Origin of the sequence: Streptomyces crystallinus (assembly GCF_039521265.1) — a bacterium.
GTDB classification, from domain to species: Bacteria; Actinomycetota; Actinomycetes; order Streptomycetales; family Streptomycetaceae; genus Streptomyces; species Streptomyces crystallinus.
Window position 1 is genome coordinate 111,993 of record NZ_BAAACA010000006.1, and the last position, 55,861, is coordinate 167,853.

Here is a 55,861-nt window from a genome sequence, read left to right on the forward strand (position 1 = left end):
CAGCCCTGGAGCTCCACGCTGTCGCCGAGGGCCGGGATCCGGCCGAGCGCGGTGGCGAGCAGACCCGCCAGCGTCTCGTACGGGCCCTCCGGGACGCGCAGCCCGATGGCCTCCAGCTGGTCGGTGCGGGCGGCGCCGTCGGCCGAGTAGAGCGCCCGCCCGTCGGCGTCCTCACCGGCCCGGGCCAGATCGGACGTCTCGTGCGGGTCGTGCTCGTCGCGCACCTCGCCGACGACCTCCTCGACGATGTCCTCCAGGGTGACGACCCCGGCCGTACCGCCGTACTCGTCGATGACCACGGCCATGGTCCGCCGTCCGTACAGCCGGTCCAGGAGCCGGTCCACGGTCAGCGTCTCCGGTACCAGCAGCGGCTCGCGCAGCAGCTCGGTGACCGGGTGGCGGGGCCGCTGCTCGGCGGGGATGGCGAGGACGTCCTTGATGTGGGCGATACCGACGACGGTGTCGAGGCTGCCCCGGTAGACGGGGAAGCGGGACAGGCCGGTCGCACGGGTGGCGTTGGCGACGTCCTCTGCGGTGGCGTGCACCTCCAGGGCGGTGACCTGGACGCGGGGTGTCATCACGTTCTCGGCGTCGAGCTCCGCCAGGTTGAGCGTACGGACGAAGAGCTCGGCGGTGTCCGCCTCCAGGGCGCCCGCCTTGGCGGAGTGCCGGGCCAGCGCGACCAGCTCCTGCGGGCTGCGGGCGGAGGCCAGCTCCTCGGCGGGCTCCAGGCCCAGTCGGCGCACCATGTGGTTGGCGGTGTTGTTGAGGTGGCTGATGAAGGGGCGGAAGGCCGCGCTGAAGACGCGCTGCGGGGTGGCGACGACCTTCGCGACCGCCAGCGGCGAGGAGATGGCCCAGTTCTTGGGCACGAGCTCGCCGACGACCATCAGGAAGACGGTCGACAGGGCGGTGCCGAGGACCAGCGCGACCGAGTCGGCGGTGGCGCCGGACAGACCGAGGGAGCCGAGGGGGCCGCTGATCAGCTTGGCGATCGACGGCTCGGCGAGCATACCGATCACGAGGTTGGTGACCGTGATGCCGAGCTGGGCGCCGGAGAGCTGGAAGGTGAGGCTGCGGACGGCCTTGAGGGCGCCGCTCGCGCCGCGCTCGCCGTTCTCGACGGCCCGCTCCAGCTCGCCGCGCTCCACGGTGGTGAGGGAGAATTCGGCCGCCACGAAGGCCCCGCAGGCCAACGACAGCAGCACGGCCACCACGAGCAGAAGCACTTCGGTCATCGGTTCACCTCCGTCCCATGATCGGGCAGGGCCAGGAGGATCGCGCGATGTCGTGTACCGGTACGGGGACGGGTACTGGGAGGCTCGCCCATGGGCGGACGCTCACACCTTTCAGTCGTGGGTAGGTGCACCCATGGTAAAGCACTGGCAAAGTGCGGGGTCGGGCCCTCCCCGGCACCCGCATCACCCCAGCTCGACCCACCCGGATCACCCCAGGTCGGCGGTTACCCGGATCACCCCAGGTCAACCGGCCCCGGAACCCCACCTCGGAACGGCCGCGGCGCCGCCCCCTACTCGTGCGCGATCGCCGCCAGCACGTTCATCCGGGAGGCCCGCAGCGCCGGGAGCAGCGCCGCCACCAGGCCCACGGCCGCCGCGCCCACCGCGACCGCGACCACGGTGGACCAGGGCACGGCGAACGCCTTGAGGCCCTGGAGGGCGAGCACCTGCTGGATGCCCACGCCCCACACCATGCCGAGGACGAGTCCGAGCAGCGCCCCGAACACCGCGATCACCACCGACTCCAGCCGGATCATGCGCCGCAGCTGGACCCGCGAGAGCCCGATGGCGCGCAGCAGCCCGATCTCACGGGTGCGCTCCACCACCGACAGCGCCAGCGTGTTCACCACGCCGAGCACTGCGATCACGATGGCGAGCCCCAGCAGCGCGTACACCAGATAGAGCATCACCGCGATCTGGTCGCGGATCAGCTTCTTGTAGTCCGCCTGGTCCCTCACCTGCACCTGCGGATACGGGTCCAGGGCCTTGTCCAGTGCCTTGCGCAGCTCGTCCGCGCCGGTGCCGCCGCTGGCGTTGACGAACACCGCCGCGTCCTGGCCGCCCGGAAGATAGCGCTCCACGGTGGCCAGGCCCATGAACACCCCGCCCTCCACGCCGAAGCCGCCCGAGGTGTCCATGTCGGTCAGGGCGGCGACCCGCAGCCGCGCCCTGCCGCCGGTGGCGAAGGTGACCGGCAGGGTGTCACCGAGGCGGACGCGGTGGTCGTGCGCGTAGGTGCGGTCCATCGCCATGTTTCCGGGGGCGAGTGCCTCGGCCGTACCGCCCGAGGCGTAGGTGAGGTGGGCGACGTCGTCGAGCTGGGGGTCGTAGCCGGAGGCGGTCGTCTGCGGCGTCCTCCCGTCGGGCAGCGTCAGCCGCACCGGTGCGAACCGCTGGCGTACGACGGTCTCCGTGCCCTTCACCGCGCGCACCTTGTCGGTGATCTCCCGCGGGAACGGCTGGAAGTTGCCGTTCTGTACGACGAAGTCGGCCCCCAGCGTCCTGTCGATCTGCTGGTCGAACGACTTGGTCATGGAGGCACTGGCCACCGAGAGCCCGGCCACCAGCGCGATGCCCACCATCAGGGCGGACGCGGTCGCGCCGGTGCGGCGCGGGTTGCGCAGGGCGTTGCGCTGGCTTATCCGGCCCACCGGCCCGTACAGCCGGGGGAAGGCGGCGCCCAGCACCCGGATCACCGGGCGGACCAGCAGCGGCCCGGCCACCACGGTCGCGATCAGGGTGAGGACCACGCCGAGCCCGAGCAGCGAGGAGGAGGTCGCGGTCTTCGTGGCGGTGGCGCATCCGGTGAGCGCCGCCGCGCCCGCGACCGCGAGCACCGCGCCCACGAGGGCACGCACCCGCAACGGCCGCCCGAGACCGGAGACTTCGGCGTCCGCCAGCGCCGCCATCGGGGAGACCCGGGCGGCGCGGCGCGCCGGAAGGTACGCGGCCACGAACGTCACGCCGACGCCCACCACGTACGCCGCCACCGGCGTGCCCCAGCCGATCACCATCTCGGCGGTGCTGAGCTTCATCCCGAGCGTGCCCATCAGCGCCATCAGCCCGGCGGCCAGCCCGATTCCGGCGCCCAGGCCCAGAGTGGAGCCGACCAGGCCGAGCAGCAGCGCTTCCAGCAGCACCGACCGGCGCACCTGGCGCCGGTCCGCGCCGAGCGCCCGCAACAGACCGAGCTCGCGGGTGCGCTGGGCGATCAGCATCGAGAAGGTGTTGACGATCAGGAAGATGCCCACGAGCGTGGCGACTCCGGCGAATCCCAGCATCACGTACTTCACGACGTCGAGGAATCCGCCCAGCTCGTCGGCGGCCGACTTGGCGTGCTGGGCGGCCGTCTTGATCTCGTACGAGCCGCCGACCGCCGCGCTCACGCGCTGCTTCAGCTCGTCGTCCGACACTCCGGGAGCGGCGTCCACCGAGATGGCGGTGGCCGAGTCGGGGCTGCCGAGAAGCCGGGTCTGGGCGGTCGGGGTGTCCAGGAACACCAGCGCCGCACCGGGGTTGGTGGTGGTGAAGGCGGCGATGCCGACGACCTCGACCCGGAAGGAGCCGGGCTGGGCGAGGACGGTGAGCGAGTCGCCGACGCGGACGTGCTTCTTGTCGGCGGTGTCCTTGTCGAGCAGCGCCTCGCCGGCGCCGTGCGGCTCATGGCCGCTGGTCAGCTTCACCGGACTGCGCTTGGTGGCGTACCAGTTGGTGGCGATGGTCGGGGCGCCGGTGGTGGGCCCGACCGAGTTGTTGGAGCTGTCGACGACGGTGATGTTCCGCACGGCCGCGTCCACGTGGGTGGCGGCGACGCCGTCGACCCGGGCGATACGGGCGGCCAGCGAGGCCGGGACCGTACGGACCACCCCGGACGACACCCGCTCGTCGAGGCCCTTGGGCGGCCCGACCGTCACGTCCGCGGACGTGGAGGCGAAGAGGCGGTCGAAGGTACGGGCCACGGTGTCCGAGAAGATCAGCGAACCGGCGACGAACGCCACCGAGAGGATCACCGCGAGCGCGGACAGCAGCAGCCGCCCCTTGTGGGCGAGGAAGCTGCGCAGGGTCGCCTTCAGCATGGCCGCTCAGCCCTTGCTCAGAGGGTCGAAGCCGGGGGCGTCGGGGGCCTCGTCCACACGGGCCTCGGCCGCCCCGCCGGCCGAGAAGAGCCGCATCCGGTCCAGCACCGCCTGCGCGGTCGGCCGGGGCATCTCGTCCACGATCCGGCCGTCGGCCAGGAACAGCACCAGGTCGGCGCGGCCCGCCGCGACCGGGTCGTGGGTGACCATCACCACCGTCTGCCCCAGCTGGTCCACGGCCTCCCGCAGGAAGCTGAGCACCTCGGCCCCGGCCCGTGAGTCGAGGTTGCCGGTCGGCTCGTCCGCGAAGATCAGCTCCGGGCGGGAGGCCAGTGCCCGCGCGCACGCCACCCGCTGCTGCTGGCCGCCGGAGAGCTGGGCGGGCCGGTGCCGCAGCCGGTCGCGCAGACCGAGCGTGTCGATGACCCGTTCCAGCCACTCCTGGTCGGGTTTGCGCCCGGCGATGTCCATCGGGAGCGTGATGTTCTCGGCGGCGGTGAGCGTCGGCAGCAGGTTGAAGGACTGGAACATGAAGCCGATCCGGTCCCGCCGCAGCCGGGTGAGCTCGCGCTCCTTGAGCCCGGTGATCTCGGTGTCGCCGAGCCACACCTGCCCCGCCGAGACCGAGTCGAGCCCGGCCAGACAGTGCATCAGGGTGGACTTGCCCGAGCCCGAGGGGCCCATGACCGCGGTGAAACGGCCGCGCGCTATCGCCACGTCCACCGAGTCGAGGGCCAGCACCGCCGTCTCGCCGGTGCCGTACGCCTTGGTCAGCGCCCGGGCCCGCGCGGCGACCCCTTCCGTGGCCGCCGTGGCCTCCGCAGCTGTGGACAAGGCCGCCTCCCGGGTCGTTGCGTCATGGCTGGACCGACTCCCGTACGGCATAAGAGAGTAGAGGTGCGACCGGCCGCGGGCCATCCGGCAAAAGCACGGGATCAGCGGGGATCGGGGGTTCGAAAAACAGGCTCTCAGCCGAGATCCGGGCGCCGTGCCGCGCCCAGGACGCACGGCGAGGCCGGGTGGCGCGGTCCCTTCTCGGGCAGCCACAGCCGACGGCAGTCGACCATCTCGAAGCCTGCCGCCTCGATGGCCGCCAGCGGGTCGCGCGCGGTGTGGCAGCCACCGAAGAACACCGGCCACAGCGTCCGGTCCGCCGCCCGCTGGACGGCGGCGAGCAGCCGGCCCTCGGCCCGCCCGTGCTCGAAGAAGCGCAGCTCCCCGCCGGGCCGCAGCACCCGGCGGATCTCGGCCAGCGAGCGCGGCACATCCCGTACGGAACACAGCACGAGCGAGACCACGGCCGCGTCGAACGCCTCGCTCTTGACCGGCAGCGCCTCGGCCGCTCCGGGCACCACGTCCACCGGCACGTCCGCGCGCAGCGCCGCCCGGACGGCCATCGCGCGCAGCCCCCGCTCGGGTTCGATGGCGACGACCTCGGAGACGGCGCCGGGGTAGTGCGGGAAGTTGAGGCCGTTGCCCGCGCCGATCTCGATCACCCGGCCGGAGAGCCCGGCCAGCAGGTCGCGGCGGTGTGCGGCGAGGCCCGCCCGGCGGTCGGCCGTCTCGCTGAACCGGCCGTAGAAGCGGGCGAACAGGGGATGGTGCACGGCGTCCGGGGCGATCTTGGCACGCTGCTCCATGGGGGAACCCTCCAATCACGGGCGGAGAACGGCGGGGCGGACACCGGGATTGTCCCCGCCCCGCCGCCGTGTCACCCGTGACCGGCCCCGGTGGCCGTCACCTCTTCGTGAACCGTCGCCCGCTCCGTCGTGAGAAGTCACCCGCTCACGAAGCAGAACTCGTTCCCCTCCGGGTCGCGCATCACCTGGAACGAGCCCTGGGCGTCCGTCACCGTCGTGCCCACCGGCCGCGCGCCCAGCCGCACGGCGGTGGCCCGGGCCCCGGCCACGTCCTCGACCGCGAGGTCGAAGTGGAGCCGGTTCTTGCCCGCCTTCGCCTCCGGCACCCGCTGGAAGGCGAGCCGCGCCGTGCCGGGCGCGTCGAGGTGGGCCCAGCCCGCGTCGCGCACCACCGGGGTGCCGCCGAGCAGCGCCGCCCAGAACCGCGCCAGGCGGTCCGGCGCGGCGCAGTCCACCACGGTCTGGTGCAGCCGTGCCCGTAAGGCCGCCATCACAGACTCCAGTCGCCGCCGAGCTCGGGACCGAGCCAACCCGCCGCCGCGGCGCGGAAGTCGGGGCCGGACAGCTGTCCGGCCCCCTGCGGCACCAGGCCCACCAGCGGATAGCCCGAGGACTCGGGCAGGTCCGCCAGGTTGCAGCGGGACGCCAGGTCCGGCTCGGCGGGCCAGCTGCCCACGACCACGCCCGCGCACGCGATGCCCCGGGCCCGCAGCGCCTCGCCGGTCAGCGCCGCCATGTTCAGCGTGCCCAGGCCCGCCGGGGTGACGACCAGGACGGGCGCGCCGAGCAGCCGGGCCACGTCGGCGAGTGTGCCGCCCTCGTCGTCGAGGCGGACCAGGAGCCCGCCCGCGCCCTCCACCAGGACCAGATCGTGCTCGGCGGCCAGCTTCTCGGCCGCCTCGGCGACCTCCTGCGGCCGTACCGCGCGCATCCCGGCTCGCCGGGCCGCGGTGTTGGGGGCCAGCGGCTCGGGGAAGCGGGCGAGTTCGGCGCCGGTGACCTCCTCGCCCGCCAGGCGCCGCACCTCCGCCACGTCGCCGTGCTCGCCGGGGGCGACCCCGGTCTGGGCGGGCTTGAGGACGGCGACGCTGCGGCCGGCGGCGCGCGCCAGCGCGGCGACCGCCGCCGTGACCACCGTCTTGCCGATCTCCGTACCCGTACCGCTCACTACCAGAACGGTCATCTCAGCCCTCCCGAGCCGCAGCGCCCACGGCACGGCAGATGCGCGCCAGGTCGTCGTCGTCGGTCACATACGGCGGCATCGTGTAGACAAGGTCGCGGAACGGGCGCAGCCACACGCCCTCGCGGATCGCCGCCCGGGTCGCGGCCGCCATGTCCACCTCGTGGTCGAGCTGGACGACGCCGATGGCGCCGAGGACGCGGACGTCCTTGACCCCCGGCGCGTCGGCGAACTCGCCGAGGCCCTCGCGCATCCCCGTCTCCAGCCGCTTGACCTCGCCCTGCCAGTCCTGGGAGAGCAGCAGGTCGATCGAGGCGCAGGCGATGGAGGCGGCCAGCGGGTTGCCCATGTAGGTGGGCCCGTGCGCGAGCACCGGGACCTCGCCCGAGGAGATGCCCTCGGCGACCCGGGTGGTGCACAGCGTCGCGGCCATCGACAGATAGCCGCCGGTCATCGCCTTGCCCACGCACAGCACGTCGGGCGAGACGGCCGCGTGCTCGGAGGCGAAGAGCGTGCCGGTGCGGCCGAAGCCGGTGGCGATCTCGTCGAAGACCAGCAGCACGTCGTGCTCGTCGCACACCTCGCGCAGCACCCGCAGATAGGCGGGGGAGTGGAACCGCATCCCGCCCGCGTTCTGCACCACCGGCTCGACGATCACCGCCGCCACCTCGTCGGCGTGGCGGGCGACCGTCTCGCGCAGATGGCGTACGTACGCCTCGTCCGGCTCCGCGTCGTACCCGGTCGGGGGCGCGTCGGCGAAGACCTGCTCCGGCAGCCGTCCGGACCACAGGGAGTGCATCCCGCCGTCCGGGTCGCACACCGACATGGGCTGCCAGGTGTCGCCGTGGTAGCCGCCGCGCCAGGTCAGCAGCCGCTGCTTGCGCGGGCGGCCGACCGACTTCCAGTACTGGAGGCACATCTTGATGGCGACCTCGACCGACACCGAGCCGGAGTCGCTGAGGAAGACATGCTGGAGCGGCTCGGGGGTGATCTCGACGAGCTTGACGCTGAGGCGCACGGCGGGCTCGTGGGTGAGCCCGCCGAACATCACATGGCTCATCCGGTCGAGCTGGGCGTGCGCGGCCGCGTTGAGCGCCGGGTGGTTGTAGCCGTGCAGCGCCGACCACCAGGACGCCATGCCGTCGACCAGCTCGCGCCGGCCGTGGGCCTCCTCGGCCAGGCGCAGCCGGACCCCGGAGGCGGACTCCACGACCAGCGGCTCCTGGCGGCCGGGCATGGGTCCGTAGGGGTGCCAGACGTGCTGCCGGTCCAGGGCCCGCAGCTCGCCGACGTCGTAGCCGGGCTCAGGCATTGGGCGCGAGGTCCGTTCCGGCGCCCCGGCGGCGCACCGCCACCAGGTCCGTACGCGCCTCGTTGACCTCGGGGGCGACGGGAGCGCTCGCGCCGCACGGGCCGCAGCCGGCGCCCTCGTGCGAGCCGCTGCCGCTCGCCGCGTGCGAGCCGCAGCCCGCGGCGGCCACCGCGTCGGCGCGGTGCTCGGGCAGCGTGGTGGTGCCCGCGCCCTCCACCTCGAAGCCGGCGTCCGCGATCATCTCCAGGTCCGCCTTGCCCTCCTGGCCCTCACTGGTGAGGTAGTCGCCGAGGAAGATCGAGTTGACCAGGTTCAGGGCGAGGGGCTGCATCGAGCGCAGATGCACCTCACGGCCGCCCGCGAGCCGTACCTCGACGTCGGGGCAGACGAACCGGACCATCGCGAGGATGCGCAGACAGCGCTGCGGGGTGAGGTTCCACTCCTTGGCGAGCGGGGTGCCCTCGAACGGGATGAGGAAGTTGACCGGCACCGAGTCCGGGTCCAGCTCGCGCAGCGCGAAGACCACGTCGACCAGGTCCTCGTCGCTCTCGCCCATGCCCGCGATCAGCCCGGAGCAGGCGGAGAGCCCGGCCCCGTGCGCCTTCTGCACGGTGTCGACGCGGTCGGCGTAGGTGTGGGTGGTCGTGATGTCCCCGTACGTCCCCTCGGACGTGTTGAGGTTGTGGTTGTACGCGTCGGCGCCCGCCGCGCGCAGCCGCTCGGCCTGGCCGTCGGAGAGCAGACCGAGGCAGGCGCACACCTCGACGCCCTCGTTCTGCTCCTTGATCGCCTCGATGGTCTGCGAGACCCGGTCCACGTCGCGGTCGGTCGGGCCGCGCCCGCTGGCCACCAGGCAGACGCGCTTGGCGCCGCCCGCGACACCCGCGGCGGCCGCCCTGGACGCCTCGTCCGGCTTCAGCCAGGTGTACTTGAGGATCTCGGCCTTGGAGCCGAGCCGCTGCGAGCAGTACGAGCAGTCCTCGGGGCACAGCCCGGACTTCAGGTTCACCAGGTAGTTCAGCTTCACCCGGCGCCCGAACCACTGGCGGCGCACCTTGCCGGCCGCGGCCACCACGTCGAGCAGTTCCTCGTCGGAGGTCGCCAGTACGGCGAGCGCCTCTTCACGGCTCGGCAGCTCGCGCCGCAGCCCCTTGTCCACCAGCGTGTTCAGCAGGTCCATGGCGCCGATCCTTGCCCAAGACCCCGCTTCCAGCCAAGGAGGGATCGTACAACTGCGCACCTGGAAGGTGTGTGTATTGCCACACCCTGACCTCGCCCGAGCCGGAATAGGGTCTGTGCGCTGCCTACAAAAGGGATCCCGACCATGCCCCGAGCGCCATTCGACTGGATCGACGGAGCGACCGAGCGGCGCGAGCGCGCCGGTCTCGTACGGGTGCTGCGGCCGCGCGCCGCCGACCAGGACCTGCTGGACCTGGCGAGCAACGACTACCTGGGTCTCACCCGGCACCCGGCCGTCACCCGGGGCGCCGCCGACGCGGCACTGCGCTGGGGCGCCGGGGCCACCGGGTCGCGCCTGGTCACCGGCACCACCGCGCTCCACACCGAGCTGGAGGAGGCGCTCGCCCGGTTCTGCGGGTTCGAGGCGGCACTCGTCCTCTCCTCCGGGTACGCGGCCAACCTCGCCGCGCTGACCGCGCTCGGCGAGCGGGGCACGCTGATCGTCTCGGACGCGGGCAACCACGCCTCGATCGTCGACGGGTGCCGGCTGTCGCGCGCGGAGACCGAAGTGGTCCCGCACGCCGACCCCGAGGCCGTGCGCAAGGCGCTGGACGCCCATGGCGGGCCCGCGCTGACGGTGAGCGACTCGGTCTTCTCGGTGGACGGGGACGCCGCACCGCTGCCGCGACTCGCCGCAGCCTGCCGGGAGTTCGGGGCAGCGCTGGTGGTGGACGACGCGCACGGCCTGGGCGTGCTGGGCGAGGGCGGCCGGGGCGGGCTGTACGCCGCCGGGCTCGCGGGCGACGAGGACGTGGTGGCCACCCTCACCCTGTCGAAGTCGCTCGGCAGCCAGGGCGGCGCGGTGCTCGGGCCGGCCCGGGTCATCCGCCACCTGGTCAACGCCGCCCGTACGTTCATCTTCGACACCGGGCTCGCCCCGGCGGCGGTGGGCGGTGCGCTGGCGGCGCTGCGCCTCCTGGAGGCCGAGCCGGAGCGGGCGGCCCGGGCCCGGGCCGTGGCGGCCGAGCTGTACGAGCGGCTGACGGCGGCGGGCCTTCAGGCGGCCCGGCCGGACGCGGCCGTGGTCTCGGTGCGGGCGCCGTCGCCGGAGCTGGCGGTGGCCTGGGCGGCCGACTGCCGGGGCGCGGGGCTGGCGGTGGGGTGCTTCCGGCCGCCGTCGGTGCCGGACGGCATCTCCCGGCTGCGGCTGACCGCCCGGGCCGATCTGACCGGGGAGCAGGTGCGGTGGGCGGTGGACACGATCCTGCGGACCGCGCCCACCGCCTAGTCCCCCGTTGGTCGGTCAACTCCTGCTGTCGGGCGCCTCGTTGAGCTCGACGGGCAGACCGGAAAGGAAGCTGCGCCAGGCTCGCGCTCCGAAGAGCAGCGCGGGCCCGGCGGTCCGCTTGGAATCACGGACGGCGAGCAGCAGACCGGCGTCGAGGAATGCGGCCTCGACGCAATTGTTCATTCCTGTACTACGGCTGCTGCGCCGCCACTGCGCGCCGTTCAGAGAAGTGCTGGAAGGTACATGCACGGGGGGTGCGGGCATCATGCCTCCCTTACACGCCGTCAGCCATACCGGCGATGAGATTCAATGATTCCTCGAACGAGAGGGCCTGCGCCTCGACCTTGTGGAACGCGGCGCTGTACGCCTCAAGGTCTTCTCTCCGTTCGAGATAGAGGCTACTCGTCAAGTGGTCGATAACAACAACGTCCAGATCGGAAATGTGCGGAAAGGAGAAGATAATGAAAGGCCCAGTGAGGCCGATATGGCCACCGCTGCTGAAAGGCAGCACCCGCAACCGGACCTGAGGCAGCTGGGCCGCCTCCAGGAGATGGCGCAACTGCCGCCGCATCGCCGCCGCGCCGCCCACCTGCCGGTGCAGCGCCGCCTCGTCGACCACCGCGCTCAGCTCCAGCGGCGGATCGGCCCGCAGCACCTCCTGCCGCGCCAGGCGCACCTCCACCAGCGAGTCCACCCGTGCCGCGTCGAGCTGGCCGAGCGCCGCCCGGGTCACCGCGCGGGCGTACTCGGGCGTCTGGAGCAGCCCCGGCACCACCGACGTCTCCAGGGTGCGCGCCGCCGACGCCTGTGACTCCAGGCTGATGAAGTCGCGGTACTGCGGCGGCAGCAGCCCGCGGTAGGCCTGCCACCACTGGCCGCCGCGCCCGTCCGCCGCCCCCGCCAGCGCCGCGAGCAGCGCCCGCAGCTCGGGGTCGTCCACCCCGTACACCTCCAGGAGGCCGGCCACGTCGGCGGGCTTCACACCGCTGCGGCCCGTCTCGATCCGGCTCACCTTCGACTGGTGCCAGCCCAGGTGCCGGGCGACCTCACCGCTCGTCAGGGCGGCCGCGCAGCGCAGCCGGCGCAGTTCCTCACCGAGTTTGCGGCGGCGTACCGCGGGCCCGTGCCACATGTCGTCTCCTTCCACCCGGCCGGGATTCGGGCGATGGGCAAGTGTGGCGCCCAAATACGGTCCTTCGTCGCAGAGTTCACCGCTTTGAGCGACAGATATATGCACATCTTGGTGGATCGGCGCACCCGGCGGCACGATGAGTGGCACTCTGGCGCGAAGCACAAGTCCGGGCCGTCCTCGCGTTTGTCCGCTCGCCGCGAGTCCAGCAGGCCGGCCCGGGTGGGAAAGGGACAGCGTCGCCATGGCAGACCACCAAGAATCCACCGTCACTCTGCCGAGCGATCCCGCCTCGGTCTCCGCCGCCCGCAGACATGTCGCCGGCGTACTCACCGAGTGGGGTCTTCCGTCGGACGCCGACTCAGCCGATACGATCCGCCTGATCGTCTCCGAGCTCGCGACCAACGCCGTGCAGCACACCCTGGGCCAGTCGCCCACCTTCACCGTGGACCTGCGTCTGGAGCGCGACGAGCAGCTCCACATCGGGGTGACCGACAGCCATCCCCGCTGGCCGAAACGTCTTCCCGCGGCCGTCCAGCAGGACAACGGGCGGGGCATGGTGATCATCCGCTGGCTCGCCGCCGAGTGCGGGGGGCGGCTGTCGGTCACCCCGACGCCGGAGGGCGGCAAGACCGTCTGGATCGAGCTGCCGTGGACGGCGCCGGTCCAGACCTGAGCCCGGGGCCTCGGCGGCCCTGAACGGCCCACGGGCCGGTGAGCGTACGCGGACGCGCTCACCGGCCCCTTGTGCCCGCCTACGTCAGCGCACGCGCCCGTACCAGACGCTCTTCGACCAGATCTTCTCCAGCCGGACCACGGACCCCGTCTTGGGGGAGTGCCATATCTTGCCGTCCCCGGCGTAGATTCCCACGTGGTAGACGTTCGATCCGGAGTGGAAGAACACCAGGTCGCCGCGCTGGCGCGAGGACGACGAGATGTGCCTGGTGCTGTTGTACTGCTGCTGGGTGGTGCGGGGCAGCTTCTTGCCCGCCTGCTTGAAGGAGTAGAGGGTGAGCCCCGAGCAGTCGAACCGGTACGGGCCGCTGGCACCGTACTTGTAAGGCGCGCCCTTCTTCGACGCGGCGACGTTGAGCGCCTTCGTCCCCGACGTCGCGGCACTCGCCTCACTGGCGGCGCCCGGCGCCAGCATCGTGCCGCCGACGGCGGCGAGCGTGAGGGCGGAGACCGCGCCGGCGCGGGTCAGCAGGGCAGGAAAGTTGTTCAGCGCAGACATGCGCGACCCTTCGTCAAACCGCCTGCGAAGGATGACCTGTCGGGTTCGGACTGGCGAAGATGCCCGGCCGCTCTCGCGGCTTCACCCCAAGGGCCTCCCGGTCTCCCGGTGGGCCCGCACTGCTTGGGTCCTCCACTCCTGCCGATCCACTCAGTCGACCAGTCATCCGGGTACGGCGGCAGGACTCGGCGTCCGCCCGGACCGCCCCGCCGCGGCGGCGGGGGCTTGTCGTCGGAAGGGATCTTGACCCACGAAGTGTCGGATTTCCGAGCCGAAACGGCGTTTTGTGAGGCTCCTCACGACTGACCCGTTCGGGTGGACATCGATGTTTCAAGCCCCCTGACGGGGGGTCCGACCTGCGTCGTACCGGCGATGGAACGATTCATTCCGTTCGGTGTCTGCGCATTCGGAGCAACATCGCCGGTACGTCGTTCGGACCATCGGATGGTGCGAACGAGGGACGCCGACTCGTACCGGCGCGGGGGTCGGCGGACACCGCGGGGTCAACTCGCGGATGACGGCGGCGGCACCGTCACACGGCCCGCCCGGCGCTCCCCGTCGAGCAGCCGGAGCGCCCGCGCCAGCGTCTCGGTGTGCAGCTCCCGCTCGCCGCGCAGATGCATGGTCGCCAGCGCGTCCCGCAGCGCCACGGCCCGCCCGACGAGTGCCTGCGCGGCCCGGAGCGCGCCGTAGGTGTCGCGGTGCCGGGCCGGGTTGATCCGGCCGAGCTTGTCCAGTGCGTCCAGATACGCGTCGATGAACTCGCCCTCGGCGCGCGTCAGCGCGGGCAGCGGCGGCAGTTCGGGCACCACGGCCTCTACCTCCCTTGCGCGGCGGCCGAGTTCTTGCGGCTGGCGACGACGTGGTCGACCAGCCCGTACGCGGCGGCGGCGGTGGCGTCGAGGATGGTGTCCCGCTCGATGTCGGCGCTGATCCGCTCGACGCTCCGCCCGGTGTGCCGGGCCAGCAGCTCGGTCAACAGCGCGCGCCCGCGCTGGAGTTCGGCGGCGTAGATCTCCAGGTCGGAGGGCTGGCCCTGGATCGGTTCGGCGACCGAGGGCTGGTGGATCAGGATCCGGGCGCCGGGCAGCGCGAGCCGCTTGCCCGGGGTGCCCGCGGCGAGCAGCACGGCCGCCGCCGAGGCGGCCTGGCCCATGCACACCGTCTCCACGTCGCAGGTGACGAACCGCATCGTGTCGTAGATGGCGCTCATCGCGGTGAGCGAGCCGCCGGGGGAGTTGATGTACAGCGAGATGTCCCGGTCGGGGTCGGCGTGCTCCAGCTGCATGAACTGGGCCATCACGTCGTTGGCCGCGGTGTCGTCGACGGGGGTGCCGAGGAAGACGATCCGCTCTTCGAGGAGCTTGGAGTACGGGTCGAGGGTGCGGACCCCGGTCGAGGTGCGCTCGGAGAACTCGGGCAGAACGTAGCGGGCGGACAGGCCGTGCATGACGTACCTCTTCTCTGGTGCCGGCGCCGCCGGGAGCAGCGCAACGGTGTCTCTGTAAAAAATGTACAGGACGTACAGGCCGTTATGATGGGGAGCATGGCCTATGAGATTCCGGTGACGCAAGCCCGAGCTGAGCTCGCCGAGCTGATCAACCGCGTGGTGTACGGCGGCGAACGCGTCGTCGTGACCCGGCACGGCAAGCCCCTCGTCGCTCTGGTGTCCGCCGCTGACCTGGAACGACTCGAAGGCGCGGCGGAGCCGGCCGAGGAGCAGGTGATCAGCTCGGTCTCCTCGGTGCGCCAGGTCTCGTCCGCTCCCGGCGAACGGCGCCGGTTCGGCATCGCCGCCGAGCATCGCCGGCCCCCGGCGGGTGACTGAGGGGTTCCGGTTCGCCCGGGGCCGTGATGGATGCATTGGCCATGGATATGCAAAGCGTCAGTTAACGAGCCGGAAAAACTTCCGCCGTAACGTGCAATGCCTCGCTGTGGAGCAGGGAACCCCAGGTCAACAGAGTGTTGAACTAGGACAGGGTCCCGCAGCGTCGAAGCGGGATTCCCCCGTTCCGGGCACGACTGTGAGGTGGGAAGCGTGCAACTGACGCCGCATGAGCAGGAGAGACTGCTCATCCATGTGGCCGCGGACGTCGCGGACAAGCGCCGTGCCCGGGGGGTGATGCTCAATCACCCCGAGGCCGTCGCACTCATCACCTCGCACATCCTGGAGGGCGCCCGCGACGGGAGGACGGTCGCCGAACTCATGGAGTCCGGACGGAAGGTGCTCACCCGCGACGACGTCATGCCGGGCATCCCCGAGATGATCCACGACGTCCAGGTCGAGGCGACCTTCCCGGACGGCACCAAGCTCGTCACCGTCCACGAGCCGATCGTCTGACGGGGGAGCGCCGCCATGATCCCGGGAGAGATCCTCTTCGCGGACGAGCCCGTCGCCCTCAACGAGGGCCGCGCGATCACCACGACGACCGTCGTCAACGCCGCCGACCGGCCCGTCCAGGTCGGCTCGCACTACCACTTCGCCGAGGCCAACCCCGGCCTGGACTTCGACCGCGCCGCCGCCCGCGGGCTGCGGCTGAACATCGCCGCGGGCACCGCCGTGCGCTTCGAACCCGGCATCCCCGTCGATGTCGAGCTCGTCCCCCTCACCGGACGCCGGATCGTGCCCGGGCTGCGCGGCGAGATCGGAGGCCCCCTCGATGGCTGAGCTCCACCGCGCCGTCTACGCCGACCTGTTCGGCCCCACCACCGGCGACCGCATCCGGCTCGCCGACACCGACCTGCTCGTGGAGATCGAGGAGGACCGCTGCGGCGGGCCCGGACGCGCCGGCGACGAGGCGGTGTTCGGCGGCGGCAAGGTGATCCGCGAGTCCATGGGCCAGGCCCGCACCACCCGCGCCGAGGGCGCGCCCGACACCGTGATCACCGGCGTCGTCGTCCTCGACCACTGGGGCGTCGTCAAGGCGGACCTCGGCATTCGCGACGGGCGCATCACCGCGCTCGGCAAGGCGGGCAACCCCGACACCATGGACGGTGTCCACCCCGACCTCGTGATCGGCCCCGAGACCGAGATCATCGCGGGCAACGGGAAGATCCTCACGGCGGGCGCGGTGGACACCCATGTCCACTTCATCTCGCCGACCCTGATCGACCAGGCGCTCTCCTCGGGCATCACCACCCTCGTCGGCGGCGGCACCGGACCCGCCGAGGGCACCAAGGCCACTACCGTCACCCCCGGCCCCTGGCATCTGGCCCGGATGTTCGCGGCCCTGGAGAACGCGCCCGTCAACATCGGTCTGCTCGGCAAGGGCAACACCATGTCGCGCGAGGCCATGCACTCCCAGCTGCGCGGCGGCGCCCTCGGGTTCAAGATCCACGAGGACTGGGGCGCGACCCCGGCCGTCATCGACGCCTGCCTGAGCGTCTGTGACGAGACCGGCGCCCAACTCGCCATCCACACCGACACGTTGAACGAGGCGGGCTTCGTCGGCGACACCCTGGCCGCCATCGCCGGCCGCTCCATCCACGCGTACCACACCGAGGGCGCGGGCGGCGGGCACGCCCCGGACATCATCACCGTCGTCTCCGAGCCGTACGTCCTGCCCAGCTCCACCAACCCGACCCGGCCGCACACCGTCAACACCATCGAGGAGCACCTCGACATGCTGATGGTCTGCCACCACCTCAACCCGGCGGTGCCGGAGGACCTGGCGTTCGCCGAGTCCCGCATCCGGCCCTCGACCATCGCGGCCGAGGACATCCTGCACGACCTGGGCGCCATCTCGATCCTCTCCTCCGACTCCCAGGCGATGGGCCGGATCGGCGAGGTCATCCTGCGGACGTGGCAGACCGCGCACGTGATGAAGGTGCGCCGGGGAGCGCTCGCGGGCGACGGGCGCGCCGACAACCACCGGGCGCGCCGCTATGTCGCCAAGTACACGATCAACCCGGCCGTCGCCCAGGGCCTGGACGGCGAGATCGGCTCGGTCGAGCCGGGCAAGCTCGCCGACCTGGTGCTGTGGGAGCCCGCCTTCTTCGGCGTCAAGCCCCAGCTCGTGATCAAGGGCGGCCAGATCGCGTACGCGCAGATGGGCGACGCCAACGCGTCCATCCCCACGCCCCAGCCCGTCCTGCCCCGGCCGATGTTCGGCGCGCACGGGAAGGCTCCGGCGGCCAACTCGCTCACCTTCGTGTCGCAGGCGGCCCTCGACGACGGACTGCCCGAACGGCTCGGCCTGGCCAAGCGGTTCACCGCCATCAAGAGCACCCGGCGGGTGGGCAAGGCGGACATGCGGGAGAACGACGCGCTGCCGGACGTCAGGGTCGACCCGGACACCTTCACGGTGACCATCGACGGCGAGGTGGTCGAGCCCGCGCCCGCCGCCGAACTGCCCATGGCCCAGCGGTACTTCCTCTTCTGAGAGTGGCTGTACATGACTCGCGCAGCACTGCTCGTCCTCGCCGACGGACGGTTCCCGGCCGGTGGCCACGCCCACTCGGGGGGCGCCGAGGCCGCCGTGCGGGCCGGCCGTGTCCGGGACGCGGACGATCTGGCGGAGTTCTGCCGGGGGCGGCTGCACACGGCCGGTCTGGTGGCCGCCTCGCTCGCCGCGGCGGCCGCGCTCGGTCTCGACCCGCTCGCCCTCGACGAGGCGGCCGACGCGCGCACCCCCTCTCCCGCGCTGCGGGCCACCGCGCGCCGGCTCGGCCGCCAGATGATGCGGGCGGCCCGGGCCACCTGGCCGAGCGAGGAGCTGGCCGCGCTCGCCGCTTCCCGGCCGCGCGGGGCCCATCAGCCGATCGTGCTCGGGCTCGCCGCGCGGGGGGCGGGGCTGGGGGCGGAGGACGCGGCGCACTGCGTGGCGTACGAGTGCGTCAGCGGGCCCGCCACGGCGGTGGTGCGGCTGCTGAGTCTCGATCCGTTCGATGCCACGGGGGTGCTTGCGCGGTTGGCGCCGGAGCTGGACGTGGTGGCCGCGCGGGCTGCGGGGGCGGCTGCCGAGGCTGTCGTGGAGGGGGTGGAGGTGCTGCCCGCCGCGTCGGCTCCGCTGCTCGATGTCATGGCTGAGGCGCATGCGGCGTGGCCGGTGCGGTTGTTCGCGTCGTAGCTTTCCCCCACCCCGCCCCTTCCCGAAACCCTGCCGGGGGCGGGTGGGGGTGGGGCGCCGTTGCCGGGGGCTCCGCCCCCGGGCCCCCGTATCGCCCTGAACGGGCTCGTCCTCAAGCGCCGGACGGGCTGAGAAACCTGCTCGACCGGGCGGAGCCGAACCGCCCGTACGGGCTGAGGAACCTGCTCGAACCGGGTGGACCCGAACCGCCCGTACGGGCTGAGGAACCTGCTCGAACCGGGTGGACCCGAACCGCCCGTACGGGCCGAGGAACCTGCTCGAACCGGGTGGGCCCGAACCGCCCGTACGGGCCGAGAAACCTGCTCGAACCGGGTGGAGCCGGACCGCCCGGACCGCCCGAACCGGGTGGAGCCGAACCGCCCTTACGGGCCCTCATGAGCCGTCCCACTGGACCGACAAGGAGTCCCACCGATGCACCTAGACCACTCCCACCCCGGCCCCGCCGCCCTCAGCGCCGATGCCCGCCGGCCCGACGGGAGCCGTCGGGCCTTGCGTGTCGGGCTCGGGGGGCCCGTCGGGTCCGGGAAGACCGCTACCGTCGCCGCGCTCTGCCAGGCCCTGCGGGAGCGGTTCTCGCTCGCCGTCGTCACCAATGACATCTACACCCGCGAGGACGCCGAGTTCCTGCTGCGCAACGCCGTGCTGCCGCCCGAGCGGATCCGGGCGGTGGAGACCGGCGCCTGCCCGCACACCGCCATCCGGGACGACATCTCCGCCAACCTCGAAGCCGTCGAGGAGCTGGAGGAGGAGGTCGGGCCACTCGATCTCATCCTGGTCGAGTCCGGCGGCGACAACCTCACCGCCACCTTCTCCAAGGGGCTGGTGGACGCCCAGCTCTTCGTGATCGACGTGGCGGGCGGCGACGACATCCCCCGCAAGGGCGGGCCGGGAGTCACCACGGCGGACCTGCTCGTCGTCAACAAGACCGACCTCGCCCCGTACGTCGGCTCGGACCTGGCCCGGATGGCCCGCGACGCCAAGGAGCAGCGGGCCGAACTGCCCGTGGTCTTCCAGTCGCTGAGGTCCGAGGACGGCGTCGACGCGGTGGCCCGGTGGGTACGGGAGCGGCTCGCCGCATGGCAGGGATGACCAGCGGCGCCGGGGTGCGCGCCACCGCCAGGATCGTCGCCACCCCCGGCGGCCTGCCCGTCCTCGCGGGCGAGGGGCCGCTGGCGCTGCGCCGCACCCGGGCCACCGGGGCACACCACCGGGTCACCGTCGTCGGGGCGATGAGCGCCCCGCTCGGCGGCGACCGCCTCGCCCTCGAGGCCGAGGTGCGGGAGGGAGCCCGGCTCACCGTGGACTCGGCCGCCGCCACCATCGCGCTGCCGGGCCGCACGGGGGAGCCCGCGCGGTACGACGTGCGGCTCGCCGTCGGTCCCGGCGGCGAGCTGCGCTGGCTGCCCGAGCAGCTGATCTCGGCGCGCGGCAGCGAGCTGCGGATGCATACCCGGGTCGAGCTCGCGGCCGACGCCCGGCTCGTCCTGCGGGAGGAGCAGATCCTGGGGCGCCACGGCGAGGAGCCCGGTACGCTCACCACCCGGCTCACCGTGCACCGCGCGGGCCGCCCGCTCCTGGACCAGGAGCTCGCGTACGGCCCGGGCGCGCCCGGTGGCTGGAACGGATCGGCGGTGCTCGGCGGGCACCGGGCGGTGGGGCAACTCCTCGTCGTCGACCCGGAGTTGGCCGAAAAGCCCGTCGAGGCACGGATGCTTTCGGAGAGCGCGGTGCTGACTCCGCTGGCAGGACCCGCCTTCCTGGTCACCGCGCTGGCGCCGGACGCCCGGCTGCTGCGGCGCGTACTCGACGGACTCGGCGAAGGGGGCACCGCTCAGCGGGACTCCGTATCCCGGCTATCGGTTCGGTAAAGAAACACCAGTACGACCTGTTCTCGACACCCACCGAGGCGCGAGGATCCCCCGAGACCATGGAACGCGCCGCTCCGACGCGGCGCACCTCAGCTGGGGGAGGAACGACTTGAGACGCACCGCAGTGCTCGGCTCGGCCGGCACTCTGATCGCGGGCACGCTCATAGCCGGCGCGATCGCGGCACCGGTGGCCACCGCCGAAAGCCGTCATCACGGCACGTCCGAGGCGCGTGGCGTGGAGCTCGCCGCCGAACGGGCCGCCAAGAAGGGCATCGACTGGACCGACTGCCCGGCCGACTGGGGCTTCGCCAAGCCGATCCAGTGCGGTTACGTCAGCGTTCCGCTCGACTACGCCCACCCGTACGGCCAGCAGATCAAGCTCGCCGTGGACCGCATCGGCTCGACCGGCACCCCGGCCGAGCGCCAGGGCGCCCTGATCTACAACCCGGGCGGCCCCGGCGCGTCCGGTATGCGCTTCCCGACCCGGGTGACCAACAAGAACCCCCTGTGGGCCAACACCGCCAAAGCGTACGACTTCGTGGGCTTCGACCCGCGCGGCGTGGGCCACTCGACGCCGATCTCCTGTGTCGACCCGCAGGAGTACGTCAAGGCGCCCAAGGCCGACCCGGTCCCGGACAGCGAGGCCGACAAGCGCGCCCAGCGCAAGCTCGCCGCCGAGTACGCGGACGGGTGCGCCGAGCGCAGCGGCTGGATGCTGCCGTTCATGACCACCCCGAACACCGCCCGCGACCTGGACGTCATCCGCGCCGCGCTCGGTGAGAAGAAGCTCAACTACCTGGGCGTCTCCTACGGCACCTACCTGGGTGCGGTCTACGGCACGCTCTTCCCCTCGCACGTGCGCCGCATGCTGGTGGACAGCGTCGTCGACCCGGCCCGCGACAACATCTGGTACCAGGCCAACCTGAACCAGGACGTCGCCTTCCAGGGCCGCTGGAACGACTGGCAGGACTGGGTCGCCAAGAACGACGCCACCTTCCACCTCGGCGACACCCGGGCCAAGGTCGAGGCGCAGTGGCTCAAGCTGCGCGCCCAGGCGAAGAAGAGCCCCCTCGGCGGCGTGGTCGGTCCGGCCGAGCTCATCGCGTACTTCCAGAACGCCCCGTACTACGACTCGGCCTGGGCGTCCACCGCCCGGACGTGGAGCGCGTACGTGGCGGGCGACACCAAGGCGCTGGTCGACGCGGCCGCTCCGGACATGTCGGACATCAAGGGCAACATCAGCGCCGAGAACGGCAACGCGGTCTACACCGCCGTCGAGTGCGCGGACGCCAAGTGGCCCACCAGCTGGAAGAAGTGGGACCGGGACAACACCCGGCTCCACAAGAACAACCCGTTCATGACCTGGGCGAACGCCTGGATGAACCTGCCGTGCGCCACCTGGCAGACCAAGCAGCAGACCCCGGTCGAGGTCAGGACCGGCAAGGGCCTGCCGCCCGTCCTGATCGTCCAGAGCACCCGGGACGCGGCCACGCCGTACCAGGGCGCCGTCTCGCTGCACCAGCGCTTCAAGGGCTCGCGCCTGATCACCGAGAAGGACGCGGGTTCGCACGGCGTGACCGGTCTGGTCAACCCGTGCATCAACACCCGGGTGGACGCCTACTTCCTCTCCGGCAAGGTCGACAGCGCCGATGTGACGTGCACCCCGCACGCCACGCCGAAGCCGTGACGGCCGAGCGCGTATGAGGGGGCGGCCGGGAACCCCGGCCGCCCCCTTCGCGTTGTCAGGCCCTCACCGCGCGGCCAGCCAGGCGTCCTCGGCCGCGTAGTCGAACAGGTCCGGGTAGTTGGCCATCCCGGGGAACGCCTCCCGCCAGTCACCGCCCCCGAGCCGGTCCACGATCGAGGCGACCGTCGCGGGCAGCGACTCCACGTACCCCGTCACCGGCCGGTAGCCCAGCTCCCGCTCGGCCGCCGCCATGTCGTAGACGACGGAGTGCGGCGCGCTCCACGGGGTGAGGCCGACGGTGCTGCCTTCCGCGGGCGCCCCGTCGAAGACCACGGTCTCGCTGTCCACTCCCAGCACCTCGTCGACCGCCGCGCCGATCTCGGCGACCGTGGGCGCCTGCGGATCGGCCGCGTTGAGCACCCGCGAGCCGGGCCGCAGCGCCGCCAGCCGGACGAGTTCGGCGATGTTGGCGACATGCGCGGGATGGAAGCGGCTCGCCCCGCCGTACGCGAGCACCCGCACCGGGCGCCGGTCCAGCGCCCGCTTCACGAAGAACAGCTCACGCGGGCTGCGGCAGTGCGGCCCGTGGACCGCGCCGGCCCGCAGCAGCGTCGAGGGCAGCGGCGAGGCGAGCAGCTCCCGCTCCAGCTGGATCTTGCGCGTGCCGTACGTCCGGTCGCCCGGCTCGACCGTGGCCAGCGACTCGGGGATCGGCAGCGGGTAGCGGGGGGAGCCGTCCGGCTCGCCCTGGGTGTCGAAGCTGCGGCCCCTCTCGTCCTCGTACACCGCCCCGCTGGAGATCACCACCGCCGAGCCGACGCGGTCGGCGAGCGAGGCGATCTGGCGGGCGTGTCCGCCGTCGTACGCCACCATGTCCACCAGGACGTCGCAGCCGGCCCCCAGAGCGGCGGCCAGCTCCCCTTCCGCGCCCCGGTCGAGCGCCAGCGGGCGCACCCCCTCCGGCCAGCCGGGGTCGCTGCCGCCGCCGCGTGAGGCGGCACGCACCTCCCAGCCGTCCTCGGCGAGCACGCGCACCGCGACCCGCCCGATCTGCCCCGTGGCCCCTATGACGAACGCTGTTCCTTTTGCCATGTACGGGACGCTAGGGCCAGGTGATCACGGGGGCCAGGGCGTTGCGCCCAGCGCGGATCCGCTGTCAGCCGAGGATCCTCGGGAACTTTCCCGCCTCCTCGGCCTTCACCTCGGCCGCGTACCGGTCGACGTACTCCTGCCCCGAGAGCTCCAGGATCTTGTACATCAGCTCGTCGGTGGCGGCCCGCAGCACCGCCTTCTCGTTCTCCATGCCCGCGTAACGCGAGAAGTCCAGCGGCTCGCCGAAGCGGATGGTGACCCGCCGGATCTTCGGCACCACCTGGCCGGGCGGCTGGATCTCGAAGGTGCCGACCATCGCGCAGGGGATCACCGGCACCCGCGCCCTGAGCGCCATCACGGCGACCCCGACCTTGCCCTTGTAGAGCCTGCCGTCGTGCGAGCGGGTGCCCTCCGGGTAGATGCCGAGCAGCTCGTTCCTGCTCAGCACCCCGAGCCCCTCGCGGATCGCCGCCTGCCCGGCCTCCTTGCCGGAGCGGTCCACCGGGATCTGCCCGACCGCACGGAAGAAGGCGGCGGTCAGCCGGCCCTTGACGCCGGGCCCGGTGAAGTACTCCTGCTTGGCGAGGAAGGTGATGCGGCGCTTGAGCATCACCGGCATCAGGAAGTGGTCGGAGAACGACAGGTGGTTGCCCGCGACGATCGCCGGACCCTCGTCCGGGATGTGCTCCAGGCCCTCGATCCGGGGCCGGAAGAGCAGCCTCAGGAGCGGCCCCAGAACGGCGTACTTGAGCACGTAGTACAGCAACGCACCAGCTCCTCACTCGACCCGCCCGCCGGGCCGCCGCTCAGGCGCTGCGCGAGGCCGCCATGCCCACCGTCGCCAGGCCGAGGACCACCCAGCCGAACCAGAGCCAGCCGCTGCTGCCGAGCGCCACCGTGTACGCAGTGATCATCACCAGCGCCACGACGGTGAGCACCACCATCGCCTTCGTCGTACCAGGCATGGGGTCCCCTTCCTCCCGGCCGCTGCCGTGGGGTCCATGGTCGCCCCGAGGGGGCCCGCCGCGCCAGAGCGGCGCACCGAGTGCTACTGACCGCGTGCGTTGAGCGAGGCCAGATAGGCGTTGTAGGCGGCGAGCTCCTTGTCGCCGTCGCGGTCGGCGGCCCGGTCCTGGCGCCTCGCCTCGCGCTTCTCGGTGGCGTACCACTGGAAGACCAGGGCGATGAGCACCACCACGGACGGGATCTCGCTGAACGCCCAGGCGATGCCGCCGGCCGCCTCCTGGTCGGCGAGCGCGTCGATGCCGAGCGAGGAGGGCGGGTTCTTGTACGTGCCGATCATCGGCTGGGTCGCCATCATCAGCGCGATGCCGAAGAAGGCGTGGAACGGCATGCCCGCGAAGAGCTCCAGCATCCGCATGATGTAGCCGGGGCGGTGCGGGCCCGGGTCGACGCCCATGATCGGCCAGAAGAAGATCAGGCCGACGGCGAGGAAGTGGACCATCATCGCGATATGGCCGGTCCTCGAACCCATCAGGAAGTCGAAGAGCGGGGTGAAGTAGAGCGCGTACAGGCTCGCGATGAACATCGGGATGGTGAACGCGGGATGCGTGATCACCTTCAGATAGCGGCTGTGCAGCAGGGCGAGCAGCAGCTCGCGCGGGCCCTTGCGGCCGCGTCCGGCGACCGGCAGCGCGCGCAGCGTCAGCGTCACCGGCGCGCCGAGCAGCAGCAGGATCGGCGAGAGCATGCTGATGACCATGTGCTGGACCATGTGCACGCTAAACATGACCATGCCGTAGTCGTTCAGCCTGGTGCACATCACCAGGGCGATGCTCAGCACGCCCAGCGTCCAGAACACCGTCCGGCTCACCGGCCAGCTGTCGCCGCGCCTGCGCAGCCGCAGCACCGCCCAGCCGTACAGACCGAGTCCCGCCACACAGCCGATCAGGAAGAACGGGTCCGTGGACCACTCGAGGCCGCGCCCCAGCGTGAACGGCGGCAGATCCATGTTCATGCCGTGCCCGCTGTGATCCATCCGCTGACTCCTGATTTCGTACCGGTTGTCCGCACCCAGAGTAGAACCGCCCCCGGTCGCGATCGCGACCGGGGGCGGCTCGTTGCGCGGGAAACCGTCCGGCTGTCAGAGCACGCACTCCGCCTCGGAGTACCGCTCGGCCGGGACGGTCTTGAGCGTCGCGGTGGCCTCGGCGAGCGGGACCATGGTGATGTCGGTGCCGCGCAGCGCGGTCAGCATCCCGAACTCGCGGCGGTGCACGGCCTCCACGGCGTGCCAGCCGAACCGGGTGGCCAGGACGCGGTCGTACGCGGTGGGGGTGCCGCCGCGCTGGACGTGGCCGAGGATGACCGCGCGGGCCTCCTTGTTCAGCCGCCGCTCCAGCTCCACGGAGAGCTGGCTGGCGACGCCCGCGAAGCGCTCGTGGCCGTAGATGTCGGTGCCGCCCTCGTCGAAGCGCATCGAGCCCTCGCGCGGCTTGGCGCCCTCGGCGACGACCACGATCGCGAACTTCTTGCCCGCCGAGAAGCGGCGGCCGACCAGCTCGGTGAGCTCGTCGATGTCGAAGGGGCGCTCGGGGACGACGATCGCGTGGGCGCCGGCGGCCATGCCCGAGTGCAGCGCGATCCAGCCGGTGTGCCGGCCCATGACCTCGACGATCAGCACCCGCTGGTGCGACTCGGCGGTGGTCTTGAGGCGGTCGAGGGCCTCGGTGGCCACGCCCACGGCCGTGTCGAAGCCGAAGGTGACGTCGGTGGAGGCGATGTCGTTGTCGATGGTCTTCGGCACGCCGACGATGGGCAGGCCCGCCTCGGAGAGCAGATGGGCGGCCTTGAGCGTGCCCTCGCCGCCGATCGGGATGATCGCGTCGAGGCCGAGCTCGGCGACATGGCCCCTGGCGCGCTCGACGCCGTCGCGCAGATGCGCGGGCTGGACCCGGGAGGAGCCGAGGATCGTACCGCCGAGGGCGAGGATGCCGCCGACCGCGTCCAGGTCGAGCTTGCGGTAGTCGGCCTCCAGGAGACCCTTCCAGCCGTCGTGGAAGCCGATGACCTCGTCGCCGTGGTCGACCACCGCGCGGTGCACGACGGAACGGATGACGGCGTTCAGGCCGGGGCAGTCGCCGCCGGAGGTGAGTACACCAATTCGCATTGCCCGGAAAACCTTTGCAACGTGGGCCGACGACCGGACCCCGTCGTCCGGTTGGATCCCCGCCACCCTACCGGCGCAGGGTGGCGGGGCCGAATCAGCCGTCCGACTGCTGGACGTCGTGCGAAGCTACGAACGGCCTTCCGGGTGCCCGCTTCCGGGTCGGCTCCGGGTCAGGCGGGCTGGGTCGCCGAGGCGATCCGCTCGGCGCGCAGCGCCTCGTACCAGCGGTCGTCGGTCGGCGGCAGCGCGTTGACGTCGAGGGCCAGCTTCAGCAGCAGGTCCGCGATCTGCGGGTTCCGCGCGAGGACGGGTCCGTGCATGTACGTGCCGAACACCGTCTCGTTGTACGCGCCCTCGGTGCCGTCGCCGGTGCCGTTGCCCCGGCCCAGGCGCACCCGGGCGAACGGGCGGGCCGTGGGGCCCAGGTGCGTGATGCCCTGGTGGTTCTCGAAACCGGTCAACTGCGGAAGGCCCAGGCGCTCGTCGATGTCGCCCAGCACGTCGCCGACGCAGCGCTCGCCCTCGCCCCGGGTGGAGACCACGTCGAGCAGACCGAGGCCCGGCTCGCGCTCCCCGAGGTCGTTGATGAACTCGTGGCCCAGGATCTGGTAGCCGGCGCAGACCGAGAAGATGATCGCGCCGTTGGCGGCGGCGCGCTGGAGGCCGCCGTCGCGGCGCAGCCGCTCGGCCGCGAGCCGCTGCGGCCGGTCCTCGCCGCCGCCGATCAGATAGATGTCGCCGGACGACGGCACCGGCTGGTCGCTGCGGACGTCCAGACGGGCCACGTCCAGGCCGCGCTGGCGGGCCCGGCGCTCCACGACCAGCGCGTTGCCCTGGTCGCCGTAGGTGCTCAGCAGGTCGGGGTAGACCCACACGAGGCGCAGGCTGTTGTCGCTCATGCTCGCTTGCTCCTTAGGGGGTCTAGTTGCCGACCGTGCGGCGCACGTCCTGGAAGGCGGTGTAGTTGGCGATCAGCTCGATCTGGCCGGGCGGCGCCAGCTGGACGCACTCCGCGAGGCTCTCGCAGACCCGGAAGTCCAGGTTCGCGACCTCCAGGCGGACCGCCAGGTCCAGCTTGCGGTCGCCGATCACGAAGATCGGGTGGCCGGCGAGCCGGGTGTAGTCGACGTCCCACAGCCACGAGGTGTCCGTGCCGTCGGCGCCGCGGGCGTTGACGGAGAGGATCACCGGTGTGGGCGGCGGGTCGATCAGGGAAAACGTTTCGAGCCAGCCCGCCGGGTTCTTCGCGAGCAGCAGCCGCAGCTCGCGTCCCTGGAAGGAGACCACGTCGTAGCGTCCGGCGACCGCCTGCACCTGGTACATCCGCTCCAGGGCGACCTGCGGCGGCACCCCGAAGACCGCGGCGACCGCGGCGGAGGTGGCGGCGTTGGCCTTGTTGGCGCGGCCCGGCAGCTGGAGGTGGATCGGCCAGGCCGAGCCGTGCGGGTCCAGTACGTAGTCGCCGCTCAGCACCCAGCTCGGGGCGGGGCGGCGGAAGCCGCACTCACCGCAGAACCAGTCGTCGCCGGGGCGCTGCATCACACCGCCGCAGGCCGGGCACGACCAGGCGTCGTCCTTCCACTCCTGGCCGGCCGCCACCCACACCACGTTGGGGGAGGAGGACGCCGCCCAGACGACCAGCGGGTCGTCGGCGTTGGCGATCACCACGGCCTTGGTGCCCTGGAGTCCCTCGCGCCACTTCTCGGCGAGCATCCGGGTCTCGGCGGCCCGGTCGAGCTGGTCGCGGCTCAGGTTGAGCAGCGCGATCGCCTTGGGCGTCACATCGCGAGCGACCCCCGCGAGGTACTTCTCGTCCACCTCGATGACGCCGAAGCGGGCGTCCGAGCCGCCCGCCAGCGCCGAGGTGATGCCCGCGGGCATATTGGCGCCCAGCGCGTTGGACACCACCGGGCCGCTGGCCCGCAGCGCCTCGGCGATGAGCCGGGTCGTCGTCGTCTTGCCGTTCGTCGCCGAGACCAGGACCACGTCCAGGTGAGTCGCCAGCCGCCCCAGCAGATCGGGGTCCAGCTTGAGCGCCACCCGGCCGCCGATCACCGATCCACTGCCCCGCCCCGCCGCGCGCGACACCGCCGCAGCGGCCTTGCCCGCCGTCACGGCGAGCTTGGCCCGCGGTGACAGCGGCTCCGCGTTGCCTGCCATCGTCCTTGATCCTCCTTGCGCCTGGGTCGGACCTCAGCCTATCGAGATCCGGACAGCGGCCCGAACCGCGCCACCACCAGCGCGGCTCCGAGTGGCCCGGAACGTACGCTTGCGGCCATGCGTCACCGCCCGATTCCCGGCAGTTCCGGCACCGTACGAGAGATGTCTCTCCTCGGCGACCCGGTGCTGCACGCCCCCTGTGAGCCCGTCACCGACTTCGGCCCCTCCCTCGGCCGCCTCGTCGAGGACCTCTTCGCCACGATGTACGCGGCGCGGGGGGTGGGCCTCGCGGCCAGTCAGATCGGCGTGGGCCTGCGGGTGTTCGTCTACGACTGCCCCGACGACGAGGACGTCCGCCACCTCGGACACCTCGTCAACCCCCGTCTGGTGTCGACCGACGGCGTCGTGCTCCGCGGCCCCGAGGGCTGTCTGTCCCTGCCGGGCCTGGAGGCCGGTACGGAACGGTACGACGAGGCCGTGGTGGAGGGGTGGACGGTGTCGGGGGATCCGGTGCGGGTGGCCGGAACGGGGTTCTTCGCGCGGTGCCTCCAGCATGAGATGGACCACCTGGAGGGGTTGGTGTACGCGGATCGCTTGACGGGGTGGCGGCGGGGGCGAGTCCTGCGCGCGGCCCGTCGCGCCGGTTGGAATCCCCCACCCCGCCCGTTCCCTTAAGCCCTCTGGCGGGCGGCCGGCTGTTTCTGTCTGCGGACCGTGGACGGCTGGTCGCGCAGTTCCCCGCGCCCCTTAGAGGGCCTGCGGCCCCCCTTTAGGCGCCGGGCGAGCCGTACTACCTAGGGGCGCGGGGAACTGCGCGAGCAACCACCACCGGCCCGCAGACGAACGCGCAGCGGGGTGGGGGGTCCGGGGGCGTAGCCCCCGGGAGAGCCACCTTCACCCCCACCCACCCCCGGAGGGTTTAGGGAAGGGGCGGGGTGGGGCCTAGAACCCAGGGCCGCCCACGCGGTCCGCCGCCGCGGCCAGCCGCCCCCACAGCAGATCCGCCAGCCCCGACACCAACTCCGCGCGGGAACACGGCCGTTCCCCCAGCCACCAGTCACCCGCCGCGTGCATCATGCCGACGATCCCGTGCCCCCACACCCGCGCCAGCGCCTCGCTGCCCGGCCCGAGGTCGATCCGTTCGGCGATCACCACGCCCAGCTCCTCGCCCATCCGCCGCAGCAGCGGCGCGGAGTGCCGGCCCACGTCGAAGCCGGGCTGCTCGCCCCCGGCGGACTCCTCCGCGGGGTGCATCAGGAAGCGGTACACCTGGGGCCGCGCCTCGATCGCCACCAGATACGTCTCCAGCGTCGCCTCCACCCGCTCCCGGCGCCCCGCGGGCGCGTCCAGCGCCGCCCGCAGCGCCGCGAGCAGCGCGTCGGTGTGGCGCTGCGCCAGCGCCCGGTAGAGGCCGCCCTTGTCCCCGAAGTGCCGGTACAGGATCGGCTTGGTGATCCCCGCCTCCGCGGCGATCGCGTTCATCGACGCCTTGGGGCCGTCCCGGAGCACCACCCGGTCCGCCGCCTCCAGCAGCTCCCGCCGACGGCTCTCGGCCGACGCCCGCTGCTGTTCGGCCTGGTGTGTGGTCTCCATGGCTCGTCTCCCCGCCCGTACTCGTACTGCGTCTTACGTGGTTCCGCCGACGTGTTCCGCCATCCGGAATGCCTGCGCAACGTAACACTTGGGCCAGTCCCTCCGCTGGGTGGCCGTTCGCTGGTTGACAGGCTCTACCGGCCAGTAACATACTGCCGTTACCGCAAGTAACGCTTGTCTGTGGCACGGGAAGTGGTGGAGGGGACATGGCTGAGTTCACGATGGAGCTGAGCGACGACCAGAAGCAGGTCAGGGACTGGTTGCACGGGTTCGCGAAGGACGTCGTCAGGCCCGCCGCCGCGGAGTGGGACGAGCGCGAGGAGACCCCCTGGCCGGTGATCCAGGAAGCCGCCAAGGTCGGAATCTACTCCCTGGACTTCTACGCCCAACAGTTCTTCGACCCGACCGGTCTCGGTATCCCGGTCGCCATGGAGGAGCTGTTCTGGGGCGACGCGGGCATCGCCCTGTCGATCGTCGGCACCGGCCTCGCGGCCGTCGGCGTGCTCGCCAACGGCACCGAGGAGCAGATCGGCACCTGGATCCCGCAGATGTACGGCGACGTGGACGACGTGAAGGTCGCCGCCTTCTGCTCGTCCGAGCCGGACGCGGGCTCCGACGTCGCCTCCATGCGTACCAAGGCCGTCTACGACGAGGCCAAGGACGAGTGGGTGCTCAACGGCACCAAGACCTGGGCCACCAACGGCGGCATAGCCAATGTGCACGTGGTCGTGGCCGTCGTCGACCCCGGCCTCGGCTCCAAGGGGCACGCCTCCTTCATCGTCCCGCCGAACACCCCGGGCCTCTCGCAGGGCCAGAAGTTCAAGAAGCACGGCATCCGCGCCTCGCACACCGCCGAGGTCGTCCTGGAGGACGTACGCGTCCCCGGCCACTGTCTGCTCGGCGGCAAGGAGAAGCTGGACGAGCGCCTCGCCCGGGCCCGCGAGAAGGCGAGGGCGGGCGGCGGCGAGCGGGTGAAGAACGCGGCCATGGCCACCTTCGAGGCCTCCCGCCCGGCCGTCGGCGCCATGGCGGTCGGCACGGCCCGCGCCGCGTACGACTACGCGCTGGAATACGCCAAGAGCCGCGAGCAGTTCGGCCGCCCGATCATCGACAACCAGGGCGTCGCGTTCCAGCTCGCCGACATGCGCACCCAGATCGACGCGGCCCGGCTGCTGGTGTGGCGGGCCTCCTGGATGGCGACCGCGGGCAAGAAGTTCGAGTCGGCCGAGGGCTCGATGTCCAAGCTCTTCGCCAGTGAGACCGCCAAGAAGGTCACCGCGCAGGCGATCCAGATCCTCGGCGGCAACGGCTACACCCGGGAGTACCCGGTGGAGCGCATGCACCGGGACGCGGCGATCTACACGATCTTCGAGGGCACCAGCGAGATCCAGCGCCTGGTGATCGCCCGCACCCTGTCGGGCATGCCGATCCGCTAGCTTTCGGCCGCTACCCGGCCGGCTCCGTTCCCGTGTGGCGGGAACGGAGCCGTATCGGTCTCGCCGGCCCTCAGCGACGCTCAGACCGGCAGCTGCGCCTCGATCGCCGCGACGACCTCCGGGGCCTCCGGCTCGGTGCGCGGACGGATCCGGGCGACGACCTCGCCGGCCGGGGAGATCAGGAACTTCTCGAAGTTCCACTGGATGTCGCCGGCCTCGCCGTCCGCGTCCGCGACCTCGGTCAGGCGCGTGTACAGCGGGTGCCGGCCGTCGCCGTTGACGTCGGTCTTCTCCAGCAGCGGGAACGTCACTCCGTACGTCGCCGAGCAGAACGTCTGGATCTCCTCCGCGCTGCCGGGCTCCTGGGCGCCGAACTGGTTGCAGGGCACACCGAGCACCGTGAAGCCGCGCTCGCCGTACTGCGCCTGGAGGCGCTCCAGACCGGCGTACTGCGGGGTCAGACCGCACTTGGACGCCACGTTCACCACCAGCACCGCCTTGCCCTTGTAGTCGGCGAGCGAGGTGGGCTCACCGGTCAGCGTGCGCAGCGGGATGTCGTACAGGCTCATCAACTAACTCCTCGTAACAGCGTGACAGGGAATCGGACCGGTCAGTCGCGGGCCGACAGCGGGCGGAACAGGCCCTCCTGGACCACCGACACCAGCAGCCGGCCCTCGCGGTCGTAGATCCGGCCGCGGGCCAGGCCCCGGCCGCCGGTCGCGATGGGGGACTCCTGGTCGTACAGGAACCACTCGTCGGTACGGAAGGGGCGGTGGAACCACATCGCGTGGTCGAGCGAGGCCATGTCGTAGCCCCGCTGGCCCCACAGCGGCTCGACCGGGATGCGGACCGCGTCGAGCAGCGTCATGTCGGACGCGTAGGTGAGCGCGCAGGTGTGCACCAGCGGGTCGTCGCCCAGCGGGCCGACCGCGCGCATCCACACCGCGCTGCGCGGGTCCGCGTCCTTGATCTCCTGGGGCGTCCAGCGCAGCCGGTCCACGTACCGGATGTCGAAGGGCTGGCGGCGCGCCATCCGCTCCAGGGCCTCCGGCAGCGCGCCCAGGTGCTCGCGGATCTCGTCCGCGACCGAGGGCAGCGACTCCGGGTCCGGGAAGTCCAGGCGCGGCGGCAGCTGGTGCTCGATGCTGCCCGGCTCCGGCTGGTGGAAGGAGGCCGTCAGGTTGAAGATCGTGCGGCCCTGCTGGACCGCGGTGACCCGGCGGGTGGTGAAGGAGCGGCCGTCCCGCACCCGCTCGACCTGGTAGACGATCGGCACGCCGGGGCGGCCGGGGCGCAGGAAGTAGGCGTGCAGCGAGTGCACCGGGCGCTCGCCGTCCGTGGTGCGCCCGGCCGCCACCAGCGCCTGGCCGGCCACCTGGCCGCCGAAGACCCGCTGGAGGGACTCCTCGGGGCTGCGGCCGCGGAAGATGTCGACCTCGATCTGCTCCAGGTCGAGCAGATCGACGAGTCTCTCGGCGGGGTTGGTCATGGCGTCGCGGTCCTCTCGGGAGCGAAGGGCGAAGGGGTCAGAGCTGGCCCACGGCGGTGACGCGGACCACCGCGCGGCCCTCCTCGTCGGACGCCGCGAGGTCGATCTCCGCGCTGATTCCCCAGTCATGGTCGCCGTTCGGGTCGGCGAAGGTCTGCCGGACGCGCCACAGACCGTGCGCCGGGTCCTCCTCGATCGCCAGCAGCTTGGGACCGCGCGCGTCGGGGCCGGTGCCCAGGTCCTCGTACTCGTCCCAGTAGGCGTCCATCGCCTCGCCCCAGGCGTCCGCGTCCCAGCCGGACTCGGCGTCCATCTCGCCCAGCGCGTCCACGTTGTCGAGCGCGGCCAGCTCCACCCGGCGGAACATCGCGTTGCGCACCAGGACCCGGAAGGCGCGGGCGTTCGCGGTGACCGGCTTGACCTCGTCGGCCTTCTCCTGGGCCTCCTCGGCCGTCTGGATCTCCGGGTTCGCCAGCTGCTCCCACTCGTCGAGCAGGCTGGAGTCGACCTGGCGCACCATCTCGCCCAGCCAGGCGATCAGGTCCTCCAGATCCTCGGTCTTCAGATCGTCCGGGATGGTGTGGTCGAGCGCCTTGTACGCGCTCGCCAGGTAGCGGAGCACGATGCCCTCGGTGCGCGCCAGCTCGTACCAGGAGGTGAACTCGGTGAAGGTGAGCGCCCGTTCGTACATGTCACGGATGACGGACTTCGGCGAGACCGGGTGGTCGCCCACCCACGGGTGCGACTTCTTGTAGACGTTGTAGGCGTGCCACAGCAGCTCTTCCAGCGGCTTCGGATACGAGATGTCCTGGAGCCGCTCCATGCGCTCCTCGTACTCGACGCCGTCCGCCTTCATCTGCCCGACGGCCTCGCCGCGCGCCTTGTTCTGCATGGCGGCGAGGATCTGGCGCGGGTCGTCGAGCGTCGACTCGACGACGGAGACCATGTCGAGCGCGTACGAGGGCGACTCCGGGTCGAGCAGGTCGAAGGCGGCCAGCGCGAAGGTGGACAGCGGCTGGTTGAGCGCGAAGTCCTGCTGGAGGTCGACGGTGAGCCGGATGGTGCGGCCCTCGGCGTCCGGGGTGTCCAGCTGCTCCACCACACCGCCGTCCAGCAGCGAGCGGTAGATGGCGATGGCGCGGCGGATGTGCCGCAGCTGCGCCTTGCGCGGCTCGTGGTTGTCCTCCAGCAGGCGGCGCATCGCCTCGAAGGCATTGCCCGGCCGGGCGATCACCGAGAGCAGCATGATGTTGGTGACCCTGAAGCGCGAGGTCAGCGGCTCGGGCTCGGCGGCGATCAGCTTCTCGAAGGTGGTGTCCGACCAGGCGACGAAGCCCTCGGGGGCCTTCTTGCGGACCACCTTGCGGCGCTTCTTGGGGTCGTCGCCCGCCTTGGCGAGCGCCTTCTCGTTCTCGATGACGTGCTCGGGCGCCTGGGCGACCACGAACCCGGCGGTGTCGAACCCGGCCCGCCCCGCCCGGCCCGCGATCTGGTGGAACTCCCGGGCGCGCAGGGTCCGCACCCGGTTGCCGTCGTACTTGGTGAGCGCGGTGAACAGCACCGTGCGGATCGGCACGTTGACGCCGACGCCCAGCGTGTCCGTACCGCAGATCACCTTCAGCAGGCCCGCCTGCGCCAGCTTCTCGACCAGCCGGCGGTACTTGGGCAGCATGCCCGCGTGGTGCACCCCGATGCCGTGGCGCACATAGCGGGAGAGGTTCTGGCCGAACTTGGTGGTGAAGCGGAAGTTGCCGATCAGCTCCGCGATCGCGTCCTTCTCCTCGCGCGAGCACATGTTGATGCTCATCAGCGACTGCGCCCGCTCCACCGCCTGGGCCTGGGTGAAGTGCACGATGTAGACCGGCGACTGCCGGGTCTCCAGGAGCTCGGTCAGCGTCTCGGTGATCGGCGTGGTGACGTACTCGTACGAGAGCGGCACCGGGCGGGTCGCCGAGCGGACCACCGCGGTCTCCCGGCCGGTACGCCGGGTCAGGTCCTTCTCGAACATCGAGACGTCGCCGAGGGTCGCCGACATCAGGACGAACTGCGCCTGCGGCAGCTCCAGGATCGGGATCTGCCAGGCCCAGCCGCGGTCCGCCTCGGCGTAGAAGTGGAACTCGTCCATCACGACCTGGCCGATGTCGGCGTGCTTGCCGTCGCGCAGCGCGATGGAGGCCAGCACCTCGGCGGTGCAGCAGATGACCGGGGCGTCGGCGTTCACCGAGGCGTCGCCGGTCAGCATGCCGACGTTCTCGGTGCCGAAGAGCTTGCACAGGTCGAAGAACTTCTCCGAGACCAGCGCCTTGATCGGCGCGGTGTAGAACGTGACCTCGTCCCGGGCCAGCGCCGCGAAGTGCGCACCCGCCGCCACCAGGCTCTTTCCGGAGCCGGTCGGGGTGGACAGGATCACGTTGTTCCCCGAGACCACCTCGATCAGGGCCTCCTCCTGCGCCGGGTACAGGGAGATGCCCCGCTCCTCGGCCCAGGTGGAGAAGGCCTCGAAGAGGGCGTCGGGGTCGGCACTCGGCGGCAGCTGATCGATAAGGGTCACGCCCCCATCTTGCCTGGCTCGACCCCATGAGAGGGAACCGGCCGAGGGGCACGAAGATCATGAACGATAGGCTGCCCCTTCAACTGGGCCACGGGACAACAGGAAATGGGGGCGGGGCACGGTCATGATGGGACCTGCGCACTCACTGTCAGGAGCGGCGGCCTGGCTGGGGGTGGGGGCCGCCACCGCGGCCGCGGGGCACGCCATGCCCTGGCCGGTGCTCGTGGTGGGCGCGCTGATCAGCGCCGGGGCGGCGCTCGCGCCCGACCTGGACCACAAGTCCGCGACCATCTCGCGCGCCTTCGGACCGGTCTCCCGGGCGCTGTGCGGAGTCGTCGACGACCTCTCGCACGCCGTCTACAAGGCCACCCGGGGCCCAGGCGACCCGCGCCGCAACGGCGGCCACCGCACGCTCACCCACACCTGGCTGTGGGCCGTGCTGATCGGGGCCGGCGCCTCGGCGGCGGCCATGTTCGGCGGCCGCTGGGCGGTGCTCGGCATCCTCTTCGTCCATGTGGTGCTCGCCGTGGAGGGCCTGCTGTGGCGGGCCGCCCGGGTGTCCAGCGACATCCTGGTGTGGCTGCTCGGCGCGGCCGGCGCCTGGATCATGGCCGGGGTCCTCGACAAGCCCGGCAACGGCTCGCACTGGCTGTTCACCGGCGCCGGCCAGGAGTACCTGTGGCTGGGCCTGCCGATCGTGCTGGGCGCCCTGGTCCACGACATCGGGGACGCGCTGACCGTCTCGGGCTGCCCGATCCTGTGGCCGATCCCGCTGGGCCGCAAGCGCTGGTACCCGCTCGGCCCGCCGAAGGCGATGCGCTTCAGGGCCGGGAGCTGGGTGGAGCTGAAGGTGCTGATGCCGGCGTTCATGGTGTTGGGGGGAATGGGGGCGGCGGGGGCGCTGAACTTCATCTGAGCCCGCCGAGGCGGACGGGTTTCACCGAACCGCCTGCGCCCGCGGCCCGCGGTGGCCGACGATGGGACCCGTCATCGCGGCGGCTCCCGCACTCCGGGCGGACGCGCCGCGCTCGTACGGCAGTGAGGGCGGCGGGGGCGAGGGCATGGGGCAGATTCTGACGATGCCGCTGGAGAGCGGCAGCGATGTGCTGGCCGTGTTCGAGATCGGCGAGGACGAGCCGGAGGGCGAGCTGGAACTGGCCGCGGTCGGCACCGGCGTGGTGGCCCGGGCGCGGGTCTCGCTCACCGAGGCGATGGACCAGGTGCGGCCCGCGCTGTCCCGGGTCGTCGAGACGGTACGGGGCCTCGGGCCCGACGAGGTGGAGATCGCGTTCGGCCTCAAGGCGGGCGGTGACACCGGCGTGATCATCGCCAAGGGGACGGCCGAGGTGAACTTCGCCGTCAAGCTCGTCTGGAACCGCGCCTGACCATGAGCCGGCGGGAGGGTTTCGTCGTCAGGATCCGGCACACCACGGCCGAACCGCCGACGGCGGCCGGCGTGGGCTGTGTCGTCGGCGAGAAGCACATCGTGACCTGCGCCCATGTCATCAACGCGGCGCTCGGCCGGGACAAGGCCGTGCGCGAGCGGCCGCCGGACGGCATCCGCATCCGCGTCGACTTCCCCCTCCTCGGCGACGCGGAGGGCGCCCCGCTGCGGGAGTGCCGGATCGCCGCCTGGGACCCGCCCGCCGCGCCCGGGGTGGGCGGGCGCGACACGGCCGGGCTCGTGGTGGTGGGCGACACCCTGCCGGCCGGCGCCGGGCCCGCCCGGCTGGTCGCGGTGCGGGGCGGCGGGGCCGAGGACGTGGAGGCCGGGGTCTTCGGCTATCCGCCCGGCCCGGCCCGTATCGCCAACGGCGCCTGGTCCGCCTGCCGGCTGCGGGGCACCGTCGGTGGGGGACTGGTCCAGCTCGACGCCGCCAGCGAGTCGGCGCTGCGCGTCCAGCCCGGCTTCAGCGGCGCCCCGGTGATCGTGGGCGACGCGTGGGGCGACGCGGTCGTCGGGCTGCTGGCCGTCGCCGGGCGCAAGGGCAGCGCCGGCGACGCGTACGCGCTGCCCATGACCGAGGTGTCGGCCGCCTGGCCCGAGGTCCTCGGCGACAGCATGCTGCCGCCCTGCCCCTACCGTGGCCTGCGGTCCTTCACCGCCGACGACGCCCGCGCCGGGCTCTTCGTGGGCCGCGAGCGGGAGGTCGCCGGGCTGCGCGCGATGGTCCGGGACCGGCCGCTGGTGGTGGTCACCGGCCCCTCCGGGGTGGGCAAGTCCTCGCTGGTGGCGGCCGGGCTCGCGCCCGCGCTGCTCGCGGACGGCTGGTCGGTCGCCTTCTTCCGGCCGGGCGCCACGCCGTACGACGCACTGGCCCGGGCGCTGCTCGACCTGGAGTGCCCCGACGGCGACCACTGCCTCGAGCAGCTGGAGAACCGCAGCCGCGCCCTGCGCGAGGAGGGGTTCTGGCCGGTGGCGGCCCGGGTGTCGGTGCTCTCCGGCCGCCGTCTGGCGCTCGTCGGGGACCAGTTCGAGGAGGTGCTGAGCGCGGGCGCGGACGGCGTGGACCCGATGCGCTTCCTCCAGCAGACCTTCCCGCCGCCCGAGAGCCTGCAGAGCCCCGATGTGCGCCTGGTCTGCACCCTGCGCTCCGACTTCCTGCCCGACCTGCTGGAGCTGGCGGACATCGGGCCGCGCCTCCAGGACCGCCAGCTCAATGTGTCCCCGCTCGACGAGAGGGCGCTGACCCGGGTGATCGTGGAGCCCGCCGCTCTCGCCGGGGTCACCTTCACCGAGGGGCTCGCCGAGGCCGTGGCAGCCGAGGCGAGCAAGGGGCCGGGCGGACTGCCGCTCCTGGAGTTCGCCCTGACCGAACTGTGGCCGATGCAGCGCGAGCGCCGGATCAGCTTCGACAGCTACCACGGCCTCGGTGGCGTCTCGGGCGCCCTGAACCGCCATGCCGAGCAGGTCTACCGCTTCCTCACCCAGACCCTGGACGAGGCCCGGATCAGGCGCGTGCTGCTGTCCATGATCCGGGCCAGGGGCGGCGCCGCCAGCGCGGTACGGGTCCCGGCCCGCAGCTCCCACCTCGGCGCCGACTGGTACGTCGCCCAGCTGATGGCGGATCCCGAGCGGCGCCTGGTCGTGGTGGGGCCGGACGGGCCCGACACGGCGGAGATCGCCCACGAGGCCCTGATCCGGGGCTGGCAGCGGCTCGCCGGGTGGGTCGACGAGGACGCCGACTTCCAGCAGTGGCTGGCGCTGGCCGAGGAGCGCGCGGCGGAGGGCGACGACCTGCTGTCGGCCCCGCGCGTCGCGGAGGGGCAGCGCTGGCTCCGTGAGCGGCCGGACGACATCCCGCCGGAGGTCGCGGCGCTGATGGAGCGGAGCCTGGCGGTCCTGCTCGAACAGGAGCGCACCGAGCGGCAGATGAAGGCGCTCCAGGCCTCCAACGCGGAGCTGGAGGAGAAGGCCGAGCTCCTCGCGCGCGTGAACCGGGACGTCGAGGTGAAGAACATCGAGATCGAGGAGGCCCGCCAGGTCCTGGAGGAGCGTGCGGAGATGCTGGCCGTCTCGATGCGGTTCAAGTCGGAGTTCCTCGCCAACATGTCCCACGAGCTGCGCACCCCGCTGAACTCCATGCTGATCCTGGCGAAGTTGCTGGCCGACAACGGAGAGGGCACCCTCTCGCCCAAGCAGGTCGAGTTCGCCCGGACGATCCACCGCGCCGGCTCCGACCTGCTCCAGCTGATCGGCGACATCCTCGACCTCACCAGGATCGAGGCGGGCCGGATGCACGTGGCCCCCTCCTGGGTCCGACTGGCCCCGCTGGTGGACCGCGTGGAGGCGATGTTCCGCCCGCTGACGACGGAGAAGGAGCTCCGCTTCTCGGTGAGCCTGGCGCCCGGCCTTCCCCCGGAGCTGTACACCGACGAGCAGCGGCTGCTCCAGGTGCTGCGCAACCTGCTCTCCAACGCGGTGAAGTTCACCCATGCGGGCGGGGCGGTGGAGCTGCGGGTCGGCCAGATGGGCCACCGGATGGTCTTCTCGGTCGCGGACTCGGGCATCGGCATCCCCGCCGACCGGATCGGGGTGATCTTCGACGCGTTCCAGCAGGCCGACGGCACGACCAGCCGCAAGTACGGCGGTACGGGACTCGGTCTGTCCATCAGCCGGGAGATCGCCGGGCTGCTGGGGGGTGAGATCCGCTGCGAGAGCGAGGTCGGCCGCGGCTCGACGTTCACCTTCGTCCTGCCGAGAGGGCCGGCGGACGCGCACGACCCGGAGCCCGAGGCCGAGGACGACACCGAGCCGCCCGAGGAGAAGCCCGCCCTGCTCCCGTCGTTCACCGGCAGTTTCGGCGGCGAGCCCGTCCTGGTCGTCGACGACGACGTACGCAACGTCTTCGCCCTCACCTCCGTACTCGAACAGCACGGGCTGGCCGTCTTCTACGCGGAGAGCGGCCAGGAGGCCATCGAGCTGCTCGAACGACGCTCCGACATCGCGCTCGTCCTGATGGACGTGATGATGCCGGACATGGACGGCAACGAGACGACGGTACGGATCCGTCGGATGCCGGGCCGTGAGAGGCTGCCGGTCATCGCGCTCACCGCCAAGGCCATGGCGGGCGACCACGAGCGCAGCCTCGACGCGGGCGCCTGCGCGTACCTCACCAAGCCCGTCGACCCCGAAGCGCTGCTGATCGCCATCGAACAGTGGCTGCCCCGGGAGGGGGCCGGCCCGGCGGCCGCGCCCCTGGACTGACCGCTCCCGGCCCCGACCTCACCCGTGCCAGGACCGCCACAGCGCCGCGTACGCCCCTTTTGCCGCGACCAGCGCGTCATGGCTGCCCAGCTCGGTGATGCGGCCGTTCTCGACCACCGCGATCACGTCCGCGTCGTGTGCGGTGTGCAGGCGGTGGGCGATCGCCACGACCGTGCGGCCGTCGAGCACCCGGGCCAGCGAGCGCTCCAGGTGGCGTGCGGCACGCGGGTCGAGGAGCGAGGTCGCCTCGTCCAGGACCAGGGTGTGCGGGTCCGCCAGCACCAGCCGGGCCAGGGCGATCTGCTGGGCCTGGGCCGGGGTGAGGGCGAGCCCGCCGGAGCCGACCTCCGTCGCCAGGCCGTCCTCCAGCGCCCGCGCCCAGCCGTCCGCGTCGACCGCGCCCAGCGCCGCCCACAGCTCGGCGTCCTCGGCGCCCTGCCGGGCCAGCAGCAGGTTGTCCCGCAGCGAACCCACGAACACGTGGTGCTCCTGGTTGACCAGCGCCACGTGCTCGCGCACCCGCTCGGCGGGCATCCGCGACAGCTCGGCCTCGCCGAGCGTGACGCTGCCCTCGCGCGGGGCATAGATCCCGGCGAGCAGCCGCCCCAGGGTGGACTTGCCCGCGCCGGACGGGCCCACCAGCGCCAGCCGGGTGCCCGGGGCCACCGACAGGGAGACCTCGTGCAGGACGTCCACGCCCTCGCGGTAGCCGAAGCGCACCTCGTCCGCCTCGACGTCCCGGCCCGCCGGGCGCACCTGCGCGTCGCCCGCGTCCGGCTCGATGTCGCGGACGCCGACGAGCCGGGCCAGCGAGACCTGGGCCACCTGGAGCTCGTCGTACCAGCGCAGGATCAGACCGACCGGCTCGACCATCATCTGGGCGAGCAGCGCGCCGGTCGTCAGCTGGCCGACCGTGATCCAGTCGTTCAGGACGAAGGTGCCGCCGATCATCAGCACCGCCAGCAGGATCGTGATGTGGGTGAGGTTGATGACCGGGAAGAACACCGACCGCAGCCACAGCGTGTAGCGCTCCCAGGCCGTCCACTCCTTGATCCGCTGCTCGGACAGCGCGATCCGGCGCTCGCCGAGGCGGTGCGCCTCGACGGTCCGGCCCGCGTCCACGGTCTCGGCGAGCACGGCCGCGACCGCCGCGTACCCGGCGGCCTCCGAGCGGTACGCCGAGGGCGCCCGCTTGAAGTACCACCGGCAGCCGGCGACCAGCAGCGGCACCGCGACCAGCACCGCGAGCGCCAGCGGCGGCGCGGTGACGCCGAGAGCGCCGATGAGCAGCAGCGCCCACACCACACCGATGGCCAGCTGCGGCACGGCCTCGCGCATCGCGTTGGCCAGCCGGTCGACGTCCGTGGTGATCCGGGAGAGCAGATCGCCGGTGCCCGCCCGCTCCAGGACGCCAGGCGGCAGCCCCACCGAGCGCACCAGGAAGTCCTCGCGCAGATCGGCCAGCATCTCCTCGCCGAGCATCCCGCCGCGCAGCCGGACCAGCCGTACGAACACGGTCTGCACGACGAGCGCCAGGGCGAACAGCGCGGCGGTGCGCTCCAGATGGAGGTCCCGCACGTCGTCGGACAGGTCCTCGACGACGCCGCCCAGCAGGTACGGGCCGACCATCGAGGCGATCACGGCGACCGCGTTGACGCCGACGAGCAGCGCGAACGCCTTGCGGTGGCGCCGCATCAGCTGACCTACGTACGCCCGCACGGTCGCCGGGGTGCCGACGGGCAGGGTGGTGGCCGACTGCGGGGCCGCCGGGTCGTACTCGGGTGCCGCCACGCCGATCATGCCGTCTCCTCCCACTTCCGCGGTGTGTTCGTCTCTTCGTCCGTCTCGCGGGTGACCACCGCCCGGTAGCGGGGGTCGGTGCGCAGCAGCTCCCGGTGCACCCCGACCGAGGCCGCCTCGCCGTCGTGCACGAGCACCACCCGGTCCGCGAGGTCCAGGAGCAGCGGCGACGACGAGAAGACGACCGTCGTCCGGCCCGCGCGCAGCTTCTTGACGCCGTCCGCGACCCGTGACTCGGTGTGCGAGTCGACCGCCGAGGTCGGCTCGTCCAGCACCAGCACGTCCGGGTCGGTCACCAACGACCGCGCCAGGGCCAGGCGTTGGCGCTGGCCGCCGGAGAGCGACCGGCCGCGCTCGGTGATCCGGGTGCGCATCGGGTCGCCGTCGGTGTCCACCGACGCCTGTGCCAGCGCGTCCAGGACGTCGCCGCACTGCGCCGCCGCCAGCGCCTCGCCGGCCGTGACCTTCCCGGACGAGGGCACGTCCAGGAGCTCGTGGAGCGTGCCGGACAGCAGCACCGGGTCCTTGTCCTGGACGAGGACGGCGGCCCGTGCCGCGTCCAGCGGCAGCCCGTCGAGCGCGACCCCGCCGAGCACGGCCGAGGCCAGGCCGTCGGCCTCGGCCGCGTGTCCGCCGAGGCGTTCGGCCAGCCGTCCGGCCGCGTCCGGGTCGCCGCACACCACGGCCGTGAACCGGCCCTCGGGCGCCAGCAGTCCGCTCGCCGGGTCGTACAGGTCGCCGGACGGCCGCTCGGCGGCCCGCTCCGACGGCGTCCGCGTCCGGGACGGCACCCCCGTGTCCGTCCCGGACGGGTCCGTGGCCCGGCTCAGCGCGAGCACCCGGGCCGCGCGCCTGGCCGAGGGCCGGGAGAAGGAGTACGCCATGGCGATCTCCTCGAAGTGGCGCAGCGGGAACAGCATCAGCGTCACCGCGCTGTAGACGGTGACCAGTTCGCCGACCTCGATGCGGCCGTCGCGGGCCAGCGCCGCCCCGTACCAGACCACCGCGATCAGCAGCACGCCCGGCAGCAGCACCTGGACCGCCGAGATCAGCGACCACATCCTGGCGCTGCGGACGGCGGCCCTGCGGACCTCCTGGGAGGCCTCGCGGTAGCGGCCGAGGAAGAGCTCCTCGCCGCCGATGCCGCGCAGCACCCGCAGCCCGGCCACGGTGTCCGAGGCGAGCTCGGTCGCCCGGCCGGCCTTCTCGCGCTGGACGTCGGCCCGCCGGGTGGCGGGCGGCAGCAACGGCAGGACGGCCAGGGCCAGCACGGGAACGCCCACCGCGACCACGACGCCGAGCGCCGGCTGGTAGAGCACCAGGCCGACACAGATGACGACCAGCGCGGTGGCCGCCGCCGCGAACCGCGACAGCGCCTCCACGAACCAGCCGATCTTCTCGACGTCGCCGGTGGAGACCGCGACGACCTCGCCCGCCGCGACCCTGCGGGTCAGCAGCGAGCCGAGCTCGGCGGTCTTGCGGGCGAGCAGCTGCTGCACGCGCGCGGCGGCGGTGATCCAGTTGGTCACCGCGGTGCGGTGCAGCATGGTGTCGCCGACGGCGATGGCCGCGCCGAGCAGCGCGATGAGGCCGCCGGCGAGCGCGAGCCGCGCCCCCGAACGGTCGATCACGGCCTGTACGGCGACGCCCACGCCGAGCGGCAGCCCGGCGATGCCGCACTGGTGCAGCAGCCCCCAGGCCAGCGACTTGAGCTGGCCCGCGAGCTGGCTGCGGCCCAGCCACAGCAGGAAGCGGGGACCCGAGCGGACGTCCGGTTCGCCTGGATCCGTGTAAGGAAGATCGCGAATCTGCATGACGTCCCAAGCATCGGAAAGAAAGGTGGAATCCGATCAAGGTTCGCCTTTCCCGAGCCCCCGCGGCAATCGGTTTTTCCGCCGGGGCGACCGGAACACGCCAAGAACGCCGCCCCGCCCCTGGCGCGCCGGGCACGCTCGCGCTTCACTCCTGACGCATGAGACCACTGAGGATCATGTCCATGATCGGCGGGCTGGTGCTCGCGGCCGGAACGCTGCTCGGCGCGGGCCCGGCCGGGGCGGCCGTGCGGCCCGCCGAGCCGCCCGCCGAGTTCGGCACCGACTGGCACGACCCGGTCACCGCCACCCCGCCGGTCGCCGTGCCGCACACCCGTAGCTGCCAAGTCACCCTGGCACAGGCGCAGTTCCGCGACTTCACGCCGTACAAGGGCAGTTACGCGCCGCCCAAGGGGTGCGGCGACCGGTGGAGCAAGGTGGTGCTGCGGCTCGACGGCAACGTCAAGGGCCGGCAGTACGACCGCCTCGGCTACCTCCACGTCGGCGGCGTCGAGGTGCTGCGGACGTCCACCCCCGAGCCCTCGCCGGACGGCATCGCCTGGAACGTGGAGAAGGACGTCACCCGCTACAGCGACACCTTCCGCTCCGCGCAGCCCGTCGAGATGCTCATCGGCAACGTTGTCGACGACACGTACACCGGCGTCATCGACGTCAAGGTCACGCTGACGTTCTACGCCGCCGAGGGCCGCGTGAGGCCCGCCGCCGCGCCCGACCGGGTGCTGCCGCTCGACGGCACCGCGCTCACCACCCCGCGCAACTCCGAGCGGATCGTCGCCGAGGTGTACGCCACCGGCTCGGGCGGGGGCTGCGAGGAGTTCTGGTACCTCGCGGTGCCCGACCCCGCGCCCTACTCCTGCAAGGCGCCCGCGGGCCCCAACCGGGAGGTCCGGATCAAGGTCGACGGCCAACTCGCGGGAATTGCCTCGCCGTTCCCGAACGTATGGACCGGCGGCTGGTCCAACCCCTTCCTCTGGTACGTCGTCCCGGCGCCGCACGCCTTCGACGTACGGCCGATCGAGTACGACCTGACGCCGTACGCGGCGCTGCTCAACGACGGCCGCGCGCACCAGGTGGAGGTGTCCGTGGCCGGGGTGCCCGAGGGGCAGTCCGGCTGGTCGACGCCGGTCAACGTACTGGTGTGGCAGGACCGGGGGAGCGAGGTCGTCACCGGCGCGCTCACCCGCCACGAGGAGAGCGCGCCCACCGGCTCCACCACCTACACACCCGGCACCGAGCCGCGCCTCGACGCCAGGGCGGGCCACCGGCTCACCACGGCGGGGTATCTCGACACCTCGCACGGCCGCGTCACCACCACGGTCGCCCGCGCTGTGGCTGCCGACACCGTCCACCGCTGGACCGAGGGCGAGAACACCGACGCCCTGAAGGGGAGTTGGACGGACGACAGCGCGGTCACCACCGACGGGCGCGGGCCGGCCGTCACCGCGCGCGTGCACCGTACGTACACGATGGACGGCATCACCACCATCGGCGCGGACAACCGGCTGCGGACGGTGATCACCCTCGGGGACCGTGCGGACACCGCCACCGCGCGCGGCGGCCGGGCCGCCTCGTGGTCGCACCTGGACGACACCTACCGGGGTGACGCCGCCTGGACCCTGAACGTCCCGCGCGACCAGCGGCACGCCACCGGCACCTCGGCCGAGCGCTACCGCCTGTACGGCTCCGACGGCTGCTACGACCGCAGCCTGAAGACGGCCCAAGGGACTCTCACCGAGGACCTGCGGCGCTGCTGACATCAGGTGCGGGGCCCGTGCTCGCCGCCAAGCAGGGGCCCCGCGGTCTCAGGCCTGCGCGGGCTTCTCCGAGTCCACCCCGGGGCGCGACCTGTGCCAGTCGCCGCGGGTGAAGTCGGGGATGCGCTGGGGCGCGCCGCCCGCCTTGACCGACAGATGGCTGAGCGGCACCGGAGCCGACCAGGTGGCCGCGTCGTACACGTCGAAGTCCGGGACCAGTCCCAGGCGCATGCACTGCATCAGCCGGAACACCAGCATGTAGTCCATGCCGCCGTGCCCGCCGGGCGGGTTGGCGTGCTCCTTCCAGAGCCAGTGGTCCCAGTCCGCGTACTTCGAGAAGTCGCCCCAGTTGTCGTCGTGCTGGTCGGGCTCGAGGTAGATGCGCTCCGGGTAGTCCTCGAAGAGGCCCTTGGTGCCGCCGAGGCTGTTGATGCGGCTGTAGGGGTGCGGCGTCGACACGTCGTGCTCCAGCCGGATCACCCGGCCCTTGGCGGTCTGCACCAGGCTGATCGTGCGGTCGCTCTCGATGTACGACTCCTTGAAGCTGGGGTCGCCCGCGGGCATGTTCGCCTGGCGGTACTCGGCGAGGCCCAGCGCGGGTGAGCCGACGCTGACGATGGACACCACGCGGTCCCCGCGGTTGACGTCCATGTAGTTGGCGACCGGGCCGAAGCCGTGGGTGGGGTAGAGGTCGCCGCGCAGCCGGGTGTGCCACAGCCGCCGCCAGGGCCCCTCGTAGTACTTCGGGTCGAACATCAGGCCGCGCAGATCGTGGATGTAGGCGCCGGCGCCGTGCAGCAGCTCGCCGAACTTGCCCGCGTGCGCCATCCGCAGCACCCGCATCTCGTTCCTGCCGTAACAGCAGTTCTCCAGCTGCATACAGTGGCGTCTGGTGCGCTCGGAGAGGTCGACCAGCTCCCACAGCTGGTCCAGGCGCATCGACGCCGGGCACTCCACGCCCGCGTGCACGCCGTTGAGCAGGGCCGCCCTGGTGATCTCGAAGTGGGAGTCCCAGGGCGTGGCGATGTGCACGAAGTCGATGTCGCCGCGCTTGAGCAGCTGTTCGTAGTCGTGGTCGCCGTGGACGTAGACGGCGGGCGCGGGCTGGCCCGCCGCGGTCACCTTGGCGGCCGCGGCCTCCGTCTTGGCCTTCACCGGGTCGCAGAGCGCCACCACCCGGACCCCCGGGACCGCGAGATAGAGGTCGATCATGCTGCCGCCGCGGTTGCCGAGGCCGATCAGACCCACCCGGACCGTGGAGCGCCGCTGGAACGGCACCCCGATCATGCTCTGTCCCTGCCGCTTCGGCGCGGGCGCCTCTTGGACCCCGGCCTGCTCGGCCCGCCCGGTCCGCTCGGCGGCCGAGGCGCTGCCGGTGCCCAGGGCGCCCGCACCGATCCCGGCGCCCGCGGCGGCCCCCGCCGTCCACAGGACGGACCGTCGGCTGATGTCGTGGTTCTGCGGAGCTGCGTCGTTCATCGAGTCTCCTGGAAAGAGAGGGAGCTGATTTCTGCGCGGCGTTACATGAACCTCGGTAAGGACCATGGTCGGTGGGGCTGATGCCGCGCAAGGGGGCCTGTCGACGCTCGGGGCCGCCCCGGGAAGCTACACCGCTGCACCACGTCACGGTACGTCCGGATAGGCCCGGGTCGTGGGAGGCGCGGGGAACGGGTCGTTGACGGGCCGTCAGTGCGGTTGGCGGACGCGGTCGCGGGCCCTGCGGGTCAGGTGCGCCGCAGATACTCCGGACCCGGCCGGGTCGCCCGCTCCAGCTCCAGCAGCACCGAGACATAGGGGCGGCCGGTCGCCCGCTCCATGCCGATCTCGCAGGTCCGGTTGGCGCAGAGGTGGGTCTCGAAGTGACGGGCCGTCACCTCGGCCGCCTCGCGGGCGGTCGCCGCGTCGGTGAGCTCCTTGTGCAGCATCCCCCGGTCGCCCGCGAAGGCACAGCAGCCCGTCTCCTCGGGCACCACGACCTCCTCCGCGCACGCCTCGGCGACCGCGCGCAGCTGCGCCTCGTCGCCCAAATGCCGCATGGAGCAGGTGGGGTGGAGGACGGCCGAACGCGCCCTGCGCAGCACGGTCAGCCGTGGCAGCAGCACCTCGGCGGCCCACACCACCGAGTCGACCACCCTCAGCGCGGCGAGCAACTCCCGGTTGTCCGGGGTGAGATACGCAACCACGTCCTGGGCGAGGCCCAGGGCGCACGAGGAGGCGTCGACGACCAGCGGGAGACTACCGCCGGCCGTCCAGCCCCAGGCGGCCTCGACGATCCGGTTCGCCATCACGGCGTTGCCCAGCTCGTAGCCCTTCGAGTGCCAGATGGTGGCGCAACAGGTGCCCGCCACGTCGTCGGGGATCCACACCGGCGTCCCCGCGCGCGTGGCGAGCGCCACCACGGCCTGGGGGAGCGAGGGGCCCCGGTGGCCCTCGGGCTCCCCGAAGATCCGGTTGACGCACGCCGGGTAGTACACGGCGCTCGCGCCGACCCGCCGCGTACGGGGCAGGGCGCGGGCGGCGGCACCTGGAACCTGAGGCAGCCACTCGGGCACCAGATCCGGGCGTACGGCCTTGCGGGCGAGACCCGTCACGCGTGCGAGGGCGCCGTCGCCCAAGCGGTCCCCGATGCCCCGGGCGGCGCCCAGCGCGAGGCGCGCGGAGGCCTCGACGGCCTTGAAGTGGCGGGCGGTGCGGGCGGCGGCGCGCTCCTCGCGCGGGCTGTGCCGCAGATGGCGGAAGTGCTTCATCAGGGCGCCGGTGTCGATGCCGACCGGGCAGTCGAGGGCGCACGTCGAGTCGCCCGCGCAGGTGTCCACGGCGTCGTATCCGTACGCGTCGAGCAGCGCGTCCTGGACGGGTGAGCCCTCGCTCTGGCGCAGCATCTCCCTGCGCAGCACGATCCGTTGCCGGGGGGTGGTGGTCAGGTCGCGGCTGGGGCAGGTCGGCTCGCAGAAACCGCACTCGATGCACGGGTCCGCCACCCGCTCCACCTTCGGGATGGTCTTGAGGCCGCGCAGATGGGCGCGCGGGTCGCGGTCCAGGACGACCCTCGGCGCGAGCACCCCGTCCGGGTCGATGACCTGCTTGGTGCGCCACATCAGCTCGGTTGCCCTCGGCCCCCACTCCAGCTCCAGGAAGGGCGCGATGTTGCGGCCGGTGGCGTGCTCGGCCTTGAGCGAACCGTCGAAGCGCTCCACGGTGAGGCGGCAGAAGTCGTCCATGAACGCCGCGTACCGCTCCACGTCGCAGGGCTCGGCCGCGTCGAACGCCAGCAGGAAGTGCAGGTTGCCGTGGGCCGCGTGGCCCGCGACGGCCGCGTCGAAGCCATGGGCCTCCTGGAGCGCCAGCAGCGCCTCGCAGGCCTCGGCGAGCCGGGCCGGGGGCACCGCGAAGTCCTCGGTGATCAGTGTCGTCCCCGGCGGGCGGGAGCCGCCGACCGCCGTCACGAACGCCTTGCGGGCCTTCCAGTACCCGGCGATCACTTCGGGGTCCCGGGTGAAGGCGTTGCTGACCGAGGCGACCGGGGCGACGACCTGGAGCCCTTCCAGTACGGCGGCGGCGGCCGTCTCGTACGCCTCGCGGCCGCTCTCGTCGGCCGCGCGGAACTCCACCAGCAGCGCGGCCGTCTCCTTCGGCAGCGCGGCCCAGTCGGCGGGCACGCCCCGTACGCTCACCGAGGCGCGCAGGGTGTTGCCGTCCATCAGCTCCACGGCGAGCGCCCCGGCCTCGTTGAACAGCGGCACGGCGGCGGCCGCGGCCGGGAGCGTGGGGAAGAACAGCAGCGCCGTGCTGAGCAGGCGCTCCAGCACCACGGTGTCGAAGACGACCTCGGAGATGAACCCGAACGTGCCCTGGGAGCCGACCATGAGGCCGCGCAGGATCTCCACCGGCGTCGAGCCGTCCAGGAACGCGTCGAGCCGGTAGCCGTTGGTGTTCTTGATCGTGTGCTTGGCGCGGATCCGGGCGGCGAGCTCCGCGTCCGCCTCGATCTCCGCCTTGAGCGCCAGCAGGCCCGCGCACAGCCGGGGTTCGGCGTGCGCCAGCTCCTCGTCGGCGCCCGGGTCGCCGGTGTCCACCACGGTGCCGCTCGGCAGGACGACGGTGAGCGAGGCGGCCGTGCGGTACGCGTTGCGGGTGGTGCCGGCCGTCATCCCGGAGGCGTTGTTGGCGACGACCCCGCCGACCGTGCAGGCGAGCGCGCTGGCCGGGTCGGGGCCGAGGACGCGGCCGTACCGGGCGAGCGCCGCGTTCACGCGCGCGACGGTCGTGCCGGGCCGGACCCGGACGCGGGCGCCGCCGTCCAGGACCTCGACCCCCGCCCAGTGGCGGCGCACGTCCACCAGGATGTCCTCGCCCTGCGCCTGACCGTTGAGACTGGTGCCGGCCGCGCGGAGGACGACCTCGCGGCCCCTGCCGTGTGCGTACGAGAGCACGGCCGAGATGTCGTCGATGTCCTCGGCGACCACCACGACCCGCGGGACGAAGCGGTACGGGCTGGCGTCCGAGGCGTACCGCACCAGGTCGGAGACCTTCCACAGCACCTTCTCGGCGCCGAGCAGCGCGGTCAGCTCGTCGCGCAGCGGCTGCGGGGTGCCGCCCGCCAGCCGGTCCGGGACCCGGTCCGGGGACGGGGCGCGCCGCCCGGAGGGGCGCAGCGACTGCGGCTTCGGCTCCAGGAGCGGCATGCGGCGGATCCCCTCAGCAGCGGCGCTCGGGCACTCCGTCGACCAGAGCGGACAGCAGACCGCCGAGCACCTCGCGCTGGTCGGCGGTCAGGGGCGCCAGGATCTCCTCCGCCGCGCCCCGGCGCGCGCCGCGCAGCGAACGCAGCGTCGCCCGGCCCGTGTCGGTGAGCTCGATACGCACCACGCGGCGGTTGGTCGGGTCGGGGACCCGGCGCACGTTCCCACTCTCCTCCAGCCCGTCGACCAGGGTGGTCACGGCGCGCGGGACCACCTCCAGACGGGCGGCCAGATCGGCCATGCGGGGCGGGGTGTCGTAGTGCGCGACCGTCCGCAGCAGCCGGGACTGGGCAGGGGTGATGCCGACCGGCTCCAGATGCTGCTTGTGGATGCGGTGGAGTCTGCGGGTGAGCCGGAGCAGCTGCTCGGCCAGCACGCCGTCGGCGTCGGTGGTGCTCATACGGGAACAATATCAGGACCTTGTGCATTGTGAGTATAGGTAACAGTGAGCTATGCTCCACAAGTCCTGTCAGTGGCGTCGCCGCTCCGGCCCGCACGGGCCCGCGAACGACGCCGCCCTGCCGTCTCACCCTTTCGAAGGAGCCCATGCACCCCGAGGAATCCTCCTGGACGCCCCCGTCCCGTGACCGCGAGCAGCCACCCGCCCAGACGCGGCGCATCCTGCGGCTCTTCCGCCCCTACCGGGGCCGGCTGGCCGTCGTCGGCCTGCTGGTCGCCGCGTCCTCGCTCGTCTCGGTCGCCTCGCCGTTCCTGCTGCGCGAGATCCTGGACGTCGCCATCCCGCAGGGCCGCACCGGGCTGCTCAGCCTGCTCGCCCTCGGCATGCTCGCGACCGCCGTCGTCACCGGCGTCTTCGGCGTCCTCCAGACGCTGATCTCGACGACCGTCGGCCAGCGCGTCATGCACGACCTGCGCACCGGTGTCTACGCCCAGCTCCAGCGGATGCCGCTGGCCTTCTTCACCCGGACCCGCACCGGCGAGGTCCAGTCCCGTATCGCCAACGACATCGGCGGCATGCAGGCGACCGTCACCTCCACCGCCACCTCGCTCGTCTCCAACCTCACGGCCGTGATCGCCACCGTGGTCGCCATGCTGGCCCTCGACTGGCGGCTGACGGCCGTCTCGCTGCTCCTGCTGCCGGTCTTCGTCTGGATCAGCCGCAAGGTGGGCCGCGAGCGCAAGAAGATCACCACCCAGCGCCAGAAGCAGATGGCCGCGATGGCCGCCGAGGTCACCGAGTCGCTCTCGGTCAGCGGCATCCTGCTCGGCCGCACCATGGGCCGCGCCGACTCGCTCACCCGGTCCTTCGCGGCCGAGTCCGAGCGCCTGGTCGACCTCGAAGTGCGCTCCAGCATGGCCGGGCGGTGGCGGATGTCGACCATCGGCATCGTCATGGCCGCCATGCCCGCCGTCATCTACTGGGCGGCGGGCCTCGCCCTCCAGAGCGGCGGCCCCGCCATCTCCATCGGCACGCTGGTCGCCTTCGTCTCGCTCCAGCAGGGCCTGTTCCGGCCCGCCGTGAGCCTGCTCTCCACCGGAGTGCAGATGCAGACCTCACTCGCCCTCTTCCAGCGCATCTTCGAATACCTTGACCTCCCGGTCGACATCACCGAGGCCGAGCAGCCGGTCCGGCTGGAGAAGATCCGCGGCGAGCTCCGCTTCGAGTCGGTCGACTTCAGTTACGACGAGAAGAGCGGCCCGACGCTCAGCGGGGTCGATGTGGCCGTCCCGGCCGGGACCAGCCTCGCCGTCGTCGGCCCCACCGGCTCCGGCAAGTCCACGCTCAGCTATCTGGTGCCACGGCTGTACGACGTCACGGGCGGGCGGGTCACGCTGGACGGCGTCGACGTCCGCGACCTGGACTTCGACACCCTCGCGCGCGCGGTCGGCGTGGTCTCCCAGGAGACCTACCTCTTCCACGCCTCGGTCGCCGACAACCTGCGCTTCGCCAAGCCCGACGCCACGGACGAGGAGTTGGAGGCGGCCGCGCGCACGGCCCAGATCCACGACCACATCGCCTCCCTGCCCGACGGCTACGACACGGTGGTCGGCGAGCGCGGATATCGCTTCTCCGGCGGCGAGAAGCAGCGTCTCGCCATCGCCCGGACGATCCTGCGCGACCCGCCCGTCCTCATCCTCGACGAGGCGACCAGCGCCCTGGACACCCGTACGGAACACGCCGTGCAGCAGGCCATCGACGCGCTCTCGGCGGGCCGCACCACCCTCACCATCGCCCACCGGCTCTCCACCGTCCGCGACGCCGACCAGATCGTCGTACTGGACGGCGGCCGGATATCCGAACGCGGCACCCATGAGCAACTGCTCGACCAGGACGGGAAGTACGCCGCACTGGTACGGCGCGACGCACGGCTGGCGCCGGTCGCCTCCTGACGGGGTCCGCGGCGCTAACGTGCCTTTATGACGGAGTCCACGCGCGGGTCCGGGCCCCGGACCCGGCTCACCCGGCGCGGCCGACTGCTCCTGGCCGCGCTCGGCCTGCTGCTGGTGGTCGGGGCGGCAGTGGTCGTCCTCTTGCTGCGGGAGACCGGCGGCAAGGTGAAGTCCCTGGTCGTCCCGGAGGGCTGGCGGGCCGGGCAGGTGTACGCGGCGGTCGACAAGAGCCTCGGAGTGCAGCCGGGCACCACCCGCCGGGCGGCGTCTGAGGCGGGGCTCGCCCTCCCGGCCGACGCCCGGGGCAACCCGGAGGGCTACCTCTTCCCGGCCACCTATCCGGTGACGAACAAGACCACCCCGGGCGGACTGCTCGCCTATATGGTCGACACCGCCAACCAGCGGATCGGCAAGGACCACATCGGGGCGGGCGCCCGGCGCCAGGGCATGACGGTCTATCAGACCGTGGTCGTCGCCAGCATCGTGCAGGCCGAGGCGGACACCGCGGCCGACATGGGCAAGGTCTCCCGGGTCGTCTACAACCGGCTGGCCAAGGGCATGCCGCTGCAGATGGACTCGACCCTCAACTACGCCCTCAACCGCTCCACCCTGACCACCACACACGCGGACACCCGCACGGACAGCCCGTACAACACCTACGCGCGCGGCGGCCTCCCCCCGACCCCCATCGGCAACCCGGGCCGGCAGGCCCTGGACGCGGCGATCGCCCCACCGCCGGGCAACTGGCTCTACTTCGTCACGGTCGCCCCCGGCGACACACGCTTCACGGCGGACTATGCGGAACAGCAGCGGAACGTGAGGGAGTTCAACAAGATCCGGAGCGGCGGCTCAGCGGGCTAGATCCTGCCGGGGAGGGCTCGCGTGGACGCCTTACGCCACCTCCACCGCCGCCCCCAGCAGCGCCTTGATCTCCCGGACAGCCGCGCGCCCCGCGCGATTGGCGCCGATCGTGGACGCGGAGGGCCCGTAACCCACCAGATGGACCCGCGGGTCCTTCACGGCGCGCGTCCCCTCGAGCTGTATCCCGCCCCCCGGCGCCCGCAGCCGCAGCGGCGCCAGATGGTCGATCACGGGCCGGAACCCGGTGGCCCAGAGGATGACGTCCGCGGCCACGACGCGTCCGTCGTCCCACGCCACGCCATCCGGCGTGATCCGGTCGAACATGGGCCGGCGATCCAGCACCCCGCTCGCGCGCGCGGCGCGGATCGCGTCGTTGAGCGGCAGCCCCGTCACCGACACCACGCTCCTCGGCGGCAATCCCTGCCGTACGCGCTCCTCGACCATCGCGACCGCCGCCCGCCCCCACTCCTCGGTGAACGGGCCCTCCCGGAAGACGGGCGGGCGCCGTGTCACCCAGGTCGTGGCGGCCGCGTACGGGGCGATCTCCATCAGATGCTGGGTGCCGGAGGCGCCACCGCCGACCACGACCACGCGCTGCCCGGCGAACTCCTCGGGCCCGGGGTAGTTCGCGGTGTGCAACTGGCGGCCCCGGAAGGTCTCCTGGCCCGGATAGCGCGGCCAGAACGGCCGGTCCCAGGTGCCGGTGGCGTTGATCAGCGCGCGCGTGGCGTAGACGCCTTCCGAGGTCTCGACGCGCAGCCGCCCGCCCTCGCCCTCCCGTACGGCGCTGACCTCCACGGGCCGGTGCACCCGCAGCCCGAACGTGTCCTCGTAGTCGGCGAAGTACTCCCCGATCACCTCCGACGAGGGCCGGGCCGGGTCCGCGCCGGTCAGCTCCATGCCCGGCAGCGCGTGCATCCCGTGCACCTTGCCGTACGTCAGCGAGGGCCAGCGGAACTGCCAGGCGCCGCCCGGCCGGGGTGCGTGGTCGAGCACCACGAAGTCACGGTCCGGCTCAAGCCCGGCCCGGCGCAGATGGTAGGCGCCGGAGAGCCCCGCCTGCCCGGCGCCGATGACCACCACGTCCACGTCCCGCGCCTCGAACCCGTCCACGTCCTGTGCCCCGAAGTCGTTCACGGCTCTACCAACCAAAGGAAAGGCGTGGATCTTCCCGCGGGTGGATCCTCCCGGTTGGCCGCCCGGGCCGGATGGGGGCGAGGATGGGGCCATGTCCGTCTTCACCACGCGCGTCCTGCGCCTCAGCACCGGAACAGCCGAGAGCGTCATCGATCTGACCAGTGAGTGCGAGCAGTTCCTGCGGGAGGCGGCCGGTGGCGGCGACGGCCTCCTGAACGTCTTCGTGCCGCACGCCACGGCCGGGATCGCGGTCATCGAGACCGGCGCGGGCAGCGACGACGACCTGCTGGCCGCCCTGCACACGCTCCTGCCGGCCGACGACCGCTGGCAGCACCGCCACGGCAGCCCGGGCCACGGCCGCGACCACGTGCTGCCCGCCCTGGTGCCCCCGCACGCCACGCTGCCGGTCGTCGGCGGGCGGCTGGAACTGGGGACCTGGCAGTCGGTGTGCCTGGTCGACACGAACAAGGACAACCCCGACCGGCAGGTACGGCTCAGCTTCCTCGGCTAGGACCGGCGGCCGAGGGCTCGCGGCCGGGGGGCTAGCGGGTGGTGGCCGGCCCCGGCGCCCCCGCCCGCAACCCGTCCATGACGAGGTCGAGGAGGCGTCCGGCGCGGGTGTGCCAGTCGCCGTGCGGGTCGATCTGCCAGAGCCCCGCGATGGCGAGGAGGAAGTCGTCGGGGGTGACGTCCGGCCGGATGGTGCCGGCCCGCTCGTTGGCGTCCAGGAGCAGGGTGAGGGCCGCGCTCACCGGCTCGTGGCCGAGGGCGGCCAGGGTGCCCCGGGCGGTGGCCTTGCGCATCGCCTCGGCGAGTCCCGCCTTGGCCATCGCGTACTGGGCGAGGCGGTCCATCCACTCGCGCAGCGCCCGGTCGGGGGCGCGGGTCTCCAGGAGCTGGGCGGCGGTCTCGGCGACCTGCTGCACCTCGTACCGGTAGACCTCCAGGACGAGGGCCTCGCGGTTGGGGAAGTGGCGGTAGAACGTGCCCTGCCCGACCCCCGCCTTCTTGGCTATCGCGCTCAGCGGGGCGTCGGCGGAGCAGGTCAGCTCGGCGAGCGCCACCTCCAGGATGCGCTCGCGGTTGCGCTGTGCGTCCGAGCGCAGGGGAGTCTCCTTGCCCGGCGGGGTGCCCTTGCACGACGGCGCGCCCGACGCGTCCTTGCCGAGCGGCGTCTCCGTACCCGACGGCGCCTGCGTACCCGACGGCACCTGCGTGCCCGACGGCGCCTCCTCGTACGACGGCGCGTCCTTCTTCCGCGGCACCCCTGCTCCTTCCGCCCTCTGCTGCAGCCGTCCCCCTCCCGCGTGCGCGGGCACCGGGTGGTGGGCGGCCCGGCGGATTTGGCTCTTGTTAAACGGACAGCTGTCCGTTAGGTTCGACGACTAGCGGACAACTGTCCGCTTAGGTCCACCATAGCGGCAGACACGGCCGGAGTGGACGGTCGGCGCATGCCCCGCCCGCCCCCCTCTTCCTCCGCGTGCCGCGGGTTTCCGATGGACGGCGCTTCGCACCACCCACGCG

Annotated in this window: 49 protein-coding genes and 2 pseudogenes (1 of these 51 running past the window's edge); 20 read left to right on the forward strand and 31 right to left on the reverse strand. The window is 72.4% G+C overall.

Features of this window, described 5'->3' with window-relative positions:
- The 8 genes from ABD236_RS04420 to bioB form a co-directional block, all read right to left on the reverse strand.
- Positions 1–1,238 carry the 5' portion of a hemolysin family protein gene (locus tag ABD236_RS04420; protein ID WP_344070317.1) on the reverse strand. Its footprint begins 250 nt before the window's first position, so 1,238 of the gene's 1,488 nt are visible here — the first part of the coding sequence; the start codon lies at positions 1,236–1,238; its stop codon lies off the left edge, out of view.
- 290 nt (positions 1,239–1,528) lie between these two features.
- A complete protein-coding gene (locus ABD236_RS04425; protein WP_344070319.1) occupies positions 1,529–4,093 on the reverse strand; it encodes an ABC transporter permease in 2,565 nt (854 codons plus the stop codon).
- 6 nt (positions 4,094–4,099) lie between these two features.
- Positions 4,100–4,927 carry an ABC transporter ATP-binding protein gene (locus ABD236_RS04430; RefSeq protein ID WP_344070321.1) on the reverse strand — a complete coding sequence of 276 codons (828 nt, stop codon included), beginning with the start codon at positions 4,925–4,927 and terminating at the stop codon, positions 4,100–4,102.
- 134 nt (positions 4,928–5,061) lie between these two features.
- Positions 5,062–5,733, reverse strand: a complete 672-nt coding sequence (locus ABD236_RS04435) for a class I SAM-dependent methyltransferase (protein ID WP_344070323.1) — start codon at positions 5,731–5,733, stop codon at positions 5,062–5,064.
- A gap of 137 nt (positions 5,734–5,870) precedes the next feature.
- Entirely contained in the window at positions 5,871–6,224 is a 354-nt protein-coding gene (locus ABD236_RS04440; protein WP_344070325.1) for a VOC family protein, read from the reverse strand.
- Positions 6,224–6,916 carry a dethiobiotin synthase gene (gene bioD / locus ABD236_RS04445; RefSeq protein WP_344070327.1) on the reverse strand — a complete coding sequence of 231 codons (693 nt, stop codon included), beginning with the start codon at positions 6,914–6,916 and terminating at the stop codon, positions 6,224–6,226. Before bioD ends, ABD236_RS04440 begins: the two co-directional genes overlap by 1 nt.
- A 1-nt stretch (position 6,917) precedes the next feature.
- On the reverse strand, positions 6,918–8,225 hold the full coding sequence (locus ABD236_RS04450; RefSeq protein ID WP_344070329.1) for an adenosylmethionine--8-amino-7-oxononanoate transaminase: 1,308 nt from the start codon (positions 8,223–8,225) through the stop codon (positions 6,918–6,920).
- Positions 8,218–9,405, reverse strand: a complete 1,188-nt coding sequence (gene bioB, locus ABD236_RS04455; protein WP_344070331.1) for a biotin synthase BioB — start codon at positions 9,403–9,405, stop codon at positions 8,218–8,220. Before bioB ends, ABD236_RS04450 begins: the two co-directional genes overlap by 8 nt.
- Positions 9,406–9,549: 144 nt before the next feature.
- Here bioB and ABD236_RS04460 point away from each other — a divergent pair, with 144 nt between their 5' ends.
- On the forward strand, positions 9,550–10,692 hold the full coding sequence (locus ABD236_RS04460; RefSeq protein ID WP_344070333.1) for an 8-amino-7-oxononanoate synthase: 1,143 nt from the start codon (positions 9,550–9,552) through the stop codon (positions 10,690–10,692).
- 15 nt (positions 10,693–10,707) lie between these two features.
- Here ABD236_RS04460 and ABD236_RS04465 read toward each other — a convergent pair whose 3' ends face one another.
- Positions 10,708–10,956, reverse strand: a complete 249-nt coding sequence (locus tag ABD236_RS04465; RefSeq protein WP_344071191.1) for a DUF397 domain-containing protein — start codon at positions 10,954–10,956, stop codon at positions 10,708–10,710.
- Positions 10,957–10,966: 10 nt separating this feature from the next.
- Positions 10,967–11,824 (reverse strand): helix-turn-helix domain-containing protein, encoded by an 858-nt coding sequence (locus ABD236_RS04470; protein WP_344070335.1) that lies wholly within the window; start codon positions 11,822–11,824, stop codon positions 10,967–10,969.
- Between the two features lie 241 nt (positions 11,825–12,065).
- Between ABD236_RS04470 and ABD236_RS04475 the strand changes: the two genes are divergently transcribed.
- Entirely contained in the window at positions 12,066–12,497 is a 432-nt protein-coding gene (locus tag ABD236_RS04475; protein ID WP_344070337.1) for an ATP-binding protein, read from the forward strand.
- A gap of 84 nt (positions 12,498–12,581) precedes the next feature.
- Here ABD236_RS04475 and ABD236_RS04480 read toward each other — a convergent pair whose 3' ends face one another.
- The 3 genes from ABD236_RS04480 to ABD236_RS04490 all read right to left on the reverse strand — a co-directional run bounded on the left by ABD236_RS04480 (position 12,582) and on the right by ABD236_RS04490 (position 14,505).
- The gene (locus ABD236_RS04480) at positions 12,582–13,055 is read right to left on the reverse strand and encodes a C40 family peptidase (protein WP_344070339.1); all 474 of its coding nucleotides are present in this window, start codon (positions 13,053–13,055) and stop codon (positions 12,582–12,584) included.
- Between the two features lie 503 nt (positions 13,056–13,558).
- A complete protein-coding gene (locus ABD236_RS04485) occupies positions 13,559–13,867 on the reverse strand; it encodes a hypothetical protein (protein WP_344070341.1) in 309 nt (102 codons plus the stop codon).
- Between the two features lie 5 nt (positions 13,868–13,872).
- Positions 13,873–14,505: an ATP-dependent Clp protease proteolytic subunit gene (locus ABD236_RS04490; protein WP_344070343.1), complete on the reverse strand. Its 633-nt coding sequence runs from the start codon at positions 14,503–14,505 to the stop codon at positions 13,873–13,875.
- 96 nt (positions 14,506–14,601) lie between these two features.
- Here ABD236_RS04490 and ABD236_RS04495 point away from each other — a divergent pair, with 96 nt between their 5' ends.
- The 8 genes from ABD236_RS04495 to ABD236_RS04530 all read left to right on the forward strand — a co-directional run bounded on the left by ABD236_RS04495 (position 14,602) and on the right by ABD236_RS04530 (position 21,700).
- Positions 14,602–14,883: a type II toxin-antitoxin system Phd/YefM family antitoxin gene (locus ABD236_RS04495; protein WP_344070345.1), complete on the forward strand. Its 282-nt coding sequence runs from the start codon at positions 14,602–14,604 to the stop codon at positions 14,881–14,883.
- Between the two features lie 210 nt (positions 14,884–15,093).
- Positions 15,094–15,396, forward strand: coding sequence for an urease subunit gamma (locus ABD236_RS04500; RefSeq protein WP_344070347.1), 303 nt, complete (start codon positions 15,094–15,096; stop codon positions 15,394–15,396).
- Positions 15,397–15,411: 15 nt separating this feature from the next.
- Complete coding sequence (locus tag ABD236_RS04505) at positions 15,412–15,723, forward strand: urease subunit beta (RefSeq protein ID WP_344070349.1); 312 nt, start codon at positions 15,412–15,414, stop codon at positions 15,721–15,723.
- Positions 15,716–17,437, forward strand: a complete 1,722-nt coding sequence (locus ABD236_RS04510; protein ID WP_344070352.1) for an urease subunit alpha — start codon at positions 15,716–15,718, stop codon at positions 17,435–17,437. Before ABD236_RS04505 ends, ABD236_RS04510 begins: the two co-directional genes overlap by 8 nt.
- Before the next feature lie 12 nt (positions 17,438–17,449).
- A complete protein-coding gene (locus ABD236_RS04515; RefSeq protein ID WP_344070354.1) occupies positions 17,450–18,124 on the forward strand; it encodes an urease accessory protein UreF in 675 nt (224 codons plus the stop codon).
- 432 nt (positions 18,125–18,556) lie between these two features.
- Entirely contained in the window at positions 18,557–19,234 is a 678-nt protein-coding gene (gene ureG, locus ABD236_RS04520) for an urease accessory protein UreG (RefSeq protein WP_344070356.1), read from the forward strand.
- Entirely contained in the window at positions 19,222–20,013 is a 792-nt protein-coding gene (locus tag ABD236_RS04525; protein WP_425543815.1) for an urease accessory protein UreD, read from the forward strand. The genes ureG and ABD236_RS04525 overlap by 13 nt, the downstream gene beginning before the upstream one ends.
- Before the next feature lie 109 nt (positions 20,014–20,122).
- Positions 20,123–21,700, forward strand: a complete 1,578-nt coding sequence (locus tag ABD236_RS04530; RefSeq protein ID WP_344070358.1) for an alpha/beta hydrolase — start codon at positions 20,123–20,125, stop codon at positions 21,698–21,700.
- 63 nt (positions 21,701–21,763) lie between these two features.
- Here the strand turns inward: ABD236_RS04530 and ABD236_RS04535 are convergent, their stop codons facing one another.
- From ABD236_RS04535 to ABD236_RS04565, 7 genes are all read right to left on the reverse strand, one after another.
- Complete coding sequence (locus tag ABD236_RS04535) at positions 21,764–22,792, reverse strand: NAD-dependent epimerase/dehydratase family protein (protein ID WP_344070360.1); 1,029 nt, start codon at positions 22,790–22,792, stop codon at positions 21,764–21,766.
- Between the two features lie 64 nt (positions 22,793–22,856).
- Positions 22,857–23,558: a lysophospholipid acyltransferase family protein gene (locus tag ABD236_RS04540; RefSeq protein ID WP_344070362.1), complete on the reverse strand. Its 702-nt coding sequence runs from the start codon at positions 23,556–23,558 to the stop codon at positions 22,857–22,859.
- 40 nt (positions 23,559–23,598) lie between these two features.
- Positions 23,599–23,757, reverse strand: a complete 159-nt coding sequence (locus ABD236_RS04545) for a hypothetical protein (RefSeq protein WP_180357116.1) — start codon at positions 23,755–23,757, stop codon at positions 23,599–23,601.
- 83 nt (positions 23,758–23,840) lie between these two features.
- Positions 23,841–24,791 (reverse strand): cytochrome c oxidase assembly protein, encoded by a 951-nt coding sequence (locus ABD236_RS04550; protein WP_344070369.1) that lies wholly within the window; start codon positions 24,789–24,791, stop codon positions 23,841–23,843.
- Between the two features lie 105 nt (positions 24,792–24,896).
- Complete coding sequence (locus ABD236_RS04555; RefSeq protein ID WP_344070371.1) at positions 24,897–25,922, reverse strand: 6-phosphofructokinase; 1,026 nt, start codon at positions 25,920–25,922, stop codon at positions 24,897–24,899.
- 170 nt (positions 25,923–26,092) lie between these two features.
- Complete coding sequence (locus ABD236_RS04560; RefSeq protein ID WP_101387171.1) at positions 26,093–26,821, reverse strand: type 1 glutamine amidotransferase; 729 nt, start codon at positions 26,819–26,821, stop codon at positions 26,093–26,095.
- A 22-nt stretch (positions 26,822–26,843) separates the two neighbouring features.
- On the reverse strand, positions 26,844–28,082 hold the full coding sequence (locus ABD236_RS04565; RefSeq protein ID WP_344070375.1) for a MurT ligase domain-containing protein: 1,239 nt from the start codon (positions 28,080–28,082) through the stop codon (positions 26,844–26,846).
- A 117-nt stretch (positions 28,083–28,199) separates the two neighbouring features.
- On the opposite strand from ABD236_RS04565, the gene def reads away from it, so the two are divergent.
- Entirely contained in the window at positions 28,200–28,757 is a 558-nt protein-coding gene (gene def / locus ABD236_RS04570; protein WP_344070377.1) for a peptide deformylase, read from the forward strand.
- 267 nt (positions 28,758–29,024) lie between these two features.
- Here def and ABD236_RS04575 read toward each other — a convergent pair whose 3' ends face one another.
- Positions 29,025–29,675 carry a TetR/AcrR family transcriptional regulator gene (locus ABD236_RS04575; RefSeq protein ID WP_344070379.1) on the reverse strand — a complete coding sequence of 217 codons (651 nt, stop codon included), beginning with the start codon at positions 29,673–29,675 and terminating at the stop codon, positions 29,025–29,027.
- Positions 29,676–29,881: 206 nt separating this feature from the next.
- On the opposite strand from ABD236_RS04575, the gene ABD236_RS04580 reads away from it, so the two are divergent.
- A complete protein-coding gene (locus tag ABD236_RS04580) occupies positions 29,882–31,111 on the forward strand; it encodes an acyl-CoA dehydrogenase family protein (protein ID WP_344070381.1) in 1,230 nt (409 codons plus the stop codon).
- Positions 31,112–31,191: 80 nt separating this feature from the next.
- Here the strand turns inward: ABD236_RS04580 and ABD236_RS04585 are convergent, their stop codons facing one another.
- The 3 genes from ABD236_RS04585 to ABD236_RS04595 are packed head-to-tail and all read right to left on the reverse strand — an operon-like array spanning position 31,192 to position 35,151.
- Positions 31,192–31,680 carry a glutathione peroxidase gene (locus ABD236_RS04585; RefSeq protein WP_344070383.1) on the reverse strand — a complete coding sequence of 163 codons (489 nt, stop codon included), beginning with the start codon at positions 31,678–31,680 and terminating at the stop codon, positions 31,192–31,194.
- 41 nt (positions 31,681–31,721) lie between these two features.
- On the reverse strand, positions 31,722–32,600 hold the full coding sequence (locus ABD236_RS04590; RefSeq protein WP_344070385.1) for an acyl-CoA thioesterase: 879 nt from the start codon (positions 32,598–32,600) through the stop codon (positions 31,722–31,724).
- A gap of 37 nt (positions 32,601–32,637) precedes the next feature.
- Complete coding sequence (locus ABD236_RS04595; protein ID WP_344070387.1) at positions 32,638–35,151, reverse strand: DEAD/DEAH box helicase; 2,514 nt, start codon at positions 35,149–35,151, stop codon at positions 32,638–32,640.
- Between the two features lie 124 nt (positions 35,152–35,275).
- Here ABD236_RS04595 and ABD236_RS04600 point away from each other — a divergent pair, with 124 nt between their 5' ends.
- The 4 genes and pseudogenes from ABD236_RS04600 to ABD236_RS04615 all read left to right on the forward strand — a co-directional run.
- The gene (locus tag ABD236_RS04600) at positions 35,276–36,067 is read left to right on the forward strand and encodes a metal-dependent hydrolase (protein WP_344070389.1); all 792 of its coding nucleotides are present in this window, start codon (positions 35,276–35,278) and stop codon (positions 36,065–36,067) included.
- A 61-nt stretch (positions 36,068–36,128) separates the two neighbouring features.
- Positions 36,129–36,536: a CU044_2847 family protein gene (locus ABD236_RS04605; protein WP_344070391.1), complete on the forward strand. Its 408-nt coding sequence runs from the start codon at positions 36,129–36,131 to the stop codon at positions 36,534–36,536.
- A gap of 677 nt (positions 36,537–37,213) precedes the next feature.
- A pseudogene (locus ABD236_RS04610) lies at positions 37,214–38,314 on the forward strand (ATP-binding protein); the annotation flags it as partial.
- Between the two features lie 201 nt (positions 38,315–38,515).
- Positions 38,516–39,859 (forward strand): annotated as a pseudogene (locus ABD236_RS04615) (ATP-binding response regulator); the annotation flags it as partial.
- 18 nt (positions 39,860–39,877) lie between these two features.
- On the opposite strand, the gene ABD236_RS04620 reads toward ABD236_RS04615, so the two are convergent.
- Together ABD236_RS04620 and ABD236_RS04625 are read right to left on the reverse strand one after the other, a co-directional pair.
- Positions 39,878–41,659: an ABC transporter ATP-binding protein gene (locus ABD236_RS04620; protein WP_344070393.1), complete on the reverse strand. Its 1,782-nt coding sequence runs from the start codon at positions 41,657–41,659 to the stop codon at positions 39,878–39,880.
- Positions 41,656–43,473: an ABC transporter transmembrane domain-containing protein gene (locus ABD236_RS04625; RefSeq protein WP_344070395.1), complete on the reverse strand. Its 1,818-nt coding sequence runs from the start codon at positions 43,471–43,473 to the stop codon at positions 41,656–41,658. The genes ABD236_RS04620 and ABD236_RS04625 overlap by 4 nt, the downstream gene beginning before the upstream one ends.
- Before the next feature lie 158 nt (positions 43,474–43,631).
- On the opposite strand from ABD236_RS04625, the gene ABD236_RS04630 reads away from it, so the two are divergent.
- Positions 43,632–45,245 carry a peptide-N4-asparagine amidase gene (locus ABD236_RS04630; protein ID WP_344070397.1) on the forward strand — a complete coding sequence of 538 codons (1,614 nt, stop codon included), beginning with the start codon at positions 43,632–43,634 and terminating at the stop codon, positions 45,243–45,245.
- Between the two features lie 48 nt (positions 45,246–45,293).
- Here ABD236_RS04630 and ABD236_RS04635 read toward each other — a convergent pair whose 3' ends face one another.
- From ABD236_RS04635 to ABD236_RS04645, 3 genes are all read right to left on the reverse strand, one after another.
- Positions 45,294–46,724: a Gfo/Idh/MocA family protein gene (locus tag ABD236_RS04635; protein ID WP_344070399.1), complete on the reverse strand. Its 1,431-nt coding sequence runs from the start codon at positions 46,722–46,724 to the stop codon at positions 45,294–45,296.
- 245 nt (positions 46,725–46,969) lie between these two features.
- Positions 46,970–49,930, reverse strand: coding sequence for an FAD-binding and (Fe-S)-binding domain-containing protein (locus tag ABD236_RS04640; RefSeq protein WP_344070401.1), 2,961 nt, complete (start codon positions 49,928–49,930; stop codon positions 46,970–46,972).
- Positions 49,931–49,943: 13 nt separating this feature from the next.
- Entirely contained in the window at positions 49,944–50,387 is a 444-nt protein-coding gene (locus ABD236_RS04645) for a MarR family winged helix-turn-helix transcriptional regulator (protein WP_344070403.1), read from the reverse strand.
- A 146-nt stretch (positions 50,388–50,533) separates the two neighbouring features.
- Here ABD236_RS04645 and ABD236_RS04650 point away from each other — a divergent pair, with 146 nt between their 5' ends.
- Together ABD236_RS04650 and mltG are read left to right on the forward strand one after the other, a co-directional pair.
- Complete coding sequence (locus ABD236_RS04650; RefSeq protein ID WP_344070405.1) at positions 50,534–52,339, forward strand: ABC transporter ATP-binding protein; 1,806 nt, start codon at positions 50,534–50,536, stop codon at positions 52,337–52,339.
- Between the two features lie 27 nt (positions 52,340–52,366).
- Entirely contained in the window at positions 52,367–53,200 is an 834-nt protein-coding gene (mltG, locus tag ABD236_RS04655) for an endolytic transglycosylase MltG (protein WP_344070407.1), read from the forward strand.
- A 30-nt stretch (positions 53,201–53,230) separates the two neighbouring features.
- On the opposite strand, the gene ABD236_RS04660 is transcribed toward mltG, so the two are convergent.
- A complete protein-coding gene (locus ABD236_RS04660) occupies positions 53,231–54,337 on the reverse strand; it encodes an NAD(P)-binding domain-containing protein (protein WP_344070409.1) in 1,107 nt (368 codons plus the stop codon).
- A 91-nt stretch (positions 54,338–54,428) separates the two neighbouring features.
- Between ABD236_RS04660 and ABD236_RS04665 the strand changes: the two genes are divergently transcribed.
- Entirely contained in the window at positions 54,429–54,848 is a 420-nt protein-coding gene (locus ABD236_RS04665) for a secondary thiamine-phosphate synthase enzyme YjbQ (protein ID WP_344070411.1), read from the forward strand.
- A gap of 31 nt (positions 54,849–54,879) precedes the next feature.
- On the opposite strand, the gene ABD236_RS04670 is transcribed toward ABD236_RS04665, so the two are convergent.
- Positions 54,880–55,443: a TetR/AcrR family transcriptional regulator gene (locus ABD236_RS04670; RefSeq protein WP_344071196.1), complete on the reverse strand. Its 564-nt coding sequence runs from the start codon at positions 55,441–55,443 to the stop codon at positions 54,880–54,882.
- Positions 55,444–55,861: the final 418 nt, after the last annotated feature.

Coding starts and splice junctions, on each gene's coding strand:
- ABD236_RS04465 (WP_344071191.1), bottom strand. CDS start 10,956: ATGCCCGCACCCCCCGTGCATGTACCTTCCAGCACTTCTCTGAACGGC.
- bioD (WP_344070327.1), bottom strand. CDS start 6,916: ATGACCGTTCTGGTAGTGAGCGGTACGGGTACGGAGATCGGCAAGACG.
- ABD236_RS04435 (WP_344070323.1), bottom strand. CDS start 5,733: ATGGAGCAGCGTGCCAAGATCGCCCCGGACGCCGTGCACCATCCCCTG.
- ureG (WP_344070356.1), top strand. CDS start 18,557: ATGCACCTAGACCACTCCCACCCCGGCCCCGCCGCCCTCAGCGCCGAT.
- ABD236_RS04475 (WP_344070337.1), top strand. CDS start 12,066: ATGGCAGACCACCAAGAATCCACCGTCACTCTGCCGAGCGATCCCGCC.
- ABD236_RS04645 (WP_344070403.1), bottom strand. CDS start 50,387: ATGAGCACCACCGACGCCGACGGCGTGCTGGCCGAGCAGCTGCTCCGG.
- ABD236_RS04585 (WP_344070383.1), bottom strand. CDS start 31,680: ATGAGCCTGTACGACATCCCGCTGCGCACGCTGACCGGTGAGCCCACC.
- ABD236_RS04490 (WP_344070343.1), bottom strand. CDS start 14,505: ATGCACGGCCTGTCCGCCCGCTACGTTCTGCCCGAGTTCTCCGAGCGC.
- ABD236_RS04630 (WP_344070397.1), top strand. CDS start 43,632: ATGAGACCACTGAGGATCATGTCCATGATCGGCGGGCTGGTGCTCGCG.
- ABD236_RS04505 (WP_344070349.1), top strand. CDS start 15,412: ATGATCCCGGGAGAGATCCTCTTCGCGGACGAGCCCGTCGCCCTCAAC.
- ABD236_RS04620 (WP_344070393.1), bottom strand. CDS start 41,659: ATGATCGGCGTGGCGGCACCCGAGTACGACCCGGCGGCCCCGCAGTCG.
- ABD236_RS04525 (WP_425543815.1), top strand. CDS start 19,222: ATGGCAGGGATGACCAGCGGCGCCGGGGTGCGCGCCACCGCCAGGATC.
- ABD236_RS04545 (WP_180357116.1), bottom strand. CDS start 23,757: ATGCCTGGTACGACGAAGGCGATGGTGGTGCTCACCGTCGTGGCGCTG.
- ABD236_RS04565 (WP_344070375.1), bottom strand. CDS start 28,082: ATGGCAGGCAACGCGGAGCCGCTGTCACCGCGGGCCAAGCTCGCCGTG.
- ABD236_RS04560 (WP_101387171.1), bottom strand. CDS start 26,821: ATGAGCGACAACAGCCTGCGCCTCGTGTGGGTCTACCCCGACCTGCTG.
- ABD236_RS04555 (WP_344070371.1), bottom strand. CDS start 25,922: ATGCGAATTGGTGTACTCACCTCCGGCGGCGACTGCCCCGGCCTGAAC.
- ABD236_RS04425 (WP_344070319.1), bottom strand. CDS start 4,093: ATGCTGAAGGCGACCCTGCGCAGCTTCCTCGCCCACAAGGGGCGGCTG.
- def (WP_344070377.1), top strand. CDS start 28,200: ATGCGTCACCGCCCGATTCCCGGCAGTTCCGGCACCGTACGAGAGATG.
- ABD236_RS04450 (WP_344070329.1), bottom strand. CDS start 8,225: ATGCCTGAGCCCGGCTACGACGTCGGCGAGCTGCGGGCCCTGGACCGG.
- ABD236_RS04640 (WP_344070401.1), bottom strand. CDS start 49,930: ATGCCGCTCCTGGAGCCGAAGCCGCAGTCGCTGCGCCCCTCCGGGCGG.
- ABD236_RS04495 (WP_344070345.1), top strand. CDS start 14,602: ATGGCCTATGAGATTCCGGTGACGCAAGCCCGAGCTGAGCTCGCCGAG.
- ABD236_RS04460 (WP_344070333.1), top strand. CDS start 9,550: ATGCCCCGAGCGCCATTCGACTGGATCGACGGAGCGACCGAGCGGCGC.
- ABD236_RS04470 (WP_344070335.1), bottom strand. CDS start 11,824: ATGTGGCACGGGCCCGCGGTACGCCGCCGCAAACTCGGTGAGGAACTG.
- ABD236_RS04550 (WP_344070369.1), bottom strand. CDS start 24,791: ATGGATCACAGCGGGCACGGCATGAACATGGATCTGCCGCCGTTCACG.
- ABD236_RS04535 (WP_344070360.1), bottom strand. CDS start 22,792: ATGGCAAAAGGAACAGCGTTCGTCATAGGGGCCACGGGGCAGATCGGG.
- ABD236_RS04665 (WP_344070411.1), top strand. CDS start 54,429: ATGTCCGTCTTCACCACGCGCGTCCTGCGCCTCAGCACCGGAACAGCC.
- ABD236_RS04575 (WP_344070379.1), bottom strand. CDS start 29,675: ATGGAGACCACACACCAGGCCGAACAGCAGCGGGCGTCGGCCGAGAGC.
- ABD236_RS04440 (WP_344070325.1), bottom strand. CDS start 6,224: ATGGCGGCCTTACGGGCACGGCTGCACCAGACCGTGGTGGACTGCGCC.
- ABD236_RS04580 (WP_344070381.1), top strand. CDS start 29,882: ATGGCTGAGTTCACGATGGAGCTGAGCGACGACCAGAAGCAGGTCAGG.
- bioB (WP_344070331.1), bottom strand. CDS start 9,405: ATGGACCTGCTGAACACGCTGGTGGACAAGGGGCTGCGGCGCGAGCTG.
- ABD236_RS04510 (WP_344070352.1), top strand. CDS start 15,716: ATGGCTGAGCTCCACCGCGCCGTCTACGCCGACCTGTTCGGCCCCACC.
- ABD236_RS04600 (WP_344070389.1), top strand. CDS start 35,276: ATGATGGGACCTGCGCACTCACTGTCAGGAGCGGCGGCCTGGCTGGGG.
- ABD236_RS04515 (WP_344070354.1), top strand. CDS start 17,450: ATGACTCGCGCAGCACTGCTCGTCCTCGCCGACGGACGGTTCCCGGCC.
- ABD236_RS04480 (WP_344070339.1), bottom strand. CDS start 13,055: ATGTCTGCGCTGAACAACTTTCCTGCCCTGCTGACCCGCGCCGGCGCG.
- ABD236_RS04590 (WP_344070385.1), bottom strand. CDS start 32,600: ATGACCAACCCCGCCGAGAGACTCGTCGATCTGCTCGACCTGGAGCAG.
- ABD236_RS04605 (WP_344070391.1), top strand. CDS start 36,129: ATGGGACCCGTCATCGCGGCGGCTCCCGCACTCCGGGCGGACGCGCCG.
- ABD236_RS04635 (WP_344070399.1), bottom strand. CDS start 46,724: ATGAACGACGCAGCTCCGCAGAACCACGACATCAGCCGACGGTCCGTC.
- ABD236_RS04625 (WP_344070395.1), bottom strand. CDS start 43,473: ATGCAGATTCGCGATCTTCCTTACACGGATCCAGGCGAACCGGACGTC.
- ABD236_RS04650 (WP_344070405.1), top strand. CDS start 50,534: ATGCACCCCGAGGAATCCTCCTGGACGCCCCCGTCCCGTGACCGCGAG.
- mltG (WP_344070407.1), top strand. CDS start 52,367: ATGACGGAGTCCACGCGCGGGTCCGGGCCCCGGACCCGGCTCACCCGG.